Consider the following 57671-nt stretch of genomic DNA (forward strand, 5'->3'; position numbering starts at 1 on the left):
CCAAAGCTAGAGCTGCACGGCCTAGCGATTGCGGCGTCGCTAAACTGGAGCCCAAGTAAAAACAGCAGTAGGATCACTTGATCCTCTTGACATACATCTGGATCATAGTGTTCACTGTGGGCAAGCGCATTCAAAAAATCGAATAGTGCGACTGGAAGCAAGCTCGACAAAGATTCGGGAAGTCATCCAGTGCATAAAAGGGGAAGCGCGTATAGTTTTGCTAGCAATCCAGTGACGCTGCGCTGCGGACGCGCGACGTGAATTACAGCTTATGGGAAATTATGCAGCAAATAGAGAATTTTAAAGCGACATTTTACGCCTCATCAGGCGCAGGGCGCTCTAAATACAGCGACTTAGGACATAAGGTGTGCCTAGCGGCAATCACACGATAGAATTCAAGGAGTCGGTTAGTTGACCAACGAAAGCCAAACAACTGTTTATGACGTCGTAATTGTTGGAGCTGGCCCTTCTGGGGCAGTGGCGGCAAAGCGTCTGGCTGAGGATGGATTTTCCGTCATCTGCCTAGAACAAGGCAGCTACCCCGACTATACGAAGCTTCGGCACGCTGGCTTTGAATTCGAGCTTACAAAAAGTCAACACTTTGCGACAAATCCAAATCGCCGCAACGATCCTTCTGATTATCCGATCGATGTAAAGGATTCAGACATCGAACCGTTGATGTGGAACGGTGTTGGGGGGAGTTCGATTATTTATACAGCAGCATGGCACCGATTGAAGCCGAGTGACTTCCGGGTCCGGACAGTTGATGGAATCGCTGATGATTGGCCTATCAGCTACGCAGAACTTGAACCATTCTATGCACGCGTTGAAGAGGATTTTGCGGTTTCAGGTGTCGGAGGGGATCCAGCCTTTCCAGCCGGCTTCGAGATTCCACTCCCGCCCTTTGCAATGGGTGAAATGGAACGAAAATTTTCTGCCGCCCATGATCGCCTTGGTTGGCATTGGTGGCCGGGTAGCAATTCGATTGCCACCGTCAAACACAATAGTCTGCATCCTTGCGTTCGCCGAGGTGCTTGCGCATGGGGTTGTTTCGACGGTGCCAAGGCATCGGTAGATCGCACGCATTGGCCTGCATGTATTAAGCTCGGCGTAAAGCTGGTCCAGAATGCGCGTGTATTGCGGGTCGAAACTGGATCAGACGGCCTCGCGACAGGCGTCACTTATAGGGATCGTGAAACGGGAGTCACCCATTTTCAACCTGGACGAACAGTAATCGTATCAGCCAATGGGATCGGTACGCCCCGACTGCTACTAAACTCTGCTTCCACTCTTCATCCAAATGGATTGGCAAATTCATCTGGCCTAGTGGGCAAGCGGCTTATGATGCATCCTTATGCAACTGTCAGCGGTCTATTTGAAGATTTTTTCGAAAACTGGCAAGGGCCTTATGGCCAGCGCGCCTATTCGCTTGAATTTGCAGAAAGTCGAAAAGATACAAATTTTTACCGCGGTGCAAAATGGCAGCTTATGGGAATGGGTGGACCGTTGGCCACCGTTGGCACCTGGCCGTGGGGCAGCAACGGCGATGTTTGGGGTGACAGCTTCCACGCAACAGTACATAAGCGATTTGGCCGTTCTGCCTATTGGGGTATCATGGCAGAAGACCTGCCGGAAGAGCATAACATGGTGGCCCTCGATCCAGATGTGACGGATGCTCAGGGTATGCCAGCGGTCAAAGTAAAGTATAAGTCTTCCCAGAACACGAAAGACCTGCTGAGCTTTAACATGGATCGGGCTTCTCATTCTATGAAGGAGGCAGGTGCCTATGAAGTAACAGCAACGTCTGTGATGAGAGAAACCGGTTGGCACATCCTTGGTACGGCTAGAATGGGCAATGATCCGCAAAATTCGGTTGTGGATTCATATGGACGTGCGCATGACGTGCCAAATCTGTTTATAATGGACGGAAGCGTCATGCCAACGTCTGGCGCAGTCAATCCGACTGGCACAGTGACAGCGCTGGCATTGCGGAACGCTGAATCCATCATCGCAAATAAGGGCTCTCAGCCAGTTAGCGGATCAACAGAAGCGCACAAGGTTGGATATTAAGCCATGACGAACACTGTAGAGAACTTTCGAGATAAAATCGCATGGGTCGCGGATGCCCTAATTCCTTCAGATGCCGCACTTGGTATGCCCTCTGCAACGGAGGCTGGCCTGCTGGATCGGATGCTACCGCGCGCCCTGAAAGAGCGCGACGATATGGCACCAAAATTCTTCAACGCTTTATCACGCTTACCTGATGATCGGCCATCCGATGCACTTGGTGCAATTAAGACTCTGAACCCGGACGATTTTTATGTGATTTCGTTCCTGATTGCAGGGGCTTATTTTCTCGATGAAGCTGTGACCCGCAAATTAGGCTATCCGGGTCAGGAAGCTATATATGAGAACCCCGATTATGATGAGATCATGGAAACAGTTGATCGGGTGCAATCAAGAGGTGATGTTTATCTGGACGTGAAAGAATAATCAAACTCTACCTTGAAGATCGCTGTCAGAGATTTTCATTTTTTCAGTAAATAGAGTGCGCAGGTCGACGCAATTGGATAGGCCCTTTAACTTGCTGATTTAAAATACATCTCTACCTCCCCGAGCGTCGCACGATAGTGTTTTACCAGCTCATCTACCGCACGCTCGGCATCACCCTTGATGGCGAGATCTGCTATCAGAGCATGTTCCTCATTATAACTGGTGCGGGCATGACGGGCACGACGGGCAATCACGCGGTAACGGTCAGAACGCAGTCGAAGATCGTCACACATGCTTAATACCACCTCCGATCCGCAACGTGCGAGCAAGGAGCGGTGAAACCAATGGTGGATGCGCTCCCATTCGGGGTTCATTACTGCGCGCTCATCATCATGGAAGCGCGGCGTGCGTAAAAGACGATGAAGCGATACAACGATTTCGTCCCGCCATTCTTCCGTCGGGTTTAATATTGATTTCCTTAAAGCGCCGGATTCTATCAAACAACGTGCTTCGAGCAGATCTCGCCAGGCCTCCAAAGAAATCGTTGCGACAGAAAACCCTTTGTGATCTGCCAAATCGACCATGCCCTCGGCAACAAGTCGGTTTAGCGCCTCGCGCACAGGATTGACCGCGGTTTCAAACCGCTTTTTCAAATGGTCTATCTTCAATCTTTCGCCAGGTCGAAGCTCCCCTTGCTGAATTGCTATGCGCAGTTCCGCAGCGATCAAGCTCGTTGTGGTCTGCTTTGATCCGTCATCGGCAGAATTTTGCGTCATGCCCATCTCCCATGTTTGTTCTTAAAACTTCTATTGACATAGAAGGAAAATGGAAAGTAGAAAGTTTAATTATAAATATTCCATTATTTTGTCGGGAGGATAGAAATCATGGGTCATTTCAAAGCGGGATTGGTTGCATCCGTTGCTCTGTTTTTCGCGGGTCAAGCCGCAGCAGGCACAATTACCATCGCGGTGCCGAACCCATCGGCTGTATTGCTACTGCCAATCGTTGCAGCGATGGGTGAAGGCTATTTTGCAGAAGAAGGTATAGAAGTGAACATCGAAGCCCTGAACGGTTCAGGTGCGGTTCTGCAAGCACTTGCATCCGGTCAGGCACAAATTGGCAATCCGGGTGCAGGACCTTTTTTACAGGCTCGCACGCGCGGTCTGGATGTCAAACTCATCTACAGACTGAACCCATTGAGTTCTTTCTCGCTTGTCGTGCCGGAAGGTTCTGACGTGACTTCAGCGGCGGCTCTCAAAGGCAAAGTCATTGGTGTTGGTACGGCAGATGGATCTGAGACGGCATTCGCCCGCTCAATCCTGAAAGAGGCAGGACTTGAGGAAGGAAAAGACTACAGTTTTCTGGTCGTTGGTGATGGCGGGCAAGCCACTGCGGGCTTTCTGCGCAAGGACATTGATGCTTATGCTGCCGCCACATCGGATGCTGCAATTCTGAATGCACGTGGCGTGAAGCTCTTCAATATCACGCCTGAGAAATACAAAACTTTCTTTGGCAACTCGCTGGCCGCCATGCAGCCTTGGCTAAATGAAAACCAATCCGAGGTCGAAGGTTTTGGCCGCGCTATGGTGCGTGGCGCAAAATGGGCGGCAGATCCTGCAAATCGAGAGAAACTGATCGCCCATATTGGTGAAGAAAATCCGCAAGAAATTGAGGATCGGGCTTTCGCAAACGCACTGATTGATCAGATTATCATCCGCCAGACACCATTCGATATTGAAAAAGGTTATGGATATCAGGATCACGCCGCTTGGGAAGCTTGGCAGAATAGTCTTATCGGTTCTGGCGATTTGAAAGAACCGCTTCACGATCTGAACGCCGTTTACACCAATCAATACATCAACACGTGGAATGGCAAATGATGCAACAGCATAGTGAACACGCCGTTACGCGTCCGCCACCCGTTTATAGTGTGCGTAATCTTGTTAAATCCTTTGCCCGTCAAAGCGTGACGGCCCTTTCAAATGTGGAGTTTGACCTCCCGCAAGGCTCCTTCACTTCGGTGATAGGTGCATCAGGCTGTGGCAAAACCACACTTTTGAAGATAATGGCGGGCCTGGTCAGTCCAACCAAGGGCTCGGTTATGCTGGCGGGCCGCCCGGTTTTAGGCACACGAGATGATATCGGTATGATGTTTCAGAAGGCCGTTCTTCTTCCCTGGAAGACCACGGTTGAGAATATCCTGCTGCCGATAGAGATCCGGGAAGGCAAGTCGGCTGCAAGAGCACGCCGCGGCGAAGCGCAAACCTTGATAGAACTTGTGGGCCTGAAAGGGTTCGAGAATGCCTACCCGGGCGAACTTTCTGGCGGCATGTAGCAGCGCGCCTCAATCTGCAGAATGCTGATCACAAAGCCTGAAATTTTGCTTTTGGACGAGCCCTTTTCAGCTCTCGATGAACTTGTGCGAGACCATATGAATATGGAACTTCAGCGCATATGTCTTGACCAGAAAGCCACCGCTTTTCTCATTACGCATTCAATCCCTGAAGCTGTCCTACTTTCAGACACAGTTTTTGTGATGGGCGCTCGGCCTGGCTGCATTCTCGAAGAGGTAACGATAAATCTGCCGCGTCCGCGCACTCTGAACATGATGCTACAAGCTGAATTCGCAGATTACGTAGCGCATATTCGTGAACGGTTGGACACGGGGGTGCAACATGGAAAATAATGCAACAAACGTCGCCTCAACTGTCTGGAAGGAGAAAGATGCGCTCATTGATCGCATTCCTCGTCCGGTGGCAATTTTCGCGCTCGGCTTGTCCATTGTGGGCATTTGGCATCTGGTAACACTCTCAGGCTGGCTTTCGATCATCATCCTGCCAACACCATGGATGGTTTTCGACCAAATCATCACTGTTGGGCTCAATATTGTCACCGGCGGCTATATGCTCAAGGCGCTCTGGGTCACCACACAGGAAGTACTAGCAGCCTTCGTCATTGCTTCAGCAATAGGCATTGTGCTTGGGATAATCGTTGGCGAGACGAAATTCGGAGCGCTCGCAGTCATGCCATATCTGGTGGCCATCGACACGATGCCCAAAATCGCCTTCGCACCACTATTTGTCGCCTGGATGGGGTTTGGTCTTTCCAGCAAAATTGCGCTGGCAGTCTTTGTGTCAGTTTTCCCGGTCATCGTTGGCACAGCATCAGGTTTGCAGGCGGCAGATGAAGATTCGCGCCAGCTTTACCGGATCATGCGAGCGTCTCGCTGGCAAACACTGATAGGGCTGAAATTTCCAACGGGACTACCACAAATATTCACCGGGCTCAAAATTGCTGCCCTCAGCGTTATGGCGGGTGCAATCACCGCCGAATTTCTGGGCGGCGGCAAAGGTTTCGGCGAATTAATCCGGGTTGCTGCATCGCAACTCGATACCGCACGGGTCTTCGCGCTGATTATTTACCTAAGCCTCGTTGGGCTTGCCATGTTTGGTATCGTGGCCATGGCCGAGCGCAAGATCATCTTCTGGAAAAGCCGCTCTGCCGGAGAATGAGAAAACCATGACAAAACTGTTTAGAGACCCTGAATTCCAATCTGTCCCAGTTGCGGGCAGCAACATGCGCTACCCAGTTCACCGCATTTTTTGCGTTGGCCGCAACTATGCCGACCATGCTAAAGAAATGGGGGTGGAAGTTGATCGTGAAGCACCATTCTACTTTCTGAAAAGCCCGCTAGCACTTGTTGAAAATGGTTCGACCATTCCCTATCCGCCCGGAACGACAAATTTCCACTACGAGATGGAATTCGTGGTTGTAATCGGCGCACCGCTTTTCCGTGCTTCCCAAGAAGAAGCAATGACAGCCGTATTTGGCTATGCAACCGGACTCGACATGACACGGCGCGATCTGCAACTAAGAGCGCGCGAAAAAGGTCGGCCCTGGGATTTTGGTAAGGACTTTGAAAAATCTGCTGTTCTTTCAACGATTACTCTAGCGGCTGATTTCGGTTCTATCCGTGATCAGCGGATTTGGCTTGAAGTAGACCAGACGATACGACAGGACTCCAAACTCTCAGATCTGATATGGTCAGTTCCCGAACTGCTGTCCGATTTATCACAGTATTACCACTTGCAACCCGGCGACGTCATTTACACCGGCACGCCTGCGGGGGTTGGATCAGTGGTAACTGGCAACACCATAAAAGGCGGTGTGGACTGTCTTCATAACGTCCAACTTCATATTGGTCCGGCTGAATAAAAGCCAGCAATTTAAGTCATTGGACTGTAACCCCACCAAATTTTTCCCAGTCGACATTGAATGCCTCGGTACATTGTAATGCCGTGTAGCATGGAGCAAAAATGAAACAACATCGTATTGCACTTATTCCAGGTGATGGCATTGGCAAGTCCGTTATCAATGCCGCCATGCAGGTCGCCGAAAGAGCTGCACCAGGCTTGCTCGTTCCAACCACATTTGATTGGTCATGCGAGACATGGATAAAAACAGGTCGAATGATGCCTGAGGATGGCATTGAGACATTACGCAGCTTTGATGCCATCTTCCTCGGCGCCGTTGGTTGGCCTTCAAAGGTGCCAGATGCCGTTTCATTGCACGGCCTGCTTCTCCCTATCCGCAAGGAATTTGTACAATATGCAAATGTCCGCCCACACAGATTATTGCCAGGCGTGGAAGGTCCATTGCACAAAACCAATTTTGATATCTTATGTATTCGCGAAAATACCGAGGGAGAATATTCAGGTGCAGGTGGAAGAGTTCATCAAGGCACAAAAGACGAAGTGGCCGTAGAAACAGCCATTTTTACCCGCGCTGGAGTTGAGCGGATCATTCGCTTTGGTTTCGAACAGGCCATGAAACGTCGCAAAAAACTGGCTTCGGTCACCAAGTCAAATGCCCAAAAATATTCCATGGTTTTTTGGGACGAGATTACACGTCAGGTTGCCATCGAGTTCCCTGAGGTAGAGGTAAGCCATTACCATGTGGATGCTATCGCCGCCCGAATGGTAATGGCGCCTGAAACTCTGGACGTTGTTGTGGCTTCCAACCTATTCGGCGATATCCTGACAGATTTAGGAGCAGCTATTCAAGGCGGGCTAGGCTTTGCTGCTTCAGCCAACATTGACCCAACCCGCAACGGCCCATCAATGTTTGAACCCGTACATGGTTCAGCGCCCGATATTGCCCATCTCGATATAGCAAATCCGATTGCAACTATCTGGTCGCTGGTAATGATGCTAGAGCATCTGGGTGAGGCAGAAACAGCAGCTCGGATCATGTCGGCGATAGAGTCCACTACGGCTGAAGGCATTGGCACTGTCCCCGGTCAGGACAAAACTGATGAAATCACCGAAGCTATTCTGGCCGCGTTGAATTGACATAAAACCAGATTCAGAGCGCATCCACAAAACCGTTTCACACTTTTCGGGATGAGCTCTAGCCAGTTTGTTCACCGGCTTGTGCGGGAGCCAATATGCGCGCTCTAATCCGGATAACAACACTTATGTTAAACTAAGACAGCCCATATCATCCTGCCATGCTCATGCTGAATTCGTTGGCTTCGATTTTCGCGGAGATCGTTCTGTTTTATTCGACAGTAGATACTCGCCAGAGTTTACGAGGAAGCGTTCATTCTCGCGAATACGACGCTGTGCTTTATCACCAAGTTTGCTGATGGTGAGCGCTGAAAGAATATTGGCTATCGCGATCGCGCCCAGCGTGGACTCTGGAAATGCTCTGCCAGAGGACTGCGCAACAAAATGGAGAGGCCCGGCAATCTTACTTATTGGTGCAGCAAAGCTATCTGTTATTGCTATAACTTTTGCCCCTGAAATGGCAGCTCTTTCAGTCAGTCTATGTACCAAACGGTTAAATGGCGCAAACGTAACGGCAATAAAAGCATCGCCTGGCTCAATATCGTCTATTCCGCCTTCGGGCGCGCCGCCCGGATTATCCAGCAAAACGATATCGGGGCGCGCTTTTTGCAGTGTATAAGCAAGCGTGTACGCAGGTGTGAAAGCTGTTCTGCGTCCTATGACATAGACTTTACGTGCGCGGGCCAGCAATTCCACCGCACTCTCAAGTTTTTCTTCCGAAAGATGCGCTCTTGCCTGTTCAAGAACAGACTGCTCTATCGCAAAAAATGAGTCGAGAAAGCCTTTGAGACCAGAACTCTTTCCCATTTCGGTAATGAGCACCTGAGCGCTTGCCTCGTTACGATGTATTGATTGACGATCGCGCTGATGACGCTCTGGCGCGGAATCAATGAACAATTGCCGCAGATCGCCATAGCCCTCCAGGCCCAGCTTTTGAGCCAGCCTGACGAAATTTACTGGCTGAACTCCTGCCCTGCGAGCTATTTCGCGCATCGAATAAAAAGGCACTTCATCATCGTTATTGATGATGTAGTGGGCGGCTTCGACCATCTGCCCCGAGAGCTCGACGCAAATCGTCTTAATTTTCTCAATCAATTCTAATCTGGTCATTCGGCCTCTCTGGGACAGGGTGTCTGGCTTTCCAAGCGGATCTGCTCGGTTGAGCGATCTTACTCCATAGGCACTGAAATTGTTATGCTATTGTCGTTTTTACCGGGCATTTAGGACATCTTTCATCTCAATGACAACGATTGATGCCAACGGAGTAACCAATCAAAATGTTATGAAAAACGCGGTGGGCAAAAGGGTGACGGTTATAATCGACAATGTCTCCCAAAAGTGGGAACAAATTGGGAGACATTCGTAACAGAAAATTCTAGAGCACTCTTTCGGATTCAATCCACGTTAAATGTGATCTAAGAGACAAGGGCAAACTTGTCAATCTGAACTGAATCAATCCATTTTCCAGCAGTTTCGCCAAATGTTTTCATGAAATCTGTGTTGTTGTGCTCATCAAGTAGACGCTCATTCTCCCAGATTTCGTAGAACACGAATTGCGTGGGGCGCTCGATTGACTGATGAAGATCGTACTGAATATATCCAGCTTCTGTTTTTGCTACCGGCACTAGCCCTTGAAGTGCAGCTTTCAGGTCGTCTTGTTGCCCGTCTTTGGCGATAATTGTAGCAACCACGTATACTTTATTTGTCATTTTGAACTTCCAAATTGAGAACAGCCGTGAAGGTGCTGTTCAGTTTCATTATTACGAGCCGTATTGGTAGCTTATTTTACAGCACCACCAAGCGAAAAACCTGCTTTGAACTGCCTGGACATTCCCAAAAATAACAGGATGACCGGCAGCGAATAAATGAGCGAATAAGCCGCGATCGCTCCATAATTTATGGAGTTTGACCCCATAAAACCAAAAAGCCGAACGGGAGCTGGCTGGCTGGCGAGGCTGTTGATCAAGACAACAGGTAACAGGAAGTTTCCCCATGCATTAACGAAACCAAAGATTGCAGCTGAAGCCAACCCTGGCTTAGTCAATGGCAAAATAACGCGGAGCAGGATTTGAAGCGTATTGGCCTGCTCAAGTTCGGCTGCTTCCTCAAGCTCTGTCGGGACTGCGTCAATGAAATTCTTCAACTGGTAGATTTGAAAGGGAATTGCAGTGACGCCCAACAAGATTCCTGTTGGAACAAGGGAGAGCCATCCCATCGTGGAGAACATCTTGTAAACTGGAACGATCAATATCGAGATAGGAACGCCCGACAGAAACAAGACCGTCAACAACAGCGGATTTTTATAAGGAATATTGTGCTTTGAGAAAACATAGGCTGCAAGAAATGCAGCGGCTGTACCGACAACTGTTGCGACAGTTGAAATGATAAGACTATTTCCCAAAGCCACAAGATTTTGCGATTCAAGTGCTACCCAATAGTGCTTGGTCGTCAGTTCCGGTATCCGCAACTGATTGCTTGCACCGGCGTCAACAGATGCCAGCACCATCCATAACATTGGCAACACGAAAAAAAACGCCAAAACGATTGCGGTGGAATTTGCAATAATTCGATCCGCCGTAAATGTCGAAAGTCTGTTTTCTTTTTGCCCAAGCGGTGGGCCTAAAGTTGGTTTGGCGGGGATCGTCTGCATAGCGATAACCTTCTTTATTAGGCCGAATTTGAAATTAATCGATCAAGCTTCGCGGCGAGATTTCGTCGCCCAGACGAACATCCCTCCCAGCGCTGCTGACAGGAGTACCATTACGTTCCCCAGCAACGCGGCATATCCAAGATTGTGAAATCTGAAACCTTGTTGATAGGTATAGACAGGGAGAATGTTGGTGTCATTGCTTGGGCCGCCACCTGTCATCAGATAAATCAGGGTGAAATTGCCAAAAGTCATCAACATCATCAAAAGAGCGCATGTCACGATGGTCGGTTTGAGCAATGGAAGTGTAATCTGCCGCAACGACTGAATAGCGGTTGAGCCTTCCAGCTGAGCTGCCTCAAAAAGATCGCTTGGTATGTTTCGAAGCGCGGCTGAAAACATGATCATTGCAAGGCCAGCCAAAGACCAGGCATTTGCGGTCGATACGACGAGCATGGCGTGTTGATACAGAAGATCGAGACGATAATTGCCCGCAAGCATAGATATCAGGCCGGACTGTGCACTGGTTGCCATCCACAAAAACGCAATCGTTGTTGGCGGCAGTGTCCATGCCAAAATGGCCGTTGCACTTGCAACCCACCGTACAGGCGTTGCAGCTTTTTGTAGTGCCAAAGCCAGAACCAGACCTAGTGCTGTGGTTGCAACTGCACCCGATCCAATAACGAAAATAATTGTAAGCCAAAGCGATTTATAAAAAACCTCATCGTTGAGCATAAAGGTAATATTGCGTATGCCCGTGAAGCGGTAGTTGATGGCATTAATCCCAATCAGCTGAAGATTGGTAAAGCCAAGATACATCGCATAAATTACCGGCCCAAGAAATAAGGCCGCGATAAGCAACGCTGCTGGCGAAAGCAGTACGAAGCTGATTGGGTTTACGCGCGGAGTATCCAGTCGCGGTCCATTATGCACAACAGCTGCACTTGAATTTGCCGGCTGAAGGCCAGTCGCAATGACTGGCCCCCCTTCGGCTCCGTGGGAGCTTTTTAAAATCAAGGCTGGGTCTCCAGGTTTTCCTCACCCACTTGGTTTGCCATGTAGGAGCGGAGGATTTCTACGCCTTCATCGATTGTTGTCTGAGGTTTGAGAACCATTGCCTGTGTCGCTTGCTGAAAGCCGTTACCCCAGATCGGAAATTCTGCCTGAGACGGCATACCCGTTGCGATATCTGTCAGATCAGCAAATGATTTCTGAAAAGGCTTGCGGCTCAATGCAAGAAACTCTTCATCTGTTCTCATTGTTGAAACAGAAGGAACGGCTGCAACCCATGCTGCAATGTTCATCATGTTCTTCTTATCCTGCATGATTTCCATTGCGGACCATGCAAGATCAGGATCAGCTGTGCTCTTGGACATAGCGAGCACTACAGCGTTGAAACTGCCGCCATGACCTGGTTCCTGACCCTGAGAGGTTGGAACAGCGGAGAAGCCTATGGTTTCTTCTTTATCATCCCAGCATGGAGCGCAGACATTTTTGCCCCAGAACATAGGAACCCAGTTTCCAGCTAAAGAAATGCCGAACTTATGGTCGAACATTGCCTGAGCAGGATTATTCGCAGCATTCGCATCCATCATCTGTGACGTTGGTGCGAGCAGGCCTTCCGTGGCAGCGGTTTTGTAGAAGTTGAGGACTTCGCGAATACCCTTGCTATCGACAACCCACTTGTTGGTTTCTTTATTGTAGATTGTAGGCGAGCTCGATGCTGACAGAAGCAGCGCCGGTCCGGCTACAACACCAAAAGTTCCCTGAGCAGTGCCGGTCATAACGAAGAGCGGCGAGACATCTGGTGACGTTTTTTTGATAGCGCGCGCAGCATCCAGAACTTCATCCCAGTTTTTTGGCGCCCAATCATTCGGAAGACCAGCTTTACCGGTCAGCGTACGATCAAAGAGCATGCCATAAGTGTTTGCACCCTGAGGAACCGAATAAGTAGCGTCTTTGTACTTGCCGGAATTTTGCAATGGAGCAGGAATTTCTTTCCACCACGCCGCACCAGCAATTTTGTCGTCGAGCGGCGCTAAGAGTTCGCTGGCAGCGAGCTGGCCAACATTCAGATCGTAAATCTGAACGATATCTGGTCGTGTGTCGGGTGAATTGAAGAGAAGGCTAAGTTTGGTATTGTAATCGTCGTAAGTGCCCGGAACCGGAATGAGCTCCATCGTATCGCCCGGGTTCTTTTCCTCAAACTGTTCCTTGATCGAAGCGAACCACTTTTCAGCGAGCTTTGGATCAGCGAATGTCCAGTTAAGAGCAAAGGCTACTTTAACATTAGCGGCTTGCGCAGATCCCGAAGCAACTGTGAAAAAGCTAGCAGTGGCTAAAATTGTAGAAAAAGCAAAACGGGCGAATCCCCAATTCATGACTTTAAGACTTGAGCGACAACCTGAACCAATAAACGAAAACCAATTGCTGCTTTTTACTGAAGAAGATTTTTCATTCTGGTAGTTTAGCATAATTTATTTCTCCCGATTTGATTACGTTCCACCTATTTTTTATTATTCGAACTGATCTTCAGGCTCGCCCCCGTTTTGGAATCGAAGAAGTGCAGATCGGCAGGATCAAAGACCAAATCAACCACGTCGCCGCGCTTTACAGGTGCAAAACTCGGAAACTTCGCATTGACCTCTGTTCCTTCAATATCGACCAGGACAAAAGTGTCTGACCCAGTCGTTTCAAGAGACGACACAACGCCTTTGATTTTTTCAGTGCACCGCGAAGGCGCATCATTGATCCATTGAATTTCGTCTGGACGCACGCCCAATTCGATGTCTCCCGCAAGACGATCTCTGGCAAAGAAATTCCCATCCATAGAGAATTCTGTTCCGAAACAGCGAATGTTTACCTTGTCGCCATCAACGCTGACTTTAGCCGGTAGTATGTTCATACGCGGAGAGCCTATGAAAACGCCTACCGCTTTATTCGCCGGCGAACGATAAAGCTCGGCAGGTGTCGCTACCTGTAGAATGCGTCCATGGTCGAAGACAGCTATGCGATGCCCCATCGTCATAGCTTCGACCTGATCATGTGTGACGTACACAGTCGTAACGCCCAGTTGACGCTGCAAATCGACAATCTCAGTGCGCATATGGGTTCGCAGGCTGGCATCTAGATTCGAAAGAGGTTCATCCAGAAGAAAGATGCGCGGATGACGGATCATCGAACGCGCAAGGGCTACACGCTGACGTTGCCCACCGGAAAGTTCACTTGGATAACGATTCAGAAGCGCCTGAAGGCCTACTTGTTTTGATACCCTCTCGACGCCAGCAGCAATATCGGCCTTTTTTTCACCGCGAATCTGCGGCCCGAATGCTAGATTCTGGCGAACCGTCATATGCGGGTAAAGTGCATAACTCTGAAAGACCATAGAGATGTTGCGGCGACCGGGCGGTGTCAACGTCACATCTTCATCGCCCAGCATAATTTTCCCATATGTCGCGGTTTCCAGTCCACCAAGCATACGAAGTGTTGTGGTTTTTCCGCAGCCGGAGGGACCGACAAACACCATGAACTCACCATCTTTAATTTCAAGATTGAGGTCTTCAATGGCGGTGTGATTGCCAAATTGCTTCCAAACGTTTGCAAAAGTGACGGACGTCATATGTTCTCCTTTAGAAGGGCTTTTCGCTCGTTAAACTAAAAGAGCCGAACCACAATGATTTCAGAAGCATGCGCGTATTGCAGTTTTTAAAGTCGTCACACAGCACAATGCCCGGCTTTTTTAACCGTAACCCCTTTTTATTACCGTTATTGAACATCATGATCCAGATTGTTGTCAAGAGGATCATGTGATCCTAGAGTCGTTTTCGTTATATTGCGAAATCGTTAAATCTATGGAATTGCCGCAACAGCACATAAAGCAGTGATCTCGTCGTGTGCTGTAAAGCAGCTTACTTTCGCTGACTCGAGTGAACACCTCTAATTCTGCCAACTGAACTTAATGGCACTTCTAAAATGCAGATTCGCCGCAATCTTTGAATCGACGTCCCTATCGCTCGTATATTCTGGCAATTACTACATTTGATCCTATTGATTTAAATATGGATCAATTGTAGTAATTTTGTGAAAGGGCTGCTTTTAACGGCTGTGAACGGCCATTCATTTCGTACATTAAAAGGCTGTTAGTAGCCCAAACATCAAATCATTAAGCACGCACGAAATCATTTGCTTAATATTCGAGTATGAACTTGCAGTTTTAGAGAGGATTGCGCTCGTGAGAATTCTCGTCCCCGTTAAGCGGGTTGTTGATCACAATGTTAAGATCAGAGTCAAAGCAGATGGTTCAGGAGTCGATCTTGAAAGTGTTAAGATGTCGATGAACCCCTTTGACGAAATTTCTGTTGAAGAAGCCGTTCGGCTGAAGGAGGCTGGTGTAGCACAAGAGGTCGTTGTTGTTTCAATTGGCACAGCAAAAGCAGAAGAAACTCTACGCACAGCACTGGCTATGGGTGCCGACAGGGCAATCCTGGTTGAAACGAATGATGCTGTTGAACCAATCACCGTAGCCAAAATTCTTAAGGGCGTTGCAGACATCGAGAAGCCCAACCTCATCATTGTAGGCAAGCAAGCAATTGATGATGATTCAAATCAGACCGGACAGATGCTTGCAGCGTTGCTTGGTATCGCTCAGGCAACCTTCGCTTCCAAAATTGAGATTGCAGACAATAAGGCTCAGGTGATCCGCGAAGTCGATACCGGCCAGCAGACAATTGAAATTCAGCTCCCTGCGATTGTCACCTCTGACCTTCGTCTGAATGAACCGCGCTATGCTTCCTTACCCAATATTATGAAAGCAAAGAAAAAGCCTCTCGATAAGAAAACGCCTGCTGATTTCAGCGTATCGCCAGCACCACGCTTGACAATACTTAAAACTGAGGAGCCTACAGCAAGGGTTGCAGGTGTTAGAGTTAAGTCTGTCGCAGAGCTCGTAGAAAAACTTAAAGTTGAAGCCGCTGTCATTTAATCCCGGATAAAGGAATTACGACCATGGCCATTCTGCTTTTGGCTGACCATAATAATGAAACTCTTTCCGACCAAACAGCTAAGGCTGTGACAGCCGCCACAAAAATTGACGGCAATATTCATGTGCTGGTCGCGGGTAAAGACGCAGCTACGGTTGCGGATCAGGCCGCAAAACTCTCCGGCGTCTCAAAGGTGCTGCTGGCTGATAACGTTGAACTCGACAATAATTTGGCTGAACCACTCGCTCATCTGATTGTCTCGCTGGCCGATAGCTATGACACAATCATCGCCGCGGCCACAGCGACCGGTAAAAGCGTTATGCCACGCGTTGCCGCTATTCTTGATGTCGCGCAGATATCAGAAATTATCGAGGTTGTTTCCGCGAATGTCTTCAAGCGTCCTATCTATGCCGGCAACGCTATCCAGACTGTACAGTCTAATGATGCAACGCAGATCATAACTATACGTACATCCGCATTTTCTCCGGCATTGCAAGAAGCAGCTGCGATCATTGAAAAGATTGAAGTGCCAGCTTATTCTCCTAAACTCTCACATTTCGTTTCGGATGTGTTGTCGGATTCCGATCGACCCGAATTGACTTCAGCGAAAATCATCATTGCCGGCGGACGTGCGCTTGGCTCATCCGAAAAGTTTACTGAGATTATTTTGCCTGTGGCTGATAAACTGGGTGCTGCCGTTGGTGCAAGTCGTGCAGCCGTTGATGCAGGATATGCGCCAAATGACTGGCAGGTTGGTCAGACCGGTAAAATAGTGGCCCCTGATCTCTATATCGCTTGCGGTATATCAGGAGCAATCCAGCATCTTGCTGGTATGAAGGATTCGAGAATTATCGTCGCCATTAACAAAGACGAAGAGGCTCCGATCTTCCAGGTGGCAGACTACGCAATCGTTGCAGATATATTTGAGGCTTTGCCGGAGTTAGCAAGAAGCTTAGATTGATGTTTGCCTGACAAACACCTATTTCACAGCCTTCAGGCAATGAAACCAAAGCGCGTCGCAATTTGTCGAATTGAGTCGACGCGCTTTATCGTTTTGTTTTTTGCGCATGACTTTATTTCTCAATCGGCACTGACCTTTGAGCGACAGTCAAGAATACCGGCTCTAATTCGATTCCGACGAACCACGTCTCCATTCGCGTTGAAATGACCTGCGAAGTTGGCCCGTCGGCATTACCTCACTAACCGCATGATACGCATGGAGTCGCTTTTCCATAAAAGCTAAAAGCGATTTATACTTCCTGCTGCAGCCAATACCAATGGCGCGAAATGACCAACGAAGTTGTCTCTGTTCCATTCACTTAAAGAACCGCCTATGTGTATGGCTGCTACTGGACGCCCTTCGGGACCGCGTATCGCTGCGCCAATAGCGATTTCCCCCTGAAGAACTTCTTCAGAAGCAAGAGCATAACCGTTTTCGCGAGCTTCGTGAATTTTGTCCCAGATTTCTTGGGGCTCTGTAATGGTACGCGGTGTAAATTTGCGTCTATTAGAACGTTGAATAATTTCGTTTACTTCATCATCGCTGAGTTGTGCCATAACTGCTCGACCACCTGATGTACAATAGAGCGGCACGCTGTTGCCAATGAGCGTTGCGAAAAATGCTTCCCGCTTACTTTGTAATCGGAGAGCATAAACCAAACGAAGATCGTCTCGCACGCTCAAATCAACCCGCTCACTCGCATCGCGTCGCAGTTCAAGAAGAGACGGAAGCGCACGAACAATAACAGAGTTCAAGCGGAGATAATCCAGCGTGTGATCAAGAATACGAACGCCGGGAACATAACCACGGTCATTGGGATCGCGTTCAATATATCCCTGTTGCCGAAGTGTGTGAACAATGCGCTGCACAGTGCTTTTCCCCATGCCGCATATTTTTGCAATCTCGTTGAGAGTCAATGGCTTACTGGTGCCATGAAACGCTGACAAAACCTGCATCGCGCGCGCTATCGCGGAGACAAAAAGCGGGTCTTTTTCATCCGCATCAGACACCGGACGAACACCATATTCCACTCTCTCAACGTCGCGCATAGTCCCTCCTTTAAATCCCCTTGACACATTAGCAATATGCCAGCTATCGTCAATAACAATACTACCGTATCGCTAGTCGATACCCATGTCAATCACGGGAATGATTGGCTTACGGACTGGAGGAGGAAAGAATGCGCGGAACAAGTCTCAACTTCGACACGAGTAAAAAAGTTGGATGTCAAAGCCACCAGTCAGCATCATTGCTGCCAAAAAAAACAACGGAACATCATCTGCAAATGGGAAAAGCAATGCTTTATGAAAAGAATTCACAGCCATCGCTGAAAGCCAAAGGCCATGCAAATCCCGGCATGGGCCGCTTGCGGTCAACTTTTGCAGGCATCGCAACCGTTTTGCTCGCTGGTTCGGCATTTTGCTTTCCAGCTCAGGCGCAGACAATCACGGCCGTCATGGAAGGACTACGCGTCCTTGATCCGGTGATTACCACCGCGCATATTACGCGTAACCATGCCTATATGATTTATGACGTGCTGGTCGCCGTTGATGACAAATTTCGGCCGCAGCCACAGATGGCAAGCTGGACAGTCTCCGACGACAACAAGACCTACGCATTTACGCTGCGCGACGGCCTGAAATTTCATGACGGCGCGCCGGTAACGGCTGCGGATGTGGTTGCCTCGCTCAAGCGTTGGGGACAGCGCGATTCTGGCGGCCAAACAATTTTTAAGCTCACAGACAGCCTTGAAGCAAAAGACGACAAGACGATTGTATGGACGCTGAGCAAACCATTCCCTCCACTTCTCGACACTATTGCGAAACAGTCCGCCCTGCCTCCGTTCATAATGCCTGCACGCATCGCAGCAACGCCTGCTGATACCGCAATCACAGAATATATTGGCTCCGGCCCATTCAAATTTGTTACCGAAAAATTCCAGCCGGGCGTTAGTGCCACTTATGTGAAATTTGAAGACTACGTGCCGCGTGACGAGCCACCAAGCTGGATGGCCGGTGGCAAGAAGGCCAATGTTGACGAAGTAAACTGGGTCACAATGGCTGACTCGCAGACGGCAGTTAACGCAATCATGTCTGGCGAAGTTGACTTCATCGATCAGGTTCCTGTTGATCTGCTGCCAATCCTCGAAACAAGCGATGACGTCGCTATCGAATTGCGTGATGATCTGGGCTATCAGGCCATTGGCCGAATGAACTTCAAACATCCTCCTTTTGATAACAAGAAAGTCCGTCAGGCAGCGCTTATGGCTCTGAGCCAGAAAGATTTCCTCGCAAACATCGTCGGCAATCCTGAGTACTACAAAGTTTGCGGAGCAATATTTGGTTGTGGCACACCTTTGGGTGATGAAACCGGCGGCGAAACGCTGATCAATGGCGGCGATATTGAAGGCGCAAAAAAGCTCCTTGCTGAATCCGGCTATGACGGCACGCCTGTTGTTATTCTTCAGCCAACCGATGTTCGTGTGATTGCATCGCAGCCAGTTGTTGCAGCACAAGCATTACGCGCAGCAGGCTTTAAAGTCGATCTGCAGCCAATGGATTGGCAGTCGGTCGTAACGCGACGCGCCAATCAGGGCAAGCCAAGCGAAGGGGGCTGGAACATGTTCTTTACGAACTGGATCGTTCCAGAAGTCGACAATCCGCTGATTAGCCCAATGCTGAACGGTCGTGGCGATCAGGCATGGTTCGGATGGCCAAAGGATGATGAAATCGAAGCTCTGCGTGGAGAATTCATCGATGCAAAGACACCTGAACAGCGCAAGGAAATCGCCAAGAAAATCCAGATTCATGCGATGGACAATGTGAGCTATTTGCCGCTCGGTCAGTTCTATTCTCCGCATGCCCGCCGCAAGGTGCTGGAAGACATGGTTATGTCTCCGGTACAGGTATTCTGGAACGTTAAAAAAGTCGAATAGCGTTTGCGCTTCACCACCTACCTAGACTGCTCACATAAATCTGAATGCGTATGATCTGGAAGTTCCCCTTCTCAGCTTGTTCTCATTCGCCCGAATTTTCGACAAGGACAACCCATGTTTGGCTTTATCCTGCGTCGCATTCTTGCCGTCATCCCAGTCATGGCAATCGTTGCGATCTTTGTTTTTCTCCTTCTGCGTCTGACACCCGGTGATCCAGCGGCGATCATTGCCGGAGACTCAGCAACGACCGAGCAGCTTGATCGCATCAGGGAGTCACTGGGTCTAAACTTGCCGCTTCATATTCAGTTTTTCACTTGGGTCGGCCATTTGTTTCAGGGCGATCTCGGAACATCGCTTATTTCCGGTACGTCTGTCACAACGATGATCGGTCAGCGCATGTGGCCGACTTTGAACATCGCTTTAATGACGATCTTCTTGTCCGTTGCCATTGCAGTTCCGCTAGGAATTTTGGCTGCATGGCGTCATCGCACATGGATTGATTACGCCGTCATGACGCTCTCGGTGTTGGGCTTCTCGATACCGGTTTTCGTTATCGGCTACCTGTTCATCCAGTTTTTTGCGATTGATCTTCGCTGGTTCCCGGTTCAGGGCTATACCGCACCTACTGAAAATTTCGGCAAGTTCCTTTCTCGTGCAGCACTCCCTTGTTTCACGCTGGCCGTGATTTATGTGGTACTTATTGCACGTATGACACGCGCCTCCATGCTTGAAGTGCTGGGTGAGGATTATATCCGCACCGCCCGCGCTAAGGGTGTGCGCGAGAAAGTCGTGCTTTTCCATCATGCATTGCGCAATGCTGCGGTTCCTATTCTCACTGTTATAGGCACAGGCTTTGCTCTGCTCATCGGCGGCGTGGTTGTGACCGAAAGCGTGTTCAATATCCCGGGAATTGGGCGTCTGACCGTGGATGCAGTCCTCGCACGCGACTATCCGGTTATTCAGGGAATGATCCTGCTTACCAGTGCGCTTTACGTGTTCGTCAATCTCCTGATTGATCTTTCCTACACGCTCTTTGACCCAAGGATACGCTACTAATGTCAGCCACACCACAACCGGCAGCACGCCTGCAATGGCTGCTGAGCGCTCTATCCTTCTCAAAGGCAACTCGGCTTGGCATTGGTCCGATCATTGCCGCCGCCGTGCTTATCATTCTCGTCGTGATGACTCTGATCTCACCGTGGATTGTCCCGCATGATCCCATGACAATGGATGCCTTGCAGCGTCTGAAGCCACCTTCAGAAACTTATGCGCTGGGCACGGACGGTTACGGTCGTGATCTCTTGTCCCGTGTTTTGATGGGTGGGCGTGTATCGTTGCTTATCGGCATTGGTGCAGCAATCGTCAGCATTTTTCTTGGACTGGTCATTGGCCTGATTGCAGGCTTTTCCCGTATTGCCGATGCGATCATCATGCGTGTTATGGATAGTCTGATGGCGATACCGTCCATTTTGCTGGCAATCGCACTGATCGCGCTAAATGGTCCAAGCATTGGCTCCGTTCTGGCCGCAATCACCATTCCAGAAATTCCACGCGTAGTTCGTCTGGTACGTTCCATTGTGCTTTCAGCCCGCGAGGAGCCTTACATTGAAGCAGCTCTTTCGCTCGGCTCTTCGATGCCAAAAATCATCTGGCAACATCTGATGCCAAACACGCTGGCACCGCTCACCGTGCAGGCCACCTATGTTTGCGCCTCGGCAATTTTGACAGAAGCTATTCTGTCATTCCTTGGCGCGGGTATTTCTACCGAAATTCCGACGTGGGGCAACATCATGGCTGAAGGCAGACTGTATTTTCAGCTTAAGCCATCGCTGATCTTCTGGCCGGGATTGCTGCTCTCGCTATGCATCCTTTCCATCAACCTTCTGGGCGATACGGCGCGCGATCTCCTCGATCCACGTCTCAAGAAACGCGAGGGCTGATCATGATTTTCAAGAACCGTAATTTTGATAATGTACCCACAGTGCTTGAAATATCTGATCTGACCGTAAGGCTCGCTGGCAACGTCCATGCAAAGCCTGTTCTCAACGGCATTTCGCTGAAAATCAGGAAAGGCGAGACAGTCTGTCTCGTTGGAGAAAGTGGGTCGGGTAAGTCCGTCACATCGCTTTCTATAATGGGACTTTTGCCAAAGGACGCGCTTGAATCCGCTGGGGGTCAGATCAATCTGGAAGGCAAAAATCTTCTCGATTTCGGACCACAGGCAATGCGTGCAATTCGCGCTCGTAAAATCTCAATGATCTTTCAGGAACCAATGACAGCGCTTAATCCGGTTTTGCGCGTTGGTGAACAGATTGAAGAAGTGCTGCGCACGCATTTGAACCTCTCATCCAGCGAGCGTAAAGCACGTGTTCTTAACATCATGGAACAGGTGCACCTGCCCGATATTGATCGTGTCTATCGCTCCTATCCGCATCAGCTTTCTGGTGGTCAACGTCAGCGCATCATGATCGCAATGGCGCTTGTGCTTGAACCGCTATTGCTGATTGCTGATGAGCCGACGACAGCACTTGATGTCACGACCCAAAAGCAAATCCTCAGCCTGATAGCTGAATTACAGGAGAAGCACGGCACAGCGGTTTTGTTCATTACGCATGATATGGGTGTTGTGGCGGAAATTGCAGATACCGTCCATGTGATGAAAAGTGGCAATGTGGTTGAACATGCGCCGGTCGAAAAACTGCTGCGTTCACCGCAGGAGGATTACTCGAAAAAACTCCTGCGGTCTGTACCAAGCCTGACACCGCGCGCAGCACGCGCAACTGCTTCTGATGAGCTTGCCCTTCAGGTCGACGATCTCCAAAAGGCATATGGCACGCACAAGGTTTTCGTTAAAGGTGAACATACATTCGCTGCAAGTGATGTAAGTTTCACAATCAAGCGCGGTAGAACACTCGGCATCGTGGGCGAAAGCGGCTCGGGTAAATCAACGGTTGCACGATGTGTGATGCGCCTTATCGATCCTACAGCGGGCGACATTAAGGTTTCCGATTACAACATCGCCAAGCTTTCGCAACGCCAGCTTAAACCCTATCGCAAGCATATCCAGATCATCTTTCAGGACCCGTTTCGCTCACTTAATCCGCGTTGGACGATTGGCCGAAGCCTTGTTGAAGGCCCGGTCAATATGGGCGTCGATAAACGAACGGCGACAGCGCGCGCAGCGGAACTGCTGCAACTGGTTGGATTACCGGAAGATGCAATCGATCGCTATCCGCATCAGTTCTCAGGTGGTCAACGCCAGCGCATTGCCATTGCGCGAGCCGTTGCCATGGAGCCGGATCTTCTCGTGGCTGACGAGGCGGTTTCTGCGCTCGACGTTTCTGTTCAGGCACAGGTGTTACAACTGCTCGATGAATTGCAGGAAAAGCTCGGCATCTCCATCCTTTTCATCACACACGATCTGCGTGTGGCAGCGCAAATCTGTGACGATGTTCTGGTTATGCAGCATGGCCGCATCGTTGAGTATGACACCGCGATCAATGTGCTTTCAGAACCCAAACACGCCTATACGCGCAGCCTGATTGATGCAGCACCCGGCAGGCAGTGGGATTTTGCCCACTTCCGTGAGCTTAGCAATCCTTCAATCGAAGCGCCGCTGAACTGAATTTCCTCGTTTCCTAGACTGGATCAAACGTAATCATGACAAAACTTAATGCCCTCAGCGCTCAGGAAATGATCGACGGCTACGAAGCCGGAACCTTTTCGCCTGTTGAAGTTACCAAAGCAGTTATTGAACATATTGAGCAACACGACCCGCAACTGAATGCGATGTGGTTTGTTGATGCGGAAGGTGCTCTTGCAGCAGCACGTGCATCCGAAGCACGTTGGAAAGTGGGAGAACCAATACGGGTGAAAGGTGTATCGCTGGATGGTGTTCCCGTTACACTCAAGGAAAACATTGCGACCAAAGGCGTGCCGATGCCGCTGGGTACCGCGTCTGGCGACATGACACCGAAGACAGCAGATTCACCACCCGCCGCCCGCCTGCGTGAAGCTGGTTCCGTGTTTCTCGGACGAACTACAATGCCAGACTTCGGGATGGCGTCATCTGGCACATCAAGCTTCCACAAACTCGCTCGCAATCCGTGGAATCTGGAAAAAAACCCCGGCGGATCGAGTGCCGGTGCTGCTGCTGCCGGTGCTGCGGGCTATGGCCCCATTCATCTGGGAACGGATATAGGCGGTTCTGTTCGGCTACCGGCCGCATGGTGTGGTCTGGTCGGGCATAAGCCAAGCTTGGGACGCATTCCTATCGAGCCGCCGTTTATGGGGCGCGCTGCAGGTCCGATGACACGAAGGGTCCATGATGCTGCAATGGCCATGGCGATTCTGTCTCAGCCGGATAGTCGCGATCACATGAGCCTCCCAGAAGCCGACATTGATTGGTTGAATCTCGAGCGTAGCGTTCGCGGCTTAAAGATTGGCCTTCTCCTCGACCCGGGCTGCGGAATGGCTGTCGATCCGCAAGTAACCGCTGCCGTCACAGAGGCCGCCAAATTATTCGAAAGTGCCGGTGCACATGTCGAACTTTTAAAACCTTGGATGACACCCGAAATGCTTCGTGGTCTGGATCATTTCTGGCGCACAAGATCCGGTTTAGATGTGCAGGCCCTTCCAGAGCAAACACGTGAGAAAATCCTACCCATCATGCGTGAATGGGCTGAATCCGGCCTTGGAAAAACAGGGGAAGAAGTTTTCCGTAACTATTTGATGACGCTGGAGATCAGATCAAAAACGGCCGCGGCGACTGCTGATTGCGATTTTGTTCTGACGCCAATTTCACCCAATGTCAGCTTTCCAGCGGAGTGGACGTATCCAAACAATAATACTGTTGAGGGAGCCCAATCCCACATCAATTTCACGCTGTTGTTCAATATGAGCGAACAGCCTGCCATTTCTGTTAATTGCGGATATGACAGTGCAGGCGTGCCGATTGGATTGCAAATTGCTGGGCGTCGCTTTGATGATCTGGGCGTTTTGCAAATGGCTAGATGGTTTGAGGTTGCACGCGCACCTCAACGGGCATGGCCGTTCTGAAGACGTGAAGAAGATTGCTAAACCGCGGCATTCTTTGGCCCTGCTTGAGCCAGCCAGAAAACTAAACACGTTGCTAGCAACTGTATCTCTCATACTTTCGGAAGCACCCATTTTTGACGCTTTTTACACAGGGTGTTAGCAAGGTTGACCAATTTTCGGGCAACGGCTGTGATGATGACCTTGTGCGGTTTCCCAGCTTTTCGCAAACGATCCGCGAATGCTTTCATGGTTGGGTTATGATGCGCAGCGACCAGAGCAGCTTGGAACATCACGTGCCTCAAGGCACGACGACCGCCTGCAATAGACCGTTTTCCACGCAGGGTTCCACTATCATGTGCCACTGGAGCCAAACCTACAAGAGCTGCAGCTTGTTCGCCGGTGATGGTGCCAAGCTCTGGCATTTCAGCGACCAGCATTGTACTTGCCACTGGACCAATTCCGGGTATGGAGCGCACAACGCTAACGGTCTCGGACAGCAAATCGTCACTGGATATGGCGGCTACGATCCTGTCCTCAAGCTCTTTGATCAGGCTGTCGAGCCAAACCTTGAGTTCGGTATCGATGCCGTCAAACATCTCAGCTGTGCCAAGTTTGTGATGCGCACGGATCTGGGCAAGAAGGCGTTTTCGCATCTCCACCATCTGGGCACGCTTCGAGGTCAATGCTCTGAGAAATCTGAGCTTTTCTGCAGGAAGACTGCGACCCGCATCGGGTCGGAAAGCAAAGAACCGCGCGATGAGTTCTGCATCAATCCTGTCAGTCTTGGCGCGTGTGCCGCGGCTTTGCACAAATGCCTTCACCTGAGCGGGAGGCACTTGGCGGGCGACGACACTTTCTGCCTCGAGCTTTGCCCAGAGCTGCCATTCCTGTCCACCGGTAGACTCAAGGCGGTGTTGTCACGTTAAGCTTCTCTGGCCGGAAAGGTCAGCGGCTCGTAGATATTCAGGCGACACCGGCCGCAATTTTCCATGCATCGAAAGCTTCGAGGCGATGGTATCGAATTGTTTGTGCGGCTCGGCGGCTGGACGGAACTGAAAAGCAATTGCGGGTAGCTGAGTGCATAGAGACGAACCGTTGCAACATGCCTGGTGATCGGTGGCCTTGCATGGTTCGTTCCCGTTTTCGAAACGGCAGATGGCTATTCTCGGCCCGATTATTGAGGCCCTTGTGCGACCAATGGTCAAGGCCGGGTGTCACTTCTGCCTTTGGGCACCGTACGAGCGGAGCTTATCGGTGATGATCCGTTTGGGAGCAAAGCCATAGCGCTTCATTAACGCCACGAGCAGTCGCTTTGCCGCCCCTTTATCACGCTGCTTCTGCAAGATTTCTTCGAGAACGGTGCCGTTTTGATCCACCGCACGCCAGAACCAAAATTTCTCTCCAGCGCATTTGACGACCACTTCGTCCAGATACCAAATATCGCCGGGGCGCGCCTGACGCCGCCGCAAGTTGCGTGCGATCTGGGGTCCGAACTTGGCGATCCAACGACGAACTGTCTCGTATGACACGTCGATCCCACGCTCAAGCAGCATTTCCTCAACTTCACGCAGACTAAGGTTGAACCGCAGATAAAGCCACACCGCATGAGCAACGATCTGTGGCGGAAAACGGTGACGCTTGAAGCTGATATCTGATGTCTGCATCGCCAAAATTTACACCAACCCGTCAGGCGGGCAACTGCAGCCCAGCTAACATGACAACACCCGAAAATCTGCATAGTCATGTCCGCACTGAGGGTGGCAGACGAATAGAAGGCACCTTAGGATCATCCTCTAATCAAATTTTCTGGAGCCGCGTTTTCGAAGGTCTGCAGGACTTTTGCGAATGCTGAAAGACGGCTGTCAGGAGCGGACTAATATCATGTCAGTCAGAATAAAGAGAAGATCATCAGGCCGGCGAACACTATAAGCAGCACGATGTAAAACGGACGAAATAGATAGAAACGCTGCCAATTCGTGAGGCCGAGAGCATTGATGTAAACGCGCTCATCAAGCTTCAGATTGTCCGCGCCACTATCGACGGAAAAATCATCGCCGTTCCTCTTATAAAATCGGTACTCCTTGATCTGCGCGACAATCTGGTGAGCCGCCAGAAGAATGACCGCCACAAACGCGGCTGAAAAAATCAAGAATTCCAATAATAGCATAACTCGAAAACGCCTCTTTAATTCGCAGGGCAGGGATAAATAGCAGCCAGCGTCTCAATCACCAATGTCGATGCTCTCTTTGTAAGACGCTCCGGCGTGACGCTTCGAAGATGCGTGTATACGCGATCTGTAAGCTCATGGGGGAGAACCGATCCGGCCCCACACCAGCCCGTCCCGCTGGTAGCATCAGCCACCCCAGCGATATAAGCACTACCGCGAGCGCCCGACGTGATACGACCAGCCTCACTCTGCAGAGCGCCATCATCGAACTTTCCTTCGAGCGCCTTGACCAACTCAGTCCCGTTGATGATCCAGTCGCGGGCCTGATCGTTGTCAGATTCTGCCGATGCAACATTGATGGCCAAACCTATCGACAGTATAGCCGCCGGAAAAGTTGCCCGCAATCGGTACGCTGCTCTCATCTTCCGCTCCGTTGATCTGGCGGCACCGGCGCTGCTCGAACGCAGGCGGTTATCGACGTGAATGACCCAATGCACGCTGGAACGCACAACATCAGATCGTGTATCGCTCATAGGCTTCGAGCAGAAATTGCTTGCCTTTCTTGGTCAAGCGCGACGCGTCAACGAATACGGAAAACGAGTCGGACTGATCCCGCATATTGTCGATTTGGGCGATCATATTTTTGCTCCCGAACACGACGTGAAAGCGCTCGCCAGCGGGCAACCAAACAAATAGCGGGCTTGGGGAGAACTCCAGAATGACGTCCTCATGGAAAACTTGAAAAAGACTGTCCCATGCGCAAACCGGATCGCTGCTGGTGGTTTTCTCCGGCTGCTTGCCGAACTCGGCATGATGGATCAAGACGGACCATCCGGGGATTCCAGCAATCCTTGCCAAGGCAAGGAACGCAGCCCTATCGAGAACATCAGGGAACACCCGAGATTTGAGCCCGCGTACCAGAAGGAACGCAGGGCGCAGAAGGCGCTTCTCATCGAGCGCGTCATCAAACAGCGTATCCACTATATTGCACCATACATCTTTGACAGCGTTTACCGCAAAACTCCCCAAGACCGTCTCAAAACTCCGGGGGCCTGACAATCCCGCTTCGATCTTCACACGATCTATGGATCTGCTTCAATCATTCTCGAAGCATTCAGCGCGATTGGCGCGGCTGTTACTTCACCGTACCATCGAGATAGAGGTCTTCACCTCGCTGCAGCGGCGTGAAAATGAAGTCGTCTTTTCTGAGAAAGCAGTTGAACCAGCCTAAAAGATCATCTTTGGTCGACGAGTTGCGATATCCGATCAGCTTGACGGTCAGGGGAGCACTAAAGGCTATGTCAAAGGCAGTGGCGAACTGAGTGGTGCCTGAAAGCTGAACTGAAAACATGTCACCACCGTCGTGAAGGATGGAAATTTCCGCACGAGCGAAAAACTCATCGCTGTAGGTGGTGATAAGACCTGGGGCTTCCCACCAATCCTCACTCGTCAAAGCGTTTCGAGTTCCTTCGCCCTGGAAGTCGGCCCGGATTTCCTGGAGGCTGCGATAGTCACGGTTCTCGAAGCGCTTCAACGGTATTTTGAGCCACTGTGTATCCAGTCCCGGGTTCAACCACTGAGAGACGTCATCCTCGGGGTCATTGTCGGGATCGAAGAAGAATTTCGGAGATTTCACTTCCAAATCTAGCACAACGTAGTCCTCCAGCTCCTGACCAGGCCAAGATCCACTTGAGGCCCGCAAGGTGATGCGTGGCTCTTCGACTGGAAGGTCGAGCGGATAGCTCTGATAAACAAGCTTAAAATGTCCCATTCGGTTCCCCGGTCTGAAAATTCATTGTGGATTCCTGAAGATAGCGGTTGATAGTATACTTTACTAGGGCACGTCTTTCTGCAACAGACCGCTCGCAATTGCTGCTTCCGCGAGAAGCAGTCGATGATTATGTGGGACCGGACAACCCGGTCCGCTTCATCGAGACCTTCGTTGGCGGCCTCGATCTCCAGGCTGCCGGCTTCGTGCGGGTTGTCAGCTTGAAGTGCTCAGGCCCCTCTCCACCCAATTGCGAGGCGCACTGACAATGTCGCCTCTCGAGGGCATTATGAAAGAATGAAGCTTCGCGAGTTCGTTGCCGACAATTGGTCGTGGTTGCAGGAATAGTTCAAGGACAAGCTCCTAAATGTGCCGCAGCAACAGCAGTTTCGGCTTCCACCACCAGATAACCGCAAAACGGATTTTTGGCTTTCGCTATGCTCTGCTTCATCACACGCGTTGTCTTCCCCATCATAACACCGCGTCGATCCTGACGATGCGATGCCGCACTACGAGCCTTTGCATCGGGACTTCGGCAAGATCGAGTGACGAGCCAACGGATTACGGCAGAGTTCCCGGATCGGGCAAAGGCCGTGGGGACTTCAGTTAGGGAAGCAGCCGCCCTATTCGCCGTCGGAAAAATTCCCGCCTCCCCTCACCGGGCGGCCTTGGCGGTGCGATCATCTGTTGACAAGCTGACGCCGCCATTACGCACCACGCGCACCGTGCTATTCTTCTGGCGTGCCATTAGACAGGCCAGCATGAGATTCCGATCCCATCTGCGAACGCAGCTCGGTTCTGGTTTGGCAGAGCCTTTCGGTGGCTCTGATTGGAATTTCTATCGGCATAGGTAAACGGGGCAAATTTGGTAGCCAAGATCCTGTTTCTGATTCACAGTCAAGAACATTCCATGTAGCGCCCCTCGAAATTTAGGGGGCTCATTTACACGACCGACTAACCATCAACAAAGATCTCAGAACGTTCATTAGTCGTCGTCAAGGTCAGTCGATTGCGATCAATCTCAATCTGCTAATGCAGTCTGGAGGCCGGTATCAGCTTCGCAACCCGGGCGGCTCAAGTCATTTTCAGGTGACATTTTGATGAGCTTGCGCCCGTCAGCAATTCCGAGAGCTTCATTGAATAATGCCTGTACCGGGACAATCAGTCCGATAGCAAGTAAAAACAGGACCACGGCCGTTTTGATGGATTTGCTGTCCTGCCAATCCAGAGCAAGCAACATCGATCCAATGGTCAGCGAACCAGCTGAAATAAGAAAAAATAACAGTGAAAAAATAAACAGTAAATTCTGACTAAAGAAGGGGGATCTTATTGTGGTGACGAACCACTTATTCTCGAGCTTAATAACGCGATAAGCACGAACGAAACGCTTTACTGCATTGGCTGGGTCGTAACGATGGCTAAGAACACAGTCGATTTCCCGCACGTCTGGAGCGATTCCGAACAGCTCTTTAAATCTCAGCTGTTTTTCCAGAACTGTCATATCGCTGAAAGTCTTGTCGTATTCGATGAGATTTTGATCACGTGAGCTCCTATGCGTCAAACGGGAGTTTATGAAACCAATTAATCCCCCGAAACAAATCAGCATCATGCTCACCAGCAACAAGGAAAGGCCTGGTATCAGCGGATTGATGTCATTACCCGCTAGTCTTTTAAAAGGCGCGAAGCCAACGATACTAGCAATGCCTGAAATAAGACAAAGCGCGCCGGTGTAATTAAGAATTTCTTTCAAACCAAGACGGGTCTTAATAGCTTCAGCAATCAAGGCAAAGTTATACATGGCGGTCCAAAGTAGGGTCTATAGTGACAAGGAAACAAAACTATTCGTGCAAAAACGTCTATACCGAGGATAACGTGATTGGAATAGACTTTTCGCTTTAAAAAGCAGGTACCCCCCTAAACGCCTTGAAAGGAAGCGAACCGCCGGCCCCATTCACAACGTCGGTTAACAACCTAATTTAATTGGAGATTTCAGAGGTCAGTAGTTGTGCAAGCTATTCCCATCTCATATTTCCGAGTTGTGTGAATTTCAGCTCTCAGCATGATTAGATTGCCGGCTGTGCAAAATCTGAAATGATCCGCCTGCACGTTGCCGGTTTCGCAGACTCAAAACTGTCTGCTACATACTTGTCTTCGGAGGCGTTTGAACACGCCAAGTGCGAGGTGAAGCGCCGTGTCTGTAACGAGAAACGATCACTACGTCCCGCAATGGCATATTGTTGCAGGTTGCTGGATTTTCGCGACAAAGAAGCTGATGGGATGAGAGTGAAAAACGATAAATTGGAAATTCCAGTTGAGGCATCCAGCGCCCTTTCGATTGTTAAAAATTGCTTTGGGACTGCGCTTTTAGGCGTCTACCTACATGGCTCGGCGGTGAGTGGTGGCTTGCGTCCAAACAGTGACGTAGATTTGCTCGCGATCGTCAGTCGGCCAACGACGCATGCGGATCGCAAACGCCTTGTGACCGAACTGCTGAGCGTTTCCGGCCGGTATCCTCACGACGACGCCGGCCGGCGTCCTCTCGAACTAATAGTCTTTAATCGCGCGGACCTTGCGACATCCGCTTATCCGGCCCGCAGTGAGTTTGTCTATGGCGAGTGGTTGCGGGATGCATTCGAGACTGGTGAGGTGCCCGAGCCAGTGTCAGACCCCGAATTTACTCTGTTGCTGGCACAGGCCCGGCAGGAAGCGCGAGCATTGATCGGACCCGATCCCGCCGAACTACTGCCGGTCATTCCTGAATCCGACATACGCCGGGCGATTGGGGACGCGCTTCCCTCGCTGCTCGGTACACTGGAAGGCGACGAGCGCAACGTTCTGCTGACCCTCGCGCGCATGTGGCGGACGTTGGTCACGGGAGAGTTTGTCCCAAAGGATGCTGCTGCTCAATGGGCGATGCCTCGCCTCCCCGATATCGCTGCAACACTGCTGGCTAGTGCGAGAGAGGGATATTTGAGCCGGACGGCCTATGATTGGTCGGTTCGACGGATAGAAGCCAGACGGGTGGCCGATGAGTTGGGCGAACGCGTGGCGGCTCTCCTGTCGCACAATTCCTGCAGACTGTCTAAAAACCCGGACTAGTGTCGACGATCTGCATGAGTTCGATACGATTTCCAAAAGGGTCGTTTACATACTTCCGTATATGCCCCTCCAGTGGTTCGTCGGAAACGGTTGTGAACCCGGCACTCTCCAAGAGTGCGCATAAATTGGAGAGGTCATCAACGACGACCCCGGGGTGAGTCTTTCTGGCTGGGGAAAAATTCGCGTCTACGCCAAGGTGCACTTTGACGCTACCGCTTTCGAACCAGCATCCTCCTCGGGCGTCGAGGTTTGGGGGTTTGGTCACTTCGGACAGACCTAGCCGTCCCTGGTAGAATGCTCTGGCGGCAGATTCCTGTCCTGCGGGCATTGCCAGTTGGATGTGGTCAATTCTTTGAATCGTCATTTTCTGTTCCGATTGCTTTGACCGGGGATTCATCTGATCGCCGTTGTGGCTTACAATAGATCATGGCTCATCTTTCAGGAACAGATCGCGTGCAACTGCTGCTTCTGCCGGAAGCGGTTGATGATTACGTAGGGCCCGGCAACCCGGGCCGCTTCATCGAGGCTTTCGTGGATGGCCTCGATCTTGCTGCCGCAGGCTTTGTGCGTGTGACTGCGAAGGAGACCGGTCGTCCGGGTTATGATCCGGCCGACCTTTTGAAGTTATATGTTTACGGCTACATCAATCGCGTCCGGTCGAGCCGGCGGCTGGAGGCTGAGACCCACCGCAATATCGAGGTGATTTGGCTGCTGCGGCACTTGAAGCCGGACTTTCGCACCATCGCCGATTTTCGCCGTATGAACCGGTCGGCCTTCAAGCAGGTGTTCCGTGAGTTCGTTATCCTTTGTCGGCAGCTCGATCTGTTCGGGCGGGAACTGCTGGCAGTGGACGGCACGCGCATCAAAGCTGTCAACAACAAGGATCGCAACTTCACACGGGGAGCGTTGACGAAGTTCATCCGCGAAGCCGACGAGAAGCTGGCCGATTACGTGAAGAGGCTCGATGAGTGCGACGCGGACGAAGACAAGATGACCAGCAGCGGCTCTGATCGCGGCGATGGCAAACTTGCGGAGAAGTTCGCAGCCATCGAAGGCAAGCGTGACCGTCACAAGGCACTGCTGGATGAACTGGACAAGACCGGCGAGGACCAGATCTCGCTGACCGATCCGGATGCGCGGGCCATGGCCCGTATGACCAAGGTCGGCGTCGGCTACAACATCCAGCTCGCCGTTGATGTGAAGCACAAGCTGATCGCCGAGCAAGAGGTCTGCAATCAGGTGCTGGACATGGGGCTTCTCGCGCCGACGGTCAAGGCGGCGATGGACACGCTCGGCGTCGACAGGATCGAGGCGGTGGCGGACCGGGGCTACTTCAAGATCGAGGATATCGAAGCCTGCGAGAGAGCCGGCATCACCGCCTATGTGCCCAAGCCGATCCGCGGTCCGGCCGTGGCCGAAGGTTTCTTCTCTAAGGAGGAATTCCGCTACGACCCGGACAAAAACATTTACCGTTGCCCAGCTGACCAGGTGCTGTCCCCCCGTCACTTTGGCAAGTCACGCGACAATGTGAAGATCGACCACGTCAACCGCGACGCTTGCAAGGCGTGCAGCCTGCGCGAACGCTGCACCCAAAGTTTCCGTCGCGTATCGCGCCTTGAGAACGAGGCCGTCCTCGATCGCATGGCGCAGCGTCTTGTCGCCCGGCCCGACATTCTGGATCGGCGGCGCGAAAGCGTCGAACATCCCTTCGGGACAATAAAACAGTGGATGTATCAGGGTGCGTTCCTGATGCGAAGGCTGGAAAACGTCCGGGGGGAGTTCAGCCTAACGGCGCTCGCCTACAACATCAGACGAGCCATCACCCTTGTCGGCGTTGCGGGCCTGATCGCCGCCCTGCGCACCGTTCTGAATAAAATAGCGTATTCAAAAACTTTCAATAACGCCCTCTCAGGGCTGCTGGGCATCGAAATCCAGAAAATCTCGAACCCACAGAGTTCCGGCACTGGACAGCGCATGTCATCATTCATTCAAAGAGTTTTTAGACGCTTTGCCTGAGTTTCGAGGCGTCGCAAAATTCAGCGAATCGTGCCATGAAAGAATCGGGATTTCTGCGACGATTCAGCAAAACAGTTGTATTCTTAGGCCGAGGAAGAGGGATGCAATGTGCATGCGAATGACGGTTATCAGCGGCATGTGCACTGCATTTGTGAATATTGGTGCAGCTACAGCGATGCCGGAGGATATGACGGTAGACCGCCTTCTCGCCATCTGCGAAGCTCCCGATGTACAAGCGGCGACGGTGAAAGGTGAAGAGCTCGGCTGGAAGCGCCTAACCGATGCAGAAACAGAGGAATGGCGCAATAATTTCGTCACCTATAATGGCGGTTCGGTGGAAGTCGTCGGATGGCGGCGGAAAACGGCAGGCCACGACGATTTGTTGTCGTTCTGGGCTGCCGTCGGTCCAAACGACCACAAAGCATGTTCCTATTCGACGGCGAGGTCCACCGGATTGCTGGATGCCTTTTCGGGGCCTCTAGGTGAGCCCGACATTCTCGACAGGCATGACGCGGCGATAAATGCTGGATTGTCGCGGAAATCCTGACTTTCCGCCGGGAACATCGCGGACTGGATTCGTGTGATCTACAACGCTATCTGGCAGGAACAAGGAAACAGATGAACAGACTAAAGATGTGGCATCCCTTTGCTGGTTCGATCTTCGCCGTTTCGATTGTGGCCACAACAGTGGCAGGAACGGCTTTCGTTCGAGCTGACGATGCATCGTCCAAGGACGGCGCGTGGGTAGCTAGAAAGTTCGATTTCTCAATGCCGGCGTTGAACTTCGAAAGCAGCGTTTCACGGGATGAGACAGTGGAGACCGTGCCAATGGAGCCAACTGAACCGGGAACCATCGGCAAGGTGAAGGTCATTGGAAAAATCGCGCCTGGGAAAGGCGATTTGAAGGTCGAGACGACCATGGTCGGCTACGACCTCCAGGCTCCCGCCACAGCATTACGCATTTGCTCTTTCGACGTGGAAGCAGTCGGATATACGCTACGCATTTATAGAACCGCGCCAGATCTGACTGAAGCGAAGCTTCTGGCCAAGAAGGCCGCGAATGGGAAGCCGCAAAGCGCTGCCCTCGGTTATTGCTTCGCCCGCGCGCAACAGGCGCTGGGTATCTACTTCATGGTCGATGTGAGTAGCGCAGCAAGCGAAGAAGCCGCAGATGATCTAGTGCGTCGAGCTGACGAATACGCAGCCTCCTTCATTGACAATCTTTCATGGGAAAACGGTCGGCAATCAAGCTTCGGAGAGGACCTGCAGACGGTCCCGCTTCTTATTGGCGACAAGGAAATCCGGCTGTCCATCCCGAACGGATGGGACATTCCCATCAACGAATTTCGCGGCGCGCTGCCTGCGGAACTGCACATGGTCAGGCGAAAGAACGGAAAAGATGTCGGGCTGGTCTGGCTCTTCGTCCAGGACATGAAGGAGAAGCCAGACCTTGACACATCCGGCGCGGCAATCGTGAAGGATTATTTCGTCAAGCAGACACCGGACGCGCGGGCACCGGTGCTGCTAGCGAGCGGAGAAGACAGCACATTGGCGGAACAAGGGATCGCCTCGCGCACCTTCCGGTTTTCGGTCGAAAATAAGCAAGGCAGCGATGCCGGTGACATTGAAGCAACCGTCGTTTGGCACAATGGCCGGCTTTCCGTGCTCACACTATGGTCGGCCTGGACATCCGCAGCCGATCGCAACACCTTTTTCTCCCGTTTGCCGGGCCTCACGGTCTACGACATTGTGCGGCAGGAAGTACTGGTACAGCAGCCGTAGACGTCAGGGCCGATTGCCTCGCTAGAATCTCGAAGTTTTGACGCTACTATCATTGAAGGAGCATGTCGCGCATTGACTGAGCGATTTGAACATCCGGCCCGTCCCGATAAGCTTTTCCCACTCCCATACGCGCATTGGTATGCGGCGTGTCTGTTTCTCGACGCCGGGCATCCCGCCGCCGTAGTGCTACGGCTTCTAGGTATCAACGCCGAAGGCTGGAGGGCGTGCAATGAACGTTATGCACAGCTTCATTTCGCAGACACCGACTGGGTCGCATCGGCCTATCGGCGGGACGGGCTTCAAGCGCCCGAGCACGATCTCGGGCTCTTCGAGCATTTGACGGCGAATGGCCCGACCGCCCAACCGATTGCCCAGCCCTTTAGCATGCGGCACGAACTCGCAGCGCTGCGGCGCATCGTGGAAGCCAATCCCCACATTGGTCCATTCGCGGACGTCGCGTGGATCGCGCAATATCTGGGTGAGCGGCGCATGCCAACGATCCGCTATGTCCATGACGGCGTGCATGTCCGCGTCGACGGTGCTCCGATCTGTGATCGCAAGGGAATTCCGCTCGCCGGCATCGATCCTCTCAGCTTCCGCCAACTGGGCGAGCGCTGGTTTCGCGACGACAAGCGGGTCTACGGACAGGGCGAGACGCAGACCACACTGTTCTGGTTCGTGGTGCGCAACGCTGATCCCGATAGTTTCAAAGTGCTCAACGAACGCTACGCCGCGGACAAGGCCGCCGGTTATTACATCACCAATCTGCGCCTGCCGACCGAAGATCCCGGCACGTTTGAAGTCATGGGTTATGATTACAGGCACGGGCCAACGTCCCGATTTCATATCGAAAGAAGCGACTACGCCAGAGACAGCCGCAAGGTCTATGCATTTGGCGTGAGGATCGAAGGCGCCGATCCGTCGACCTTCCAGGCTATCGGGGACGAGGGGCTATATTTCGCGGACAAGGATAGCATCTACTTCAAAAACCAGCCGATCCCGGAGGCCGATCGGGCGAGCTTCACCTGCGCCTCAGAAGCCGGCCAATACCTAGCTTATGACAAGGACCGACCCTACTGGGCGGGAAAGGCCCAATCCATCTCGACCGCATTCGAGCCGTGGCGTACTTATTTCGAGGTCCGTCCCGAGCTGGACGGGACATGGTGGCACAGGGAGAAGGCGCGGCAGGATGCCGGACAAACCGAGACGTTGGAGCCGCGGCCGCTGGGCGGCCCGTTCTTCAGCGACGGCCAGCGGGTGCTGATCAGGCCGCGCCGACCGGACGACGGCGAATGGGTTTCGCTCGACCATTTCGACTATGCCAGTTTCCGGCCCATCGTTGATGTCTTCGGTCAGGACTGGCACGGGCTTCGCTATTTTCTGCCGGGACTGGAAGCTTACGGACAAGAGCCGGTGAAAGGCGGCGATGCTGCTAGTTTCGAGGCGATCGCCGAAGGCTGGTTCAAGGACAGCCGGCAAGCCTACTATCTTGACAGCGCAGCCCCGATGCCGACGCTCGCGGTCGTCAAGGCTGACCTGAAGAGCTTCGAAGTGCTGGGCGGTGGCTATGCTCGGGACGCGAAGGGGCTTATCGTCGAAGGGAAACGGAAGCGAGACATCGCCGATCCCGGCGCCGTGACGGCGCTCGGCCATACCTTCGCCCGCATGGGCCAAGACCTGCTCTATCGCGGCAAGCCCGTCGTGCGGCCCGGCAAAGTGGACGGCGGTACAGCGCGCGGCGTGCACGACGAGGTACTGATCGACGCCAGCGGTCACATGCTGATCGGTGGCCGCTATCGCAAACCCGTCCCCGGTCTCGATCCCGCGACATTCCGGTTTCTCAACAGGCGCTTCGCTGTCGACAACGACCATGTCTATGCATTGACGGACGACGCTCTTCTCGTCTGCCATGAGGTCGATCGGGCCTCCATCTCGACTGACGGCGGCTATGCTGTCCGGGACAGACATGCCCGGTTCCACGTGTCGGGCTCGTCCGTGTACCGAACGCCTCTCGCGGAAGATCAAGGAAGCACTTCGAATTTGTAGCTGGGATCCGACTTCCGGATGCCTGATCTGCGGGAGGATTGCTGTGCCAAACAGACTATAGTTCAAGCGCGCCAAAGCTACCGTTGGTGAGAATCTCACGGCGCGTTTGTAAATTGCCACTTGAGAACCGCAGCAGGCCGGGACCGGACTTCACCTGTGTCATTTGCCCTCTACCGGAACCGCTCTCAGAAAGGGAGATCCTATGAGTTTTGAAAAAGTAACGTCCGCAGAATGGCAGAAGTTTGTAACTCGAAGGGCGCAAGACCTGCCTGATCAAACTGTAGCGGAAGCGTTAGCGAGGTTTCGGTTGGTTCCGGGAGGACCGCAAGATGAAACTATCGATGCCTCCATTCATCACGGCAACCTGACGATTGATGGTGATGTTGCCCCGCCATCGTGGGTAACGGCCGTCGACGGGGATCTAGACGTTACTGGCAAGGTCTCGACCAAGATCGAGGGAGGCGATGGACATGTCACACTCGTTGTCTTCGGAAACTTGACGTGCGGCAGCATCGACCATGATTGGGCAAGCATAATTTTTGTGACAGGAAATGTCATTGTGAGGGATTGGGTTTTCGCATCACGAGAAGACTCGGCACTCGTCATTGGAGGCGATTTCAAGACGCCAATCTTTATCGGCGCGGATATTTGGGTGTCCGTGGGCGGTGCGGTTGAAATGGAATATGGCTACGGGTATGCTGTCAATTTCGCTTCGTTCGCCGACGCTTATGGGGCACCCCAAATACACCCGCGACACGGTTGGCGCCAGTTGGTCTTAAAGCTTGGATTCGGGCAAGGGCGTATCCGCGATGAGGAACAACTTTTGGAAGTGCTTGAGGAGCGTCTGCGTATAACAGGAAGTCTGTTACGTTCGGCATGAAATGCACCTATCGATTATGAGCATGCTGCAACCCTTCTCGTGCAGGAGAACGACAATCCAAGTGCGACAATATATTTTGGCCATTCTGCTCTCGGTACTGTCGGCCATGAGTATTGCGCGAGAAGCACCCGCAGCCGCCGAAAAACGCGACTGGATATTCAGCGGCTTTGAACTGATCGAAGCGCTTGAAGGCAGATCGGGCGATGGAATGTCCGGCGAGGCTGGCCGCATCGTGTCGAATGCTCGCGCTATCGCCTATATCGCCGGTGTTGCAGACGCCGCGAGCGGCGCGCGATGGTGCGGAGCCGGCAATGTTCTTCGCCATGAGCTTGTCGACCGCGTCTATACCTATCTTCGCAGCCTTGCGTCAGACCGGCTCAAAGGGAGCGCATCATCGCTTGTGGTGGAGGGATTAGCCGAGGCGTTCCCGTGTCGCGCAAACTGAGGGAGCTTCGCGGGAGATGCGGATTTTGACAATTTCTGACTCAACAAGAGGATAAACACGATGCTCATGGACAAGCTCTCCTCCAAATACGCTCCTTATACATTCGATGGACTGCCCACCCTTTACGGCGTAGATGGATTTTGGGAAACGGCGCTCCCGATGCCGCAGACGTCAACGCTCTGGCATTCTCTCGTTGCGTTGCCTCATCCCCGCCGGGGCTATTCCAGCTTCGCCGAACCAGGCGAGGTGCCAGTTTCTTTTGAGAACGACGACGGCGAAGGCGACTCCCCTGATCCCATCATGCTTGAAACGGCGCGGTGGCTTATCGAGAACGATGAGGAAGTAGAGCGGGTCATTATCGACACGATCTTGAACGACATGCCAAGGTTGCGCGACATCCAGAGCGGTATCGTACTGGGGGACGAGGATAAGCCGCTTCCTGAAAGCTGTGACGAGCCGATGCTGCGTCAGATGGTCCGGCTGCTTCATCTTACGCTGCCTCCTATTAAGGGTAAGCTTCCCTATTTCGGGGCGGAACTGGCATGTACATGGGATCGGGAGCATGGCTATGGCGTCATGTTCCACGGCACCAATGTCGTGAAATCTGGCGGAGGCGATATCCCGAACCTCTCGTGGGTCGCCAATCGTCACGCCGAAGGACGCACGTGAAATCTGGATGTCGCGGTTTGGGGAGATTTGCGACAGCTCGGCCGCTTTATGCCCTAAGCGGACGTAACACGTTCGACATCACAATGGCCGCAAGGCAATGCCGGTTAGAAATACTGTGAAAGAAAAGGCAGAAGATGAATCATTTCGATATACTTGGCCGCAGCATTGCCGACCCAGTTGTCGAGTCTTACCTGGCCGAGCACGAAAAGCTGGTCCCTACCGATTTTCGTACGAATGCGGAGATGGGATTTTTCGGCGGCTTCGACAGCGGGTTCGGCCTGCAGGTGGATAGCCTTTCCGCATATAGTACCCAATTCGAAGAGGTACGGTCGAGAAGCCTGCCGGACGATGAAGAAAGGATCGTCTCCCGGCTGTCATTTTCCGGACTGGATGCGATCAGGGCGGTGCAACGCGCCTATCCGGCGGCGCTGCCATTTGGTTTGACGTTTGAAGACAGCAGCGACGTCGTGGCTGAGAAGCTCAGGACGGGTCCGTTTAGGGAAGCCAAGAGCAGCACACTGCCAGAATATTCAGCCGAACGCTTCGATCATTCCTATGCTGTTGGCAATATTGTCGTGATCGCAAAATATGACGCGGACTTGCGATTGATGGCGGTTTACCTGATGCCGGCTGACCGCACCATGCTCAGGGCCACCCGCCGGAAGGCGTCCTTGCCCAAGCAGAAGATCATGCCTGGCAATGTCGATAAGGTCGAAGCATTGCGAGGCCAGATTCCGACGCCACGCTGGCGGAGATCAATGGTCGAGGGAGACGAGCTTTTCAACGAAGCCGATATCGCCGTAGCTGAAGCGGCACTGAATGCGTTCGTCGACACGGTGAAAGCCGCTACCAGCCAGCGGGATGCGCAGGCTATCCAAGCGGCGGTCAAGGACATCGTTCTTGCGATCAATGAGATCAACGGCAGAAGCGGGATGATCGAAACACTAGAGCGCGACGAACTTGGTGTCCTGATTGACGCGGTGGTGAGGGCGTCAGGCTTCAGCCTCCCGGATGATGAAGATATCACCGCACAATGGCGGGAGTGGTAACGGGATGCGTGTCGCGGAAATCCTAAGTTTTAGAACACTTCACCCGCCCATTGAAATGATTGCGATTTTTCTGTTGCAAAAGTCAGGCGCAAAAGTAAGGTTATGCGAACGATTTTTGCAACGGATATGACATGCTTATTGGATATGCTCGGGTCTCCACCGACGACCAGAACCTTGAACAGCAAAGAGCTGCTCTCACTGAGGTCGGTTGCAAGAAAATCTATGAGGAGAAAGTCTCCGGTGCAAAACGCGATCGGGTACAACTCGAACGCATGCTTGATCAGTTGCGTGATACCGATGTGGTGGTGGTCACCCGCTTGGACCGATTAGCGCGCTCAACGCGTGACCTCCTCGACATCGCCGAGAGACTGAACGTACTCGGCGCTGGATTGCGTTCAATCGCTGAGCCATGGGCGGATACAACGTCGCCAGCCGGGCGAATGGTGCTGACTATCTTTGGAGGCATCGCCGAATTTGAACGCGCGCTTATTCACCAACGGACAAGCGCCGGACGATCAATTGCCAAGCAGAAAGGTGTCCGTTTCGGACGGCCACCAGCACTAAAGACCGAGCAAATTGTACTTGGACAGAAGCTCCTAGACGAAGGCAATTCACCCCGTGATGTCGCCAAGGTCCTCAACGTTCACTCCTCAACCATTTACCGTGTGCTTCGCAGCTCGATTTCCAGCTCGGATTGAGCTGCAATCCCAGCTGTTCGCCATCCGTTCTAACTTGCCGTATGATTCCGCACAGTTCTTGTCGCTGCCCCATTGTAGCCCAAATTGCTGAATTGACCGGCGTGTTGCCGGGCGTGGGCTGCTAATGCGAAATAATTAATCTATTCTGAAGCTTACCGAAATTTTCAAGGATGTTGGAGGTTCATATCCCTTCAAGGCGTTACGGAGCTCAATTGCTGCGGGTGAGAAGCAGGACCCTGAATCTTGACTGGTTATCTGGAATGGCTCACGGGTGTTCATTCCTGACTCATACACAAAATCAATGACACGCAAACAACGCTGCACCGGTTATTGAAAGTTGCGGATGGTATCTACGGTGCACGTTTTTCGCCGTAATCCGCCTCCTGTGGCAAGGAGAGTGTGTGCAATCAATGCGTCGCAACGAACGCATAATAATAATGCAATTCCATCATGTACTAAGAGAATATAGTCTTTATAATTTTGGGTATGGGACAATCAGCAATACGTCCCTTTACCTTCCCAATCCAAAAGCCATAATTTACGTCAATGCTGTCAATGCCATGTTCATTTATAGATATTCTCAATTCTTTTAGAAAGTTGTCAATATTGCTATCTAGTTCAATATACTCAACAGAACCGTCACGATTTGTGATGCTCTTGCCTAGCTTGAAATCTCCAGTACCAACATTATAATCTAATAATATACGGCATCACTCAATTTTCTGCCAACACTCTTCGATAAGTCAATGTCATTTTCATCATAGGAAACCGCTGCAATGATTTGTGCAAAGAAAATGTAATCGATCTCGCCTTCCTCATAGAAGGAATCGATGACGTCTCTCTCGCGATTTTTCATTGGGCCACCCTCACGGTTTTATATCAATTTCAAATGGTGTTCCTATGCTCGGAAACAAATCAAATTTCGCGCCTCCTGTCTTGGAGGTAAATTGCCATCCAACGCGTGCTCCAATGGTTCCCTAGCGTAGACACTGCTTCATGCTTTTAAAAGCCATGAGTGCTGGCTAAACTCCTGAGCAAATAGCGAGTATATAGCTTATGAAATTGGATTATCCGCTGCTTGGCCTCATCAAACACTGCGAAACGGTCTGCGAGGCAGCTTGCTGTGGTCGTGATGCATTTGACTTTTCCCCAATTCATATGGCGTCGTTCTTGCTACGATATAATTGCGGGATCGACGCAGATCAGATTGAGCAGATAAAATCCCAACTGAGGAACCTCAAGAGGGAGAGCATAGACGCAATAAAAAACGACAAGGCGATAACAATAGCCGAAATGAATCAGATTTTTACCGGAGAACAACTCGCTGAACTTTGCTCTGAATTATCTGATAATTTACTACTTGTTCCGGAAATAGTTTCGTTTGCGGAAAAGCTTTTGGAAAATCTGTCGGAATCGGAGAGTGATTAACTCATTCGGAACACTGTTGCTATGGATAGTTATTGATGAATTGCACAATTAAGAAGATCGATTGTTCCGAAATCTTGGACTGGCCGTCTTTCCATGATGTTTTCATTTCTGCTTTTGGTTTTCCAGACTTTTATGGGAGAAATCTCAGCGCTTGGGTCGACTGCATGACCAGTTTGGATGACGACTTCTCAAGTTTCGTGGTCGAAAGAGGAAAGATGGTTGTTTTACAACTCGATCACGGACAAAAACTGAAAGACCGCTCGCCAGAAATTTGGAATGCAATCTTAGAACTTGCGGCGTTCGTAAACTATCGACGTCTAGAATGCGACCAACCGCCGATTTTGATTGTCTCTTTTTACTTATAATTGAGGGTTTTAGAGGTGCGCCCCGATTGCATAGCCAATGTTGACCCAGTGAAATCCAAGACATATCGCATCGGTCAGCCCTTCAAACACACCTTGAAGCGACACCAATCTGGAAAGTCGCCGTTAAAAACGAAGAAATCCTCTAGGTACTTTAGTCCTGCGACCTGGAGCCGTCTAACAAATTCGTCGGCAGCTTCCCCTCCGAATAACGGGCCAAAAGACACGATATCGTCGCTAGTGTCTAAAGGAGGAGACTGTTCCATTAGCTCACACAGTTTTTCCAGATTTATCTCGGCGTGTTTTAAGCTTTCTCGCCGAATTATTATTCCGTACTCGCAAGTTGCTTCAATTAATGTCATTCTCCAGATCCTGAGCTTTGTGTGTCCTGCACCCGTTGCATTACTTGGCTCCACCTCCGCTTTCCCGTCGTATTAATTGGCGCCCGCGATACGACAGAATCAAGGCGCTGTCATATTGTGTAAAGGAAGTTTTGCTGAGGCGACCAAGTGAATTTCAGGCCCGTTTAATCGCCGAAGCGTTCCACTGAAGCAGTCAGCAATCTAGCTGTCTACTTGTGGCGCTGTTGAGGTCGCACTTAAGGTCACTTCGACTTCAAAGCAGTCTTGTCCACGTTCGAGGCTTCGCACTCCGAAAGCAAGATGATCGCCGCGTAGCCTCGTCTACGATTTATTGTTCAAATCACCGCCGGCGACGGTACTGACCATTGCCAATTATGCGCAAGCAGCATCTTGGCGGGTGCATCGGCATTACAGCTGTGCTGTACAAATGGGGTTGCGCCATGACGTCCCAACCGCATGTTTAAATAATCGTTCCTTGAGATGACATCGGCCCAGACGGCCCTCGATACATATCATCGCTCCCGACTTTCCGTTTCAAGTATGCCCCCTCAGCCTGGCGCCAGGCGAACCCATTCGCCGTCTTCTGCTCGACATTAGGCGACACCGCTTCCATCGCATGGAAATTACGTGTCGGACTCGAGTGCCGTCCTGGCGGGTAGCGACACGTAGTTCTCATCGGATGCTTTCCATCGGTATGTCCCTGTTCCGATGGGCGCATAGTCATCATTGAGTTTTCGAACGCTGCAGGCAGCCGTGTAGAACTTCCGATGCAGAGCCTGCAAACCGGAGGAACGCGCCATGATCCTGCATCTTAACATCAAGAAATGCATGCAGGCACAAGTCTTCCCGCAATGCAGCTATATGCGATCTGCTAATCTTGGGGATCATCAGATCCCGCCGAAAAATGTGTCAACACAAGCGATTTGGAACACTCGTGAGAGTTCCGTCTGGTACGGTTCATGTGCATGCTCGCTTCAAGGCCCAAACCGCGGAAATCAGCCAGAAATCAACGTTCCCATAGAACCGAACATGACTGCAGGTTCCTGCATAAGAGTCCTTCGTACGCGCGCAGGCAACCGAACTCCGTCACAATAACGCACACTGGACAATTCGTGGGATGCTACCAATAATACGTTTCAAGAATGTATGTTGTCGGAGAATCCATGGGTCTCGATCTCATTGTAGAAGGGTGTGTGAAAGCGGGGCACGAAAGGGAGTGGTGGCGGCTTATTGAGCAAGCGTTTTCGGGCAATGTCTTGTCCGACACGGAGATCGCTCGGTTCAACGAGATTAGCAGCCCTGGGTACGAAAACATCGGTGCTCCACGTGTCGGCTCCGACCCCGCAGCAGATGAATGGATAATCAAGGCTCAGAGAGCGCAAACACCAGAGCAGATCGCGCAAACCTTGATGGATTTCCAAGGATACTACGTTCTGCAACTCATCGAGTCCGACGGCCTGCCGATGTATTCCCACGCCGGTATGTATGAGGGGGTAGATGAGACGAGTTTCAGGGGTTCATTTCTGGAGGATTGCATGAACGTAATCAGTGATCAGATGCTGGCTGCCGCTTGGGAACACAAGCTACCAGAAGCTGCGTTGAAATATGGGCGAGCGCTTTTAGAAGCTGCAGATGTGGCCGAAGATTCGCCACGGGTACAACGCAGAAGTTTGCTCTCGCGTCTCACTTTCTCCAAACCAGCAGACACGCTTCTGTTGCAACAACAATTAGACATCGTTCGCGCCGCCGGGCGTTGGTACATTTTCTGGGGCGAACGCGGTCATCCGATCAGAGCCTATTTCTGAGAATTCAAGCTTTACTACTGATCCCGATCCCAACGCTTTGCATTGCAAGATTTCTCAATGGGCTGAAAGTAGACTTCGGCAGTTTATCCATCACACACAATTCCAAGGCGTCAGCGCGTCGATCTGGCGCTGCCTTTGCTCATTGACGATGGCGGCACGCCCGCTCATTGAACCAAAAAAAGGCGAGCCCTGCTTGCGAGATGACTGGGCTGGTCAGTTTATCCGCTTCAGTGTGTTTGGCGAGAATGGCGCTGGCCCGGTTCGGGCCTCACGTTTGCACTGACGACTGCTTTTTATGATTTGGAAGTAGCTGATAAACGCCATATTCGAGACCACTGAAACGAGTTCTCGAATAGAGTTTCAGTTTTACCACTGCAGGACCAGACGCACCCATGACCGCCGAAACATCAATAGTATGCCGGTCCCCTAGAACGGTTGAAAGTGTCATCGCCCCAATCGCTGTTAATAGCGTTCGAGCTGTGTTCTCTTCAAAATGGCTTTGGGTCATCAGTTCATATCGAAAGAGTCCATCTGCACTACGACGCTGCTGCTCGTACATAGCGAGTTCCGAAGTGAGAAAGATTTTCTTGTTTGGTGCGAAGCGAAGGTTAACAGGTCCGCCAGCATTGAAGCCGACAACTGAGGTCAGAGTTTCTGGAGCCAGTTGAACACCAGACTTCTCTTCCACTGACGCAAAAAGCTGCGAATAAAGTTGGTTTGTAGCCGCCTGATCTGCTTTAGCAGTCTTCCACGGCAGAAGTTTAGCGAGCCAATTCATTTGGAACAACCAGTGGGTTTCATCTACAAGGAGTGACGGTGACTTATTGAACCGAATTAGCCAATTCGACCCGTTTTTTTGTTGTCTAAATACGTGAACAGGATGAAGGATTTTCCGCGCGTGTCATGTGCTCCGAGTGCCTCTTTCGCTTTTTTCCAACGCCGTTTCTGGATCTGTCGCGTCAAATCGAATTGCAAAATACCCCCCTCCAATTTCATGATCAACAAGAGTTGCAACGCCTTTCACGGATACTTCAAGCGTGTCTTCTAAGGGGTGGAGGTCAAACGTTTCACCAGAAACACCGAAGGCATCATCTGAAAGTTTGATATTGAGGACCATGGTAGCGGCGATATTATTAGAAAGGGCGGTACCATTTTCAAGTGATACAACAAGTAGGGGAGAAATCAAAGACAATAGAAAGCGAAACGTTCCCAAACCTTGATTAACACGAAATCATTTCGGCTATCTTGTTCAAGAATAAAGATGAATACCATAATTGTTGCGGCGCTCCAGCACTATTATGCCCACGTACTCCATGAAATGATCGCTTCGCGCTTTGCTTCGGTCATCAGTGCGCAATTCTCTCGCTATTGACGCGATAGTTCGGCTCAAAAGGCATTCAACGTTTAAAAGTGTGAGTAGCGAAAGGTCAATTTGCAAGAAGCAGACTTGAAATGCAATCACTGACGACAATGGACTTGAAGCTGTTGAGCGGACGAATATAGTTCCGCTGCGAACAAGGGACGACAGAGTTGCGGAGGATCGAGCATGAAAGACTTCGGGTTCTCAGATTGTATGGGGCCGCAGCTGCGTGAATTCGTCGAGCAGCAACTCTTAATCGATCTATGCCACTATCTGTCGCCCGAGATGCACGTCAATCTTGCGGATTTTAGCTTCGATTGGAGCGATAGCTGTATCGAAGGGCACAGGGCAAGCTGGCTAGATGGAGCAATCGAAAACTTTAGTGGGATTGTGATACTTGATCCGAAAAAGAACGTGATTGTCGAAGGCTGGATGGATTTCGTCGAGACTGATACTGGCTTGGAAGTATTCTGGTGGTCTTTGCACGGTCGTTGTGTCAAAACGCGCAACAGGGCGAGGAACGAGGTGCCGAGCCACATTTGGGATCGGCTCAGCGATAGAATGTGCGGAAGTTGCATTAAGTCTGCCACTGAAACTGACAACTAATCATGATCTGTGGACAGCAGCTTCGCCCTGCTCATGTTCAACGCTATATTCTATTACAAGTTGGAGAATGTGTTGCTCTGCCCCGTCTATGGCCCAATCTGTTGATTGCCGCTGAGAACTGACCCAGTTTGGGCGGATATTTCCATTTAGAATTGACCCATGTTTGAACCTTCCCTCGTTTGTTTTTCAGCGAGGGCTATGGAGTGATCGACATGGCATTATTGAGCGTTATCCGCCGGTGGCATTACCGGGACGAACTATCGATCCGCGAGATTGCCCGACGAACGGGCCTATCGCGGAACACCATCCGCAAGTATCTGCGTCTCAATGGCGTTGAACCAAAATTTCAGGTTCCGGACAGGCCAAGCAAACTCGACCCATTTTCTGACCGACTGACCACGTGGTTAAAGTCGGAAGATCGCAAACCTCGCAAACAAAAGCGCACGGTGAAGCAGATGCACGCTGACCTTGTCGCTCTGGGCTATGAGGGATCATACAGTCGCGTTGCCACCTTTGCCCGCGAGTGGAAGGCCGATCTTCATATGCACAACCAGACATCGGGTCGAGGTACGTTTGTCCCTTTGAGCTTTGAGCCTGGCGAAGCATTTCAATTCGACTGGTCAGAAGACTGGGCAATTATCGGCAGTGAACGGACAAAGCTTCAAGTCGCCCATACGAAGCTAAGTTATTCCAGAGCTTTTATCATTCGTGCTTATCTCACACAGTCCCATGAGATGCTGTTTGACGCTCACAACCATGCATTCCGTGTGCTTGGTGGCGTTCCACGGCGTGGCATTTATGACAATATGCGTACAGCCATCGATAAGGTCGGTCGAGGCAAAGAACGGGACGTCAATATTCGCTTTCAAGCCATGGCCAGCCATTATTTGTTTGAACCAGACTTCTGCAATCCTGCATCGGGTTGGGAGAAGGGACAGATTGAGAAGAATGTTCAGGATTCTCGGCATCGGTTCTTTCAACCAGCTCCACGATTTGCTTCACTGAATGAATTGAACGACTGGCTGGAGGAACGTTGCAGGTTTTTCTGGGCAACGACACAGCATGGCAAAATGCGCGGCAGCATAGCCGATCTTTGGATGGAGGAAGCTCAGGCTCTCATGCCCGTTTCCCGACCTTTTGATGGCTTTGTCGAATATACCAAGCGCGTATCACCGACCTGCCTCGTTCACTTTGATCGTACGCGTTATAGTGTTCCAGCATCCTTTGCCAATCGTCCAGTAAGCCTGCGTGTCTATCCTGATCTTGTCGTGGTCGCTGCCGAAGGGCAGATCATTTGCGAGCATTCACGCATCTTCAATCGCTCTCACGAAGCACCAGGTCACACTGTCTATGAGTGGCGGCACTATTTGTCGGTCGTTCAACGAAAGCCCGGTGCATTGCGCAATGGCGCTCCTTTCACGGAGCTTCCTGAAGCGTTTCGCACACTCCAGTTTCATCTGTTGAAGAAGCCGGGCGGCGATAGGGAAATGGTCGATATCCTTTCCCTCGTCTTACAGCATGATGAACAGGCCGTACTTATGGCAGTCGATATGGCACTGAAGTCGGGAGTGCCGACAAAGACCCATATCCTCAATTTGCTTCACCGTTTGGTCGACGGCAAATCTCTCATTCCACCCCCGATTAATGCGCCGCAGGCACTTACCCTTAACAATGAACCCAAGGCCAACGTCGCACGCTATGACACCTTGAGAAAGGCGGAGGCTCGTCATGCGTCATAATCCAGCGAGTGGTGCTATCGTTATCATGCTGCGGCAATTAAAGATGCATGGCATGGCACAAGCAGTTGGTGAACTCACCGAACAAGGGTCACCAGCATTCGAGGCAGCTATTCCAGTTCTTTCTCAGCTGCTAAAAGCCGAAACGGCGGAGCGTGAAGTCAGATCAGTTGCCTATCAGCTCAAAACTGCACGCTTTCCAGCCTACCGTGATCTGAACGGCTTTGACTTCGATAGCAGTGAGATAAACGAGGCATTGGTCCAGCAGCTGCATCGCTGTGACTTTCTCAATGATGCAAACAACATCGTTCTGGTTGGTGGACCCGGCACGGGTAAAACTCATATCGCCACCGCTATTGGAGTACAGGCGATCGAGCACCACCACAAACGTGTCCGGTTCTTCTCAACCGTTGAACTTGTGAATGCACTTGAACAGGAAAAAATCCAGGGCAAATCGGGGCAGATCGCCAACCGACTCATTTATTCCGATCTCGTCATTCTTGATGAACTCGGATATCTGCCATTCAGCGCATCAGGTGGCGCACTTCTATTCCATCTGCTCAGCAAACTTTACGAGCGCACGAGCGTCATAATCACCACCAATCTCAGCTTCAGTGAATGGGCAAGCGTGTTTGGTGATGCCAAAATGACGACCGCATTGCTCGACAGGCTCACTCATCACTGCCACATCCTTGAAACCGGAAATGATAGCTTTCGGTTCAAAAACAGTTCCGCACAAGAAACAAAACGACCAAAGGAAAACACGAAACTTGACCGCGAATAAAAACCCGAACAATAATTAAAAGGCGGGTCAGTTCTCGGTGGAAATTCCGGGTCAGTTCTCAGCGGCAATCAACATTCGGAGGTCCCGATGCCCCAGACAAGCTACAAGATCAGCGAAGCCCGCAAGAATTTCGCCGAAGTCCTCGATCGCGCCAACCAGGGCGAAGAGATCGTCATCATGCGTGGCAACGAAGTTTACGCCCGCATCGGTCCAGCAGCGGACGGTGGCAAGCGCCCTTTTGGCCTGTTGCGCCATCGTGGCCTGCCCGACAACCTGTTCGATACAGTTGATGCAGAGCAGGCGGCGATCGATGCCGGAGACTGGAATGATGATACCGGCGTCTGGCAAGGCAAATCCAACAATAGCGAAAACACGCAATGAAAATCCTGCTCGACAGCCACGCCGTCTACTGGTGGACAATCGGTAGTGATCGCCTGTCCACGAAGGCACGATCGCTGATCGAGGAAAAGGCAAATGCTATCCTCGTCAGTGCGATCACGTTCTATGAGCTGGACAACGAGATGCGCCTGAACAAGCTTGATCTCAAGCCCCAGGAACTGCGGGCAGCCGTCACGGAAAGCGGCCTGCAAACACTAGCCATCACCGATCTGCATGCCGAACTTGCAGCAAATTTTGATTGGGAACATCGCGATCCGTGGGACCGGATTCTTGCCGCTCAGGCGCGGCTTGAGCACTGCACTTTTATCTCGACGGATCTGGCGTTCGACGCGATTCTGCATGAGCGCGTCTGGTAAGGGCAGTGGCGGTGAAGGTATTCGTGGACATTGCCGAGGCGGCGGAGCGATTTGACGAACTGATTGACTTCGTTTTGCGCGATGACGAGGTTGTCATCTGTCGAGCTGGCGATCCTATTGCCGCGATCGTGCCAATTTCGCAAAACGGCCAGGGCACATGGGATGAAGTCTGGGCGCTGGCGCTTAAGGGAAGGCCTGCAAACACGCACCAGACTTCGAACCACGATGAACTATATGACGAGAACGGACTGCCGAAATGAGCAGCTCGTCGTCAGGTTCGATTGAAAAACGCACCGAGACTTTAGATACGATAGCGGCTGTTCTGCCGCTGAACCGCCGCGACATGCTTGCTGGTATTCTGACCGATCAGGACGTCGAGACGCTACGCCATCTGGTCAATGAAGGCACGGGCGAAAACACGCTCCGCGCGCTGACCTCGGATCTGGCCTATCTCGAAGCCTGGTCGATGGCCGCAACCGGCACCCCCCTTCCCTTCCCGGCGCCCGAAGCCCTGTTGCTGAAATTCGTCGCCCATCATCTGTGGCAACCGCAGCAGCGCGAGATCGAGCCGGATCACGGCATGCCGGCAGGCGTAGAAGAAGAATTGCGCCAGCAAGGCTTTCTGCGTGTATCCGGACCGCATGCGCCGGCAACCGTGCGTAGGCGGCTTGCTAATTGGTCGACGCTGACACGCTGGCGCGGTCTGGAGGGTTCGTTTTCGTCGCTGGCCGTTAAATCCGCCCTCCGGCTTGCCGTTCGAGCCGTTAACCGGCCGCGAAGCCGCAAGAGCGCTAGCGCCATCACCGGCGACATTTTGAGCAAACTGCTTGCAACGTGTTCGGGCGATGATCTGACCGCGCTCCGCGACCAAGCAATCCTGATGGTGGCCTTTGCCTCGGGCGGTCGCCGTCGCAGCGAAATAGCAGGCTTGCGAACGGAACAACTCGTCAAACAGCCGCCTGTCGCCGATGAGGACGGCTCCGCCCTCCCCTCGCTTGGCATCCATCTCGGTCACACCAAAACCAGTGGCGGCGATCAGGACGAGATCGTTTATCTGACCGGTCGTCCCGTCGAAGCCCTCACCCGTTGGCTGGAAGCGGCCAAGATCGACAAGGGCAGCGTGTTTCGAAAAGTCGATCGCTGGGGCAATGTTTCCGTACGGGCGCTTGAACCCAGCGCTGTCAATAGGATCGTCAAGCAACGCGCACAAATGGCTGGCCTGGATGCAAGGGAATTCTCTGCGCACGGTCTGCGCTCCGGCTATCTTACCGAAGCGGCCAATCGCGGCATTCCGCTCCCCGAAGCCATGGAACAATCACGCCATCGCTCGGTGCAGCAAGCATCCGACTATTACAACAACGCCAAACGGCGCAGCGGACGAGCGTCAAGGTTGCTTTGAAATCCAGCCCAGATGTCAGAAATCGGGGTTAAGAGGCGACCATCCGCACGCGGGCTCGACCACGTGATTGCTGTCATTCTACAATTTGGCGCCATCGCCATCGTTCTTGATAACTCTTTGCTTTTTGAACGAAGAGCTCAGGCCTTGGATTCCGTGGGTTCATACGCAACTGGCCCAAAGAAAGATCGTCCATGCCATCGGTCGCATAAACTTCAAGGGTCTGAACGTTAATCCCGACACAGGTGCCAGAGATGAGATAAAGATCGATGCCAGAACGCGTTGATTGGAGGGGCGGATACTCACCCCCAAAGCGCTTACTGTACCAGAGGTGCACTCTTGCTTGATTGCGAACTTCAACGTGAATTGGCAGGTCCGCTACCGCTTCCGATACACTTCGAATGACGCGATCTTCGGCCTCCCAAGTCAAGTCGTCATCGTCGTAGTAGAAGATGTCATAATCTTTGATTCCCCAGTCAGGGTCCCGGCCAGACATCAGGTTCCATACAGTTTGGAACAAACAACCCGCAGTCAGATAGCATTGTCCCAGTTTCAAGCTGGCAAGACGACGAAGCAACTCCCTGTTGAAAGGGTTGCTTAGCACGCTAGTATAGAAATTTTGTTCGTCCATGAGTTTACATGGACCACGAACGGAAGGTTTTCGTCAATTGGACGTTGACGACAATTGTCTGCGTTGCGATGGACTGAAAACTATAACCGTTTCCGACCCCATCTCGGTCGGAACTGCGGCTTTGGTGTTTGGACAGTGACGGCATTCCTGTCGTGGAGCATTCTGTTCCTATATCCACTGTAGCGACGTTCGGCTCTCTGGCTTGGCGTTGGTGATATACTGGTAACTAGACCTACGGCGGTCACGCTTAGTCATCGTGCAGCCTGACATCTCGCGCTGCGGCACAGTCAAATTTATTGAGGAGTTTCACGCAGATGGATGCCACAGTCTCCTGCAGAACCCTTACGCCATCAACGAGCCAGGCAAGTTCTTCACCGGTGATTTTGTAATCTTGTGAATACCGGGCACCTATATAAGCCCGATCAAGGTGGTCAAAACAGCGTTTCGCAAAATGGCTATTGTCGGACCAGACTTCCATTAGTTGAGGCGCAATTTGCTCCGCATGGGATCGCAGGAAAGCAAGTCTATGGGATTTGAGATTATAGTTTGTTTGGACATGTAATATGCAATGATAAAGCCTCTCTACTGTCTGATGCAGATCAAAGGCCGCTTCTCTATAAAATCCACGCTCTAAGGCCTCTCTTGCAAGTTCGAAGCGATGTCCGGCGCTAGAGAACCAGTGGTCGAAGTTTCGATGCATTTCAATCCTGATGTTCTCAGGGTCCGGCGGTAATGGGTCCACGAGAAAAGATCCATGGGCTTCGTAGAGCATGATCCCTTTGCGGACGATATCACCGAAGAAAGGTGAGCCGTTAGCGAGTTGATCATTGATGTCCATGATGGAATGAACAATGAAATTGACGCGTGTGAACAGATGTCCGGTGACTGTCAGTTCGCACAGAAGCCGTTCTCGGGCCCGCTTCCAGATACGCGGACGAACAAAACAATCAGAGTTGACAATAATGAGCAGATTAAGATCGGCGTGCAAGTTGCTTTCTGAGCGGGCCCGCGGGCTTTCGCGGTGCTCGACTTTTGCATCGCCACCGCTTACAGGAGGACCCAAAAGAACCAGTTTGAGAATACGCCCCCCTTTCTTTTTTTCCGACAGCTTGTCCTTCTGTGCATCTTCAAATTCGTCAAAAAGAATCCGTATGACGCGTCTCAGTTCAAGGCATCTATTGCGGCCAAGGTGATGTAGCCGTTCAAAGAATGTGTCATGAGAAGCAGCTTCCAATTCAAGCCTGCGACGAGTGCTTTTCATGACGGTGCACCACTGGCTTGGTACTGTTTTAACCGAATAATGTCATTGAGTGCCGAGCGAATTTGAGGCCATGGGAACTCTGAACAATCGTCCCAGACGCTGCCTTCGCGCAACGCAGCGTCCAGCTTGGCTTCGACGCCAGCCAGCGATGTTGATGAAGTGGTGGCCATGATGTCGAGAATATTCGCCGCCCGGTCGGCAGCTTCGTGTTCGGCTTTCACCGTGGCTGAATAGCCTATTGCCCGATCAGCTTCGTCCCACCGCAACTGATTTGCTGCAAACTCGGTTTCCGCTCTTGAGCAAGCTGCTCTTTCATTGGGAACACCGTCGAATATTTCGCGGATAGCTGTGAGTGAATATGCGGTTACCCATTCGCCATCCGACAGTTCAATTTTTGCACAGGGATAGTCAAGCGTTTCAGCGAGCTGCTGCTCGAGAGATTGTGCCTTGCGGACATGGCTTTCCATCAAAAGGTGAGTTTCTTGCCATTGGCGCCAGAGCGCCAGCACCGGGTCGGACGATCCTTCAATCTCAATTGTATCGTTCGCAAAGGCATCGAAGGTTAATGCTCCGAGCGCAATTGCAGTTCCCGTTAATATTTTCCTGCGGGTGACGAAAGGCAAAGTCGTGCTATTGTCAGAATCAGCCATGACCTGAGCTCCCAAAAGCTTGGTTGTGGTTAGTAGGTCGGACTGTGACAGCAGTTCGGCCTACGTTCGCACGTGCATTGCACGTACAATCGATCATGCCCCTGAAAAACCAATCCGTCAAGTCAGGTGAAACAATGACAAAAAAGCCATTTACGACCCGTCTTGATCCTGAGGTGCTTGAATTGGCGCAACAACTTGCCAAGTCGGAAAGACGGTCGATAACGGCGATCATCGAATTGGCCTTGATGGAATACGCTCAGAACCACCCGCTCCAAGATTCAGGACGAGATCGATCGATGGCTGGTCATTAGCTAGAATTGATTTTGAAAGACCGCGCGTAGACCGGCAAAAGTGGACGAAACTTTGGTGGAAGTCTTGATGCAGCCGTTGGATAAAAAGTTTATCGCTCCCGGCTGCTCTGGTTCGTTGATCGTTCGCGTGGCGCTGGGGTGGGGTGGGGTACGCGTGACCTTGCGAGAAATGCGAATGTATCCCCCGATAGCATTGCGCGATTGGAACGAGGCGAGCATTTAAAATCTTCGACCATCGATGATATCCGACAAACCTTCCAATCTGCTAGTATCGAGTTTATTTCCAAGGAAAACGGAGTAGACGTTCTGCTGCATGGAGAGGGCCGGTAATCCCCCCAGGATGTACTATGCGATTCACACAATTCCCGCTGATATTCGTGCACCGTATTTGATCTCATAATAACGCCTGAGGCCGCGTGAGAGCGTTGCGGGGCCAGGCTTGCCGTAGTAGCCGGTCCAAGCTCCAAGCCTTGCGATGATCCAAGTGGCAAAAGCCAACGTGTCCGGCGGATGAGGATTTTTCTGGCGTGCGGTTGGAGCCTCGCCTTCGTAGTCCTTACAGATTGCGAGAAGCAAAGGCCTGTCATCAGGATCAAAGGCATCGACGAGTGCCTGACCGGAAGGATTGTCGCGGGCGCGCAGCATCTGGGTGACCGTCACTGCAGCAATGGCTGCAAGGGCAGCGAAATTCATGAAGACCTTCGGGTCACTCATCCTGGCATTCTCTATCTTGAACCCCGCCGACTTCAGGGTGCGGAAATATTCTTCGATCAGCCAGCGCTTGCGGTAAAAATCCAGCATCAGATGGGCCATGCAAAAGTCTTCAACCTCATGGCTGGTGAGCAAGCGCCAGTGGATGGGCTCTGCACCATTCGGGGGATCAATTTCACAGATATCAACCAGATTAAGTTTGACCATCTCAGGCAAGCGTTTGAGGTCAAGGCTTGGCATGCCGCGTTCCGGTCTCTTGATCGTCACGGGGCCGAAGCGCAGCGCCAGACGCGCCTCTCGGATTGGCCTGCCAGGACTGGCGGGGATCGTGACATTTATGCGTTCAGCTTCCGGCAAACGGGAAGCATATCCAAACAACTTCTCGCCGTTAACAAGGTTGCGGTTGGCACTGGCTCGGATCAGCACCTGCACATTCTCAGGCTTCAGTGCAAAATCCTCATAAAGATCGCTTTCCCTGTCTGAAACGACCGTGATGCGCAAAGCCTTGGCCAAAACCTCGCTGGCCCGCCTTGCGCCATTGAGCCATTTCTGGGATTCCTTTTGCTCCAGGGGCCTGCGTGCGTGATGCAAGTCATTTCGTTTACCGCGGTTCCACACCGCAATGTCGGCGAGACCCACCAACTCACCACTCATTGCATCGACCGCCAGCACAGGATGCAGCAGAACTCCGCCCAGAAAGCCACCACGACCGACTGGCCCAAAACCCGCCTTGCGCAACTTCGGCCCGCCCAACACAATCTCGCTGGTGTCCTGGATGGCCAGAATATCGCGGCCTGCGACACGCTCCCCAGTTCTATTGCCTGCCGCTTCGCTCAAAGCTGCAACTGTCACCGAGGGATTGCGTAAAAATCGCCCAAAGCCAACCTCGCCGCGCCGCTGGCCTTTAGCAAGCTCATGAATACATGAGCCTGGCCGAGCCACCAACGCCTCATGGCACCACGTCCCCTTTTTTCTAGCCGCAGATCGCCAAATCTGCCGACTGAAAACCGCTTCAATTCAATACCGTTGATGCCTACCTCAACCTCCTGAGCAAATCAGCACTCAGTGAATCAGTCTTTTACAAGAAATGCTAGTTGCTCAGAGATGTGTGCATTAGATAGGTTAAAAATGGGCGGATTACCAGAAGTTGACGATCCATCGTCTTTGAGCTTCTTTAATATATGCGTTTATTTTCGAGCGCATTGATGAATAGTTGCCAATACAAAATTTTTCAAACTATAAAGATGCAACGCAGTGGCTTGCTGCGTCTCAGGGGGCAATGATGGCGCGACAATTCTCCAACACTAGATCTTTTGAAACGTGTTTTTCAGCCCTGAAACGTTCATCCTGGCTTTCTCCTGTTTCTAGTCATCAGCTTTTGCGTATAGACCCGCCGAAAAAGTCGCGGTTTGTCATGCTCTTCAGCACAGTTGCACTGCTTTTCTTCTCGTCAGTTCCTGCTGCCTATTCTCAAACAACATCGACGTGGACGGGAAATGCGGATAACGCCTGGACAAACAACGGCAACTGGTCGGGAGGCATTTCTCCCGGGAGCAGTGATAGAGTATCGATAGAGACCCCGGTCGCGCTGAACCGTCAGCCGCACATTGAGACCGGCGTTGCGGCGCTGGCCGATAGCATTTATCTCGACCAGGGCAATAGTCTGACAGTCCGCGATGGCGGCAGTCTGATCACTAGTGACCTGATAAGCATTGGTGGCGCGACCAATGTGCCATCCTCTACAAGTTTATTGCAGGTTGTGTCAGGCGGTACGGTGGGAACAGACCGGCTGTTTATAGGTGATGGACTAAACAAGGGGGTGGCTCTCGTCACCGGAGTGGGCTCTACATTATCAGTTAATCTTTCGACGCCAATCGGCAGATTTGTCGTGGGGGCATGGGGAGACGGCGAAATTGGTGTGGCGAATCGCGGCGTACTATCCGTTAGCGGTGCCGGCCTTATTGAATTGGGTAATGATTATAATGGCCGTTCAGCAACAGGCACACTGCGTATCGGTGATACCGGTTCAGCTGGCACGGTTTCAGCGCAGGAAATCCGCTTCAACACATCGACCTCTCAGATCATCGCCAACTTTACGGATAGTTCAACCCTTAGCGCGAAGATTACAGGCTTTGGGTCGGTTATCAAGGATGGCGTCGGTACGCTGACACTGACGGGTAGCAGCAACTATACTGGCGGAACGGTCATTTCAGATGGAACTGTTTCCGTCAATCAGGGATCAGCTGTCATTGATGCACTGGGTACGGGCCTGATCACGCTGAACGGAGGACGGTTACACTCTGCTATGGGAAGTTCCACACTCAACAGCTATCTCGTTTCTGCCGGAACAACGGGCACGATCAGTACTGCAACAGGCACCGAACTCTGGCTCAATGGCGGATCGGGTCAAAGCTTTTCGCTGCAGGGCGATCTGATGATCGGAGCGAGTGACGGA

Annotated in this window: 55 protein-coding genes and 4 pseudogenes (1 of these 59 cut by a window edge); 37 read left to right on the top strand and 22 right to left on the bottom strand. The window is 51.7% G+C overall.

Annotation, left to right across the window (positions count from 1 at the left end):
* Positions 1 to 411: 411 nt before the first annotated feature.
* Both CES85_RS24895 and CES85_RS24900 read left to right on the top strand, forming a co-directional pair.
* Positions 412 to 2070, top strand: a complete 1659-nt coding sequence (locus CES85_RS24895) for a GMC family oxidoreductase (protein WP_095448476.1) — start codon at positions 412 to 414, stop codon at positions 2068 to 2070.
* Between the two features lie 3 nt (positions 2071 to 2073).
* Positions 2074 to 2493 (top strand): hypothetical protein, encoded by a 420-nt coding sequence (locus CES85_RS24900; RefSeq protein ID WP_095448477.1) that lies wholly within the window; start codon positions 2074 to 2076, stop codon positions 2491 to 2493.
* Between the two features lie 86 nt (positions 2494 to 2579).
* On the opposite strand, the gene CES85_RS24905 is transcribed toward CES85_RS24900, so the two are convergent.
* Positions 2580 to 3269 (bottom strand): GntR family transcriptional regulator, encoded by a 690-nt coding sequence (locus CES85_RS24905; protein ID WP_167388326.1) that lies wholly within the window; start codon positions 3267 to 3269, stop codon positions 2580 to 2582.
* A gap of 108 nt (positions 3270 to 3377) precedes the next feature.
* On the opposite strand from CES85_RS24905, the gene CES85_RS24910 reads away from it, so the two are divergent.
* The 5 genes and pseudogenes from CES85_RS24910 (at position 3378) to CES85_RS24930 (ending at position 7844) form a co-directional block, all read left to right on the top strand.
* Positions 3378 to 4373 carry an ABC transporter substrate-binding protein gene (locus tag CES85_RS24910; protein ID WP_095448479.1) on the top strand — a complete coding sequence of 332 codons (996 nt, stop codon included), beginning with the start codon at positions 3378 to 3380 and terminating at the stop codon, positions 4371 to 4373.
* Positions 4370 to 5179: pseudogene (locus CES85_RS24915) on the top strand (ABC transporter ATP-binding protein). Before CES85_RS24910 ends, CES85_RS24915 begins: the two are co-directional and overlap by 4 nt.
* Positions 5169 to 6005 (top strand): ABC transporter permease, encoded by an 837-nt coding sequence (locus CES85_RS24920; RefSeq protein WP_095448480.1) that lies wholly within the window; start codon positions 5169 to 5171, stop codon positions 6003 to 6005. The pseudogene CES85_RS24915 and the gene CES85_RS24920 overlap by 11 nt, the downstream one beginning before the upstream one ends.
* A gap of 7 nt (positions 6006 to 6012) precedes the next feature.
* Entirely contained in the window at positions 6013 to 6708 is a 696-nt protein-coding gene (locus CES85_RS24925) for a fumarylacetoacetate hydrolase family protein (RefSeq protein WP_095448481.1), read from the top strand.
* Positions 6709 to 6809: 101 nt separating this feature from the next.
* Entirely contained in the window at positions 6810 to 7844 is a 1035-nt protein-coding gene (locus CES85_RS24930; RefSeq protein WP_095448482.1) for a tartrate dehydrogenase, read from the top strand.
* A gap of 162 nt (positions 7845 to 8006) precedes the next feature.
* On the opposite strand, the gene CES85_RS24935 is transcribed toward CES85_RS24930, so the two are convergent.
* The 5 genes from CES85_RS24935 to CES85_RS24955 all read right to left on the bottom strand — a co-directional run bounded on the left by CES85_RS24935 (position 8007) and on the right by CES85_RS24955 (position 12668).
* Positions 8007 to 8951 carry a MurR/RpiR family transcriptional regulator gene (locus tag CES85_RS24935; protein ID WP_095448483.1) on the bottom strand — a complete coding sequence of 315 codons (945 nt, stop codon included), beginning with the start codon at positions 8949 to 8951 and terminating at the stop codon, positions 8007 to 8009.
* A gap of 305 nt (positions 8952 to 9256) precedes the next feature.
* The gene (locus tag CES85_RS24940; RefSeq protein WP_095448484.1) at positions 9257 to 9550 is read right to left on the bottom strand and encodes a putative quinol monooxygenase; all 294 of its coding nucleotides are present in this window, start codon (positions 9548 to 9550) and stop codon (positions 9257 to 9259) included.
* 71 nt (positions 9551 to 9621) lie between these two features.
* Positions 9622 to 10491: a carbohydrate ABC transporter permease gene (locus CES85_RS24945; RefSeq protein ID WP_095448485.1), complete on the bottom strand. Its 870-nt coding sequence runs from the start codon at positions 10489 to 10491 to the stop codon at positions 9622 to 9624.
* Between the two features lie 42 nt (positions 10492 to 10533).
* Complete coding sequence (locus tag CES85_RS24950; RefSeq protein WP_095448486.1) at positions 10534 to 11505, bottom strand: carbohydrate ABC transporter permease; 972 nt, start codon at positions 11503 to 11505, stop codon at positions 10534 to 10536.
* A complete protein-coding gene (locus CES85_RS24955; RefSeq protein WP_244923317.1) occupies positions 11502 to 12668 on the bottom strand; it encodes an extracellular solute-binding protein in 1167 nt (388 codons plus the stop codon). Before CES85_RS24955 ends, CES85_RS24950 begins: the two co-directional genes overlap by 4 nt.
* Between CES85_RS24955 and CES85_RS27985 the strand changes: the two genes are divergently transcribed.
* Positions 12658 to 12954 carry a hypothetical protein gene (locus CES85_RS27985; protein ID WP_244923318.1) on the top strand — a complete coding sequence of 99 codons (297 nt, stop codon included), beginning with the start codon at positions 12658 to 12660 and terminating at the stop codon, positions 12952 to 12954. The genes CES85_RS24955 and CES85_RS27985 overlap by 11 nt on opposite strands.
* Before the next feature lie 40 nt (positions 12955 to 12994).
* Here CES85_RS27985 and CES85_RS24960 read toward each other — a convergent pair whose 3' ends face one another.
* Positions 12995 to 14107, bottom strand: a complete 1113-nt coding sequence (locus tag CES85_RS24960; RefSeq protein ID WP_095448487.1) for an ABC transporter ATP-binding protein — start codon at positions 14105 to 14107, stop codon at positions 12995 to 12997.
* 612 nt (positions 14108 to 14719) lie between these two features.
* On the opposite strand from CES85_RS24960, the gene CES85_RS24965 reads away from it, so the two are divergent.
* Together CES85_RS24965 and CES85_RS24970 are read left to right on the top strand one after the other, a co-directional pair.
* A complete protein-coding gene (locus CES85_RS24965; protein WP_095448488.1) occupies positions 14720 to 15469 on the top strand; it encodes an electron transfer flavoprotein subunit beta/FixA family protein in 750 nt (249 codons plus the stop codon).
* Between the two features lie 23 nt (positions 15470 to 15492).
* Complete coding sequence (locus tag CES85_RS24970) at positions 15493 to 16428, top strand: electron transfer flavoprotein subunit alpha/FixB family protein (RefSeq protein WP_095448489.1); 936 nt, start codon at positions 15493 to 15495, stop codon at positions 16426 to 16428.
* Between the two features lie 278 nt (positions 16429 to 16706).
* Here CES85_RS24970 and CES85_RS24975 read toward each other — a convergent pair whose 3' ends face one another.
* Entirely contained in the window at positions 16707 to 17516 is an 810-nt protein-coding gene (locus tag CES85_RS24975) for an IclR family transcriptional regulator (RefSeq protein WP_095448490.1), read from the bottom strand.
* Between the two features lie 308 nt (positions 17517 to 17824).
* Here CES85_RS24975 and CES85_RS24980 point away from each other — a divergent pair, with 308 nt between their 5' ends.
* From CES85_RS24980 to CES85_RS25000, 5 genes are all read left to right on the top strand, one after another.
* On the top strand, positions 17825 to 19402 hold the full coding sequence (locus CES85_RS24980) for an ABC transporter substrate-binding protein (protein ID WP_095448854.1): 1578 nt from the start codon (positions 17825 to 17827) through the stop codon (positions 19400 to 19402).
* Between the two features lie 114 nt (positions 19403 to 19516).
* A complete protein-coding gene (locus CES85_RS24985) occupies positions 19517 to 20458 on the top strand; it encodes an ABC transporter permease (RefSeq protein ID WP_095448491.1) in 942 nt (313 codons plus the stop codon).
* Positions 20458 to 21342, top strand: a complete 885-nt coding sequence (locus CES85_RS24990; RefSeq protein WP_095448492.1) for an ABC transporter permease — start codon at positions 20458 to 20460, stop codon at positions 21340 to 21342. The genes CES85_RS24985 and CES85_RS24990 overlap by 1 nt, the downstream gene beginning before the upstream one ends.
* Before the next feature lie 2 nt (positions 21343 to 21344).
* The gene (locus tag CES85_RS24995) at positions 21345 to 23027 is read left to right on the top strand and encodes an ABC transporter ATP-binding protein (RefSeq protein WP_095448493.1); all 1683 of its coding nucleotides are present in this window, start codon (positions 21345 to 21347) and stop codon (positions 23025 to 23027) included.
* A 35-nt stretch (positions 23028 to 23062) separates the two neighbouring features.
* The gene (locus CES85_RS25000; RefSeq protein WP_095448494.1) at positions 23063 to 24460 is read left to right on the top strand and encodes an amidase; all 1398 of its coding nucleotides are present in this window, start codon (positions 23063 to 23065) and stop codon (positions 24458 to 24460) included.
* Between the two features lie 89 nt (positions 24461 to 24549).
* Here CES85_RS25000 and CES85_RS25005 read toward each other — a convergent pair.
* The 7 genes and pseudogenes from CES85_RS25005 to CES85_RS25045 form a co-directional block, all read right to left on the bottom strand.
* A pseudogene (locus tag CES85_RS25005) lies at positions 24550 to 25335 on the bottom strand (IS110 family RNA-guided transposase); the annotation flags it as partial.
* A 67-nt stretch (positions 25336 to 25402) separates the two neighbouring features.
* Positions 25403 to 26103: pseudogene (locus tag CES85_RS25010) on the bottom strand (IS6 family transposase).
* 224 nt (positions 26104 to 26327) lie between these two features.
* Positions 26328 to 26606, bottom strand: a complete 279-nt coding sequence (locus CES85_RS25015) for a hypothetical protein (RefSeq protein ID WP_095448495.1) — start codon at positions 26604 to 26606, stop codon at positions 26328 to 26330.
* 17 nt (positions 26607 to 26623) lie between these two features.
* Positions 26624 to 27139 carry a Rap1a/Tai family immunity protein gene (locus tag CES85_RS25020; RefSeq protein ID WP_207902381.1) on the bottom strand — a complete coding sequence of 172 codons (516 nt, stop codon included), beginning with the start codon at positions 27137 to 27139 and terminating at the stop codon, positions 26624 to 26626.
* Positions 27120 to 27587, bottom strand: a complete 468-nt coding sequence (locus CES85_RS25025; RefSeq protein WP_095448856.1) for a hypothetical protein — start codon at positions 27585 to 27587, stop codon at positions 27120 to 27122. The genes CES85_RS25020 and CES85_RS25025 overlap by 20 nt, the downstream gene beginning before the upstream one ends.
* 154 nt (positions 27588 to 27741) lie before the next feature.
* Entirely contained in the window at positions 27742 to 28377 is a 636-nt protein-coding gene (locus tag CES85_RS25030) for a hypothetical protein (protein ID WP_167388327.1), read from the bottom strand.
* 1018 nt (positions 28378 to 29395) lie between these two features.
* Positions 29396 to 30172 carry a hypothetical protein gene (locus CES85_RS25045; protein WP_095448496.1) on the bottom strand — a complete coding sequence of 259 codons (777 nt, stop codon included), beginning with the start codon at positions 30170 to 30172 and terminating at the stop codon, positions 29396 to 29398.
* Positions 30173 to 30651: 479 nt separating this feature from the next.
* Between CES85_RS25045 and CES85_RS25050 the strand changes: the two genes are divergently transcribed.
* The gene (locus CES85_RS25050; protein WP_095448858.1) at positions 30652 to 31473 is read left to right on the top strand and encodes an aminoglycoside adenylyltransferase family protein; all 822 of its coding nucleotides are present in this window, start codon (positions 30652 to 30654) and stop codon (positions 31471 to 31473) included.
* On the opposite strand, the gene CES85_RS27990 is transcribed toward CES85_RS25050, so the two are convergent.
* The gene (locus CES85_RS27990) at positions 31457 to 31837 is read right to left on the bottom strand and encodes a VOC family protein (RefSeq protein ID WP_095448497.1); all 381 of its coding nucleotides are present in this window, start codon (positions 31835 to 31837) and stop codon (positions 31457 to 31459) included. The genes CES85_RS25050 and CES85_RS27990 overlap by 17 nt on opposite strands.
* 62 nt (positions 31838 to 31899) lie before the next feature.
* On the opposite strand from CES85_RS27990, the pseudogene CES85_RS25060 reads away from it, so the two are divergent.
* The 12 genes and pseudogenes from CES85_RS25060 to CES85_RS25125 all read left to right on the top strand — a co-directional run.
* Positions 31900 to 33333: pseudogene (locus tag CES85_RS25060) on the top strand (IS1182 family transposase); the annotation flags it as partial.
* Between the two features lie 268 nt (positions 33334 to 33601).
* The gene (locus CES85_RS25065) at positions 33602 to 34036 is read left to right on the top strand and encodes a hypothetical protein (protein ID WP_157743516.1); all 435 of its coding nucleotides are present in this window, start codon (positions 33602 to 33604) and stop codon (positions 34034 to 34036) included.
* Positions 34037 to 34107: 71 nt separating this feature from the next.
* The gene (locus CES85_RS25070; RefSeq protein WP_157743517.1) at positions 34108 to 35271 is read left to right on the top strand and encodes a hypothetical protein; all 1164 of its coding nucleotides are present in this window, start codon (positions 34108 to 34110) and stop codon (positions 35269 to 35271) included.
* A 72-nt stretch (positions 35272 to 35343) separates the two neighbouring features.
* Entirely contained in the window at positions 35344 to 37317 is a 1974-nt protein-coding gene (locus CES85_RS25075; protein WP_244923321.1) for a DKNYY domain-containing protein, read from the top strand.
* A gap of 202 nt (positions 37318 to 37519) precedes the next feature.
* Positions 37520 to 38197, top strand: coding sequence for a hypothetical protein (locus tag CES85_RS25080; RefSeq protein ID WP_095448501.1), 678 nt, complete (start codon positions 37520 to 37522; stop codon positions 38195 to 38197).
* 61 nt (positions 38198 to 38258) lie between these two features.
* Positions 38259 to 38642: a Rap1a/Tai family immunity protein gene (locus tag CES85_RS25085; protein ID WP_244923322.1), complete on the top strand. Its 384-nt coding sequence runs from the start codon at positions 38259 to 38261 to the stop codon at positions 38640 to 38642.
* Between the two features lie 60 nt (positions 38643 to 38702).
* A complete protein-coding gene (locus tag CES85_RS25090; RefSeq protein ID WP_095448502.1) occupies positions 38703 to 39311 on the top strand; it encodes a DUF6985 domain-containing protein in 609 nt (202 codons plus the stop codon).
* A gap of 134 nt (positions 39312 to 39445) precedes the next feature.
* Complete coding sequence (locus CES85_RS25095) at positions 39446 to 40360, top strand: hypothetical protein (RefSeq protein ID WP_095448503.1); 915 nt, start codon at positions 39446 to 39448, stop codon at positions 40358 to 40360.
* 131 nt (positions 40361 to 40491) lie between these two features.
* On the top strand, positions 40492 to 41058 hold the full coding sequence (locus CES85_RS25100; RefSeq protein WP_095448504.1) for a recombinase family protein: 567 nt from the start codon (positions 40492 to 40494) through the stop codon (positions 41056 to 41058).
* Positions 41059 to 42114: 1056 nt separating this feature from the next.
* Positions 42115 to 42486, top strand: a complete 372-nt coding sequence (locus tag CES85_RS25105) for a DUF6331 family protein (protein ID WP_095448445.1) — start codon at positions 42115 to 42117, stop codon at positions 42484 to 42486.
* Positions 42487 to 42521: 35 nt separating this feature from the next.
* Positions 42522 to 42851 (top strand): barstar family protein, encoded by a 330-nt coding sequence (locus CES85_RS25110; RefSeq protein WP_095448444.1) that lies wholly within the window; start codon positions 42522 to 42524, stop codon positions 42849 to 42851.
* Positions 42852 to 44373: 1522 nt separating this feature from the next.
* The gene (locus CES85_RS25125) at positions 44374 to 45015 is read left to right on the top strand and encodes a hypothetical protein (RefSeq protein WP_095448506.1); all 642 of its coding nucleotides are present in this window, start codon (positions 44374 to 44376) and stop codon (positions 45013 to 45015) included.
* A gap of 268 nt (positions 45016 to 45283) precedes the next feature.
* Here CES85_RS25125 and CES85_RS25130 read toward each other — a convergent pair whose 3' ends face one another.
* Positions 45284 to 45793 carry a hypothetical protein gene (locus CES85_RS25130; protein WP_095448507.1) on the bottom strand — a complete coding sequence of 170 codons (510 nt, stop codon included), beginning with the start codon at positions 45791 to 45793 and terminating at the stop codon, positions 45284 to 45286.
* A gap of 123 nt (positions 45794 to 45916) precedes the next feature.
* On the bottom strand, positions 45917 to 46207 hold the full coding sequence (locus tag CES85_RS25135; RefSeq protein WP_157743518.1) for a hypothetical protein: 291 nt from the start codon (positions 46205 to 46207) through the stop codon (positions 45917 to 45919).
* Between the two features lie 354 nt (positions 46208 to 46561).
* Here CES85_RS25135 and CES85_RS25140 point away from each other — a divergent pair, with 354 nt between their 5' ends.
* The 7 genes from CES85_RS25140 (at position 46562) to CES85_RS25170 (ending at position 51655) form a co-directional block, all read left to right on the top strand.
* On the top strand, positions 46562 to 46981 hold the full coding sequence (locus CES85_RS25140) for a hypothetical protein (protein WP_095448509.1): 420 nt from the start codon (positions 46562 to 46564) through the stop codon (positions 46979 to 46981).
* Between the two features lie 212 nt (positions 46982 to 47193).
* Positions 47194 to 48720, top strand: coding sequence for an IS21 family transposase (gene istA, locus CES85_RS25145; protein WP_157743400.1), 1527 nt, complete (start codon positions 47194 to 47196; stop codon positions 48718 to 48720).
* Positions 48710 to 49501: an IS21-like element helper ATPase IstB gene (istB, locus tag CES85_RS25150; RefSeq protein ID WP_095447444.1), complete on the top strand. Its 792-nt coding sequence runs from the start codon at positions 48710 to 48712 to the stop codon at positions 49499 to 49501. The genes istA and istB overlap by 11 nt, the downstream gene beginning before the upstream one ends.
* Positions 49502 to 49588: 87 nt before the next feature.
* A complete protein-coding gene (locus tag CES85_RS25155; RefSeq protein WP_024897005.1) occupies positions 49589 to 49882 on the top strand; it encodes a type II toxin-antitoxin system Phd/YefM family antitoxin in 294 nt (97 codons plus the stop codon).
* The gene (locus CES85_RS25160) at positions 49879 to 50256 is read left to right on the top strand and encodes a type II toxin-antitoxin system VapC family toxin (RefSeq protein WP_095448510.1); all 378 of its coding nucleotides are present in this window, start codon (positions 49879 to 49881) and stop codon (positions 50254 to 50256) included. Before CES85_RS25155 ends, CES85_RS25160 begins: the two co-directional genes overlap by 4 nt.
* Before the next feature lie 11 nt (positions 50257 to 50267).
* Positions 50268 to 50516: a type II toxin-antitoxin system Phd/YefM family antitoxin gene (locus tag CES85_RS25165; RefSeq protein ID WP_374844116.1), complete on the top strand. Its 249-nt coding sequence runs from the start codon at positions 50268 to 50270 to the stop codon at positions 50514 to 50516.
* A complete protein-coding gene (locus CES85_RS25170) occupies positions 50513 to 51655 on the top strand; it encodes a site-specific integrase (protein ID WP_095448511.1) in 1143 nt (380 codons plus the stop codon). Before CES85_RS25165 ends, CES85_RS25170 begins: the two co-directional genes overlap by 4 nt.
* A 73-nt stretch (positions 51656 to 51728) precedes the next feature.
* Here the strand turns inward: CES85_RS25170 and CES85_RS25175 are convergent, their stop codons facing one another.
* The 3 genes from CES85_RS25175 to CES85_RS25185 form a co-directional block, all read right to left on the bottom strand.
* Complete coding sequence (locus tag CES85_RS25175; RefSeq protein WP_095448512.1) at positions 51729 to 52283, bottom strand: nucleotidyltransferase family protein; 555 nt, start codon at positions 52281 to 52283, stop codon at positions 51729 to 51731.
* Between the two features lie 247 nt (positions 52284 to 52530).
* Complete coding sequence (locus CES85_RS25180; protein WP_095448513.1) at positions 52531 to 53544, bottom strand: HEPN domain-containing protein; 1014 nt, start codon at positions 53542 to 53544, stop codon at positions 52531 to 52533.
* Entirely contained in the window at positions 53541 to 54194 is a 654-nt protein-coding gene (locus tag CES85_RS25185; protein WP_095448514.1) for a hypothetical protein, read from the bottom strand. Before CES85_RS25185 ends, CES85_RS25180 begins: the two co-directional genes overlap by 4 nt.
* A 134-nt stretch (positions 54195 to 54328) precedes the next feature.
* Between CES85_RS25185 and CES85_RS27310 the strand changes: the two genes are divergently transcribed.
* Complete coding sequence (locus tag CES85_RS27310; RefSeq protein WP_157743519.1) at positions 54329 to 54505, top strand: ribbon-helix-helix protein, CopG family; 177 nt, start codon at positions 54329 to 54331, stop codon at positions 54503 to 54505.
* 354 nt (positions 54506 to 54859) lie between these two features.
* On the opposite strand, the gene CES85_RS25195 is transcribed toward CES85_RS27310, so the two are convergent.
* On the bottom strand, positions 54860 to 56158 hold the full coding sequence (locus tag CES85_RS25195) for an IS4 family transposase (protein ID WP_244923323.1): 1299 nt from the start codon (positions 56156 to 56158) through the stop codon (positions 54860 to 54862).
* Between the two features lie 472 nt (positions 56159 to 56630).
* On the opposite strand from CES85_RS25195, the gene CES85_RS25200 reads away from it, so the two are divergent.
* A protein-coding gene (locus CES85_RS25200; RefSeq protein ID WP_095448516.1) for an autotransporter outer membrane beta-barrel domain-containing protein crosses the window boundary here: on the top strand, positions 56631 to 57671 show its 5' end (the start). It continues 2103 nt past the right edge of the window; 1041 of the gene's 3144 nt are visible here — the first part of the coding sequence; its start codon is at positions 56631 to 56633; its stop codon lies beyond the right edge, outside the window.

The organism is Ochrobactrum quorumnocens (genome assembly GCF_002278035.1).
Lineage (GTDB): Bacteria > Pseudomonadota > Alphaproteobacteria > Rhizobiales > Rhizobiaceae > Brucella > Brucella quorumnocens.

Excerpts from the sequence above, each read along its gene's own strand:
- CES85_RS24900 (WP_095448477.1), top strand. The coding sequence starts at position 2,074 with ATGACGAACACTGTAGAGAACTTTCGAGATAAAATCGCATGGGTCGCG.
- CES85_RS24905 (WP_167388326.1), bottom strand. The coding sequence starts at position 3,269 with ATGACGCAAAATTCTGCCGATGACGGATCAAAGCAGACCACAACGAGC.
- CES85_RS24910 (WP_095448479.1), top strand. The coding sequence starts at position 3,378 with ATGGGTCATTTCAAAGCGGGATTGGTTGCATCCGTTGCTCTGTTTTTC.
- CES85_RS24920 (WP_095448480.1), top strand. The coding sequence starts at position 5,169 with ATGGAAAATAATGCAACAAACGTCGCCTCAACTGTCTGGAAGGAGAAA.
- CES85_RS24925 (WP_095448481.1), top strand. The coding sequence starts at position 6,013 with ATGACAAAACTGTTTAGAGACCCTGAATTCCAATCTGTCCCAGTTGCG.
- CES85_RS24930 (WP_095448482.1), top strand. The coding sequence starts at position 6,810 with ATGAAACAACATCGTATTGCACTTATTCCAGGTGATGGCATTGGCAAG.
- CES85_RS24935 (WP_095448483.1), bottom strand. The coding sequence starts at position 8,951 with ATGACCAGATTAGAATTGATTGAGAAAATTAAGACGATTTGCGTCGAG.
- CES85_RS24940 (WP_095448484.1), bottom strand. The coding sequence starts at position 9,550 with ATGACAAATAAAGTATACGTGGTTGCTACAATTATCGCCAAAGACGGG.
- CES85_RS24945 (WP_095448485.1), bottom strand. The coding sequence starts at position 10,491 with ATGCAGACGATCCCCGCCAAACCAACTTTAGGCCCACCGCTTGGGCAA.
- CES85_RS27985 (WP_244923318.1), top strand. The coding sequence starts at position 12,658 with ATGAGCTCCATCGTATCGCCCGGGTTCTTTTCCTCAAACTGTTCCTTG.
- CES85_RS24955 (WP_244923317.1), bottom strand. The coding sequence starts at position 12,668 with ATGGAGCTCATTCCGGTTCCGGGCACTTACGACGATTACAATACCAAA.
- CES85_RS24960 (WP_095448487.1), bottom strand. The coding sequence starts at position 14,107 with ATGACGTCCGTCACTTTTGCAAACGTTTGGAAGCAATTTGGCAATCAC.
- CES85_RS24970 (WP_095448489.1), top strand. The coding sequence starts at position 15,493 with ATGGCCATTCTGCTTTTGGCTGACCATAATAATGAAACTCTTTCCGAC.
- CES85_RS24975 (WP_095448490.1), bottom strand. The coding sequence starts at position 17,516 with ATGCGCGACGTTGAGAGAGTGGAATATGGTGTTCGTCCGGTGTCTGAT.
- CES85_RS24980 (WP_095448854.1), top strand. The coding sequence starts at position 17,825 with ATGGGCCGCTTGCGGTCAACTTTTGCAGGCATCGCAACCGTTTTGCTC.
- CES85_RS24985 (WP_095448491.1), top strand. The coding sequence starts at position 19,517 with ATGTTTGGCTTTATCCTGCGTCGCATTCTTGCCGTCATCCCAGTCATG.
- CES85_RS24990 (WP_095448492.1), top strand. The coding sequence starts at position 20,458 with ATGTCAGCCACACCACAACCGGCAGCACGCCTGCAATGGCTGCTGAGC.
- CES85_RS24995 (WP_095448493.1), top strand. The coding sequence starts at position 21,345 with ATGATTTTCAAGAACCGTAATTTTGATAATGTACCCACAGTGCTTGAA.
- CES85_RS25000 (WP_095448494.1), top strand. The coding sequence starts at position 23,063 with ATGACAAAACTTAATGCCCTCAGCGCTCAGGAAATGATCGACGGCTAC.
- CES85_RS25015 (WP_095448495.1), bottom strand. The coding sequence starts at position 26,606 with ATGCTATTATTGGAATTCTTGATTTTTTCAGCCGCGTTTGTGGCGGTC.
- CES85_RS25020 (WP_207902381.1), bottom strand. The coding sequence starts at position 27,139 with ATGAGCGATACACGATCTGATGTTGTGCGTTCCAGCGTGCATTGGGTC.
- CES85_RS25030 (WP_167388327.1), bottom strand. The coding sequence starts at position 28,377 with ATGGGACATTTTAAGCTTGTTTATCAGAGCTATCCGCTCGACCTTCCA.
- CES85_RS25045 (WP_095448496.1), bottom strand. The coding sequence starts at position 30,172 with ATGTATAACTTTGCCTTGATTGCTGAAGCTATTAAGACCCGTCTTGGT.
- CES85_RS25050 (WP_095448858.1), top strand. The coding sequence starts at position 30,652 with ATGAGAGTGAAAAACGATAAATTGGAAATTCCAGTTGAGGCATCCAGC.
- CES85_RS27990 (WP_095448497.1), bottom strand. The coding sequence starts at position 31,837 with ATGACGATTCAAAGAATTGACCACATCCAACTGGCAATGCCCGCAGGA.
- CES85_RS25065 (WP_157743516.1), top strand. The coding sequence starts at position 33,602 with ATGCGAATGACGGTTATCAGCGGCATGTGCACTGCATTTGTGAATATT.
- CES85_RS25070 (WP_157743517.1), top strand. The coding sequence starts at position 34,108 with ATGAACAGACTAAAGATGTGGCATCCCTTTGCTGGTTCGATCTTCGCC.
- CES85_RS25080 (WP_095448501.1), top strand. The coding sequence starts at position 37,520 with ATGAGTTTTGAAAAAGTAACGTCCGCAGAATGGCAGAAGTTTGTAACT.
- CES85_RS25090 (WP_095448502.1), top strand. The coding sequence starts at position 38,703 with ATGCTCATGGACAAGCTCTCCTCCAAATACGCTCCTTATACATTCGAT.
- CES85_RS25095 (WP_095448503.1), top strand. The coding sequence starts at position 39,446 with ATGAATCATTTCGATATACTTGGCCGCAGCATTGCCGACCCAGTTGTC.
- CES85_RS25100 (WP_095448504.1), top strand. The coding sequence starts at position 40,492 with ATGCTTATTGGATATGCTCGGGTCTCCACCGACGACCAGAACCTTGAA.
- CES85_RS25105 (WP_095448445.1), top strand. The coding sequence starts at position 42,115 with ATGAAATTGGATTATCCGCTGCTTGGCCTCATCAAACACTGCGAAACG.
- CES85_RS25110 (WP_095448444.1), top strand. The coding sequence starts at position 42,522 with ATGAATTGCACAATTAAGAAGATCGATTGTTCCGAAATCTTGGACTGG.
- CES85_RS25125 (WP_095448506.1), top strand. The coding sequence starts at position 44,374 with ATGGGTCTCGATCTCATTGTAGAAGGGTGTGTGAAAGCGGGGCACGAA.
- CES85_RS25130 (WP_095448507.1), bottom strand. The coding sequence starts at position 45,793 with ATGAATTGGCTCGCTAAACTTCTGCCGTGGAAGACTGCTAAAGCAGAT.
- CES85_RS25140 (WP_095448509.1), top strand. The coding sequence starts at position 46,562 with ATGAAAGACTTCGGGTTCTCAGATTGTATGGGGCCGCAGCTGCGTGAA.
- istA (WP_157743400.1), top strand. The coding sequence starts at position 47,194 with ATGGCATTATTGAGCGTTATCCGCCGGTGGCATTACCGGGACGAACTA.
- istB (WP_095447444.1), top strand. The coding sequence starts at position 48,710 with ATGCGTCATAATCCAGCGAGTGGTGCTATCGTTATCATGCTGCGGCAA.
- CES85_RS25155 (WP_024897005.1), top strand. The coding sequence starts at position 49,589 with ATGCCCCAGACAAGCTACAAGATCAGCGAAGCCCGCAAGAATTTCGCC.
- CES85_RS25160 (WP_095448510.1), top strand. The coding sequence starts at position 49,879 with ATGAAAATCCTGCTCGACAGCCACGCCGTCTACTGGTGGACAATCGGT.
- CES85_RS25170 (WP_095448511.1), top strand. The coding sequence starts at position 50,513 with ATGAGCAGCTCGTCGTCAGGTTCGATTGAAAAACGCACCGAGACTTTA.
- CES85_RS25175 (WP_095448512.1), bottom strand. The coding sequence starts at position 52,283 with ATGGACGAACAAAATTTCTATACTAGCGTGCTAAGCAACCCTTTCAAC.
- CES85_RS25180 (WP_095448513.1), bottom strand. The coding sequence starts at position 53,544 with ATGAAAAGCACTCGTCGCAGGCTTGAATTGGAAGCTGCTTCTCATGAC.
- CES85_RS25185 (WP_095448514.1), bottom strand. The coding sequence starts at position 54,194 with ATGGCTGATTCTGACAATAGCACGACTTTGCCTTTCGTCACCCGCAGG.
- CES85_RS27310 (WP_157743519.1), top strand. The coding sequence starts at position 54,329 with ATGACAAAAAAGCCATTTACGACCCGTCTTGATCCTGAGGTGCTTGAA.